At 44.1% G+C, this 55,408-nt stretch carries 49 protein-coding genes; 17 read left to right on the forward strand and 32 right to left on the reverse strand.

All coding sequences use genetic code 11. From position 1 onward, the window contains the following. Positions 1-97: 97 nt before the first annotated feature. The 3 genes from RTV33_RS03865 to RTV33_RS03875 all read right to left on the reverse strand — a co-directional run bounded on the left by RTV33_RS03865 (position 98) and on the right by RTV33_RS03875 (position 3,544). Positions 98-1,387: a CAP domain-containing protein gene (locus RTV33_RS03865; protein WP_312641745.1), complete on the reverse strand. Its 1,290-nt coding sequence runs from the start codon at positions 1,385-1,387 to the stop codon at positions 98-100. A 12-nt stretch (positions 1,388-1,399) separates the two neighbouring features. Beyond that, entirely contained in the window at positions 1,400-1,798 is a 399-nt protein-coding gene (locus tag RTV33_RS03870; RefSeq protein WP_312641747.1) for a helix-hairpin-helix domain-containing protein, read from the reverse strand. Between the two features lie 96 nt (positions 1,799-1,894). After that, entirely contained in the window at positions 1,895-3,544 is a 1,650-nt protein-coding gene (locus RTV33_RS03875) for a hypothetical protein (RefSeq protein ID WP_312641749.1), read from the reverse strand. Positions 3,545-3,803: 259 nt separating this feature from the next. Between RTV33_RS03875 and RTV33_RS03880 the strand changes: the two genes are divergently transcribed. Next, positions 3,804-4,643: an endonuclease/exonuclease/phosphatase family protein gene (locus RTV33_RS03880; RefSeq protein WP_312641751.1), complete on the forward strand. Its 840-nt coding sequence runs from the start codon at positions 3,804-3,806 to the stop codon at positions 4,641-4,643. A gap of 84 nt (positions 4,644-4,727) precedes the next feature. Here RTV33_RS03880 and RTV33_RS03885 read toward each other — a convergent pair whose 3' ends face one another. From RTV33_RS03885 to RTV33_RS03895, 3 genes are read right to left on the reverse strand one after another with little or no spacing between them, the layout of a single operon-like run. Beyond that, the gene (locus RTV33_RS03885; RefSeq protein ID WP_312641753.1) at positions 4,728-5,996 is read right to left on the reverse strand and encodes a PLP-dependent transferase; all 1,269 of its coding nucleotides are present in this window, start codon (positions 5,994-5,996) and stop codon (positions 4,728-4,730) included. Positions 5,997-6,043: 47 nt separating this feature from the next. Beyond that, positions 6,044-7,252 carry an AI-2E family transporter gene (locus RTV33_RS03890; RefSeq protein ID WP_312641755.1) on the reverse strand — a complete coding sequence of 403 codons (1,209 nt, stop codon included), beginning with the start codon at positions 7,250-7,252 and terminating at the stop codon, positions 6,044-6,046. Between the two features lie 60 nt (positions 7,253-7,312). After that, positions 7,313-9,220: an ABC-F family ATP-binding cassette domain-containing protein gene (locus tag RTV33_RS03895; RefSeq protein WP_312641757.1), complete on the reverse strand. Its 1,908-nt coding sequence runs from the start codon at positions 9,218-9,220 to the stop codon at positions 7,313-7,315. 515 nt (positions 9,221-9,735) lie between these two features. Here RTV33_RS03895 and aroF point away from each other — a divergent pair. The 9 genes from aroF to RTV33_RS03940 all read left to right on the forward strand — a co-directional run bounded on the left by aroF (position 9,736) and on the right by RTV33_RS03940 (position 19,357). Then, positions 9,736-10,746 carry a 3-deoxy-7-phosphoheptulonate synthase gene (aroF, locus tag RTV33_RS03900; protein WP_312641759.1) on the forward strand — a complete coding sequence of 337 codons (1,011 nt, stop codon included), beginning with the start codon at positions 9,736-9,738 and terminating at the stop codon, positions 10,744-10,746. Positions 10,747-10,795: 49 nt separating this feature from the next. Continuing rightward, positions 10,796-11,641, forward strand: coding sequence for a prephenate dehydrogenase (locus RTV33_RS03905; RefSeq protein WP_312641761.1), 846 nt, complete (start codon positions 10,796-10,798; stop codon positions 11,639-11,641). Between the two features lie 5 nt (positions 11,642-11,646). Next, positions 11,647-12,705 (forward strand): 3-dehydroquinate synthase, encoded by a 1,059-nt coding sequence (gene aroB, locus RTV33_RS03910; RefSeq protein ID WP_312641763.1) that lies wholly within the window; start codon positions 11,647-11,649, stop codon positions 12,703-12,705. Beyond that, complete coding sequence (gene aroA / locus RTV33_RS03915; RefSeq protein ID WP_312641765.1) at positions 12,702-13,979, forward strand: 3-phosphoshikimate 1-carboxyvinyltransferase; 1,278 nt, start codon at positions 12,702-12,704, stop codon at positions 13,977-13,979. The genes aroB and aroA overlap by 4 nt, the downstream gene beginning before the upstream one ends. Further along, positions 13,963-15,036: a chorismate synthase gene (gene aroC, locus RTV33_RS03920; RefSeq protein ID WP_312641767.1), complete on the forward strand. Its 1,074-nt coding sequence runs from the start codon at positions 13,963-13,965 to the stop codon at positions 15,034-15,036. The genes aroA and aroC overlap by 17 nt, the downstream gene beginning before the upstream one ends. Positions 15,037-15,073: 37 nt before the next feature. Beyond that, entirely contained in the window at positions 15,074-16,210 is a 1,137-nt protein-coding gene (locus RTV33_RS03925) for a prephenate dehydratase domain-containing protein (RefSeq protein WP_312641770.1), read from the forward strand. Positions 16,211-16,610: 400 nt separating this feature from the next. Next, positions 16,611-17,642 carry an ABC transporter substrate-binding protein gene (locus RTV33_RS03930; RefSeq protein ID WP_312641772.1) on the forward strand — a complete coding sequence of 344 codons (1,032 nt, stop codon included), beginning with the start codon at positions 16,611-16,613 and terminating at the stop codon, positions 17,640-17,642. A 28-nt stretch (positions 17,643-17,670) separates the two neighbouring features. Next, positions 17,671-18,579: an ABC transporter permease subunit gene (locus tag RTV33_RS03935; protein ID WP_312641773.1), complete on the forward strand. Its 909-nt coding sequence runs from the start codon at positions 17,671-17,673 to the stop codon at positions 18,577-18,579. Further along, positions 18,563-19,357 carry an ATP-binding cassette domain-containing protein gene (locus tag RTV33_RS03940; protein ID WP_312641994.1) on the forward strand — a complete coding sequence of 265 codons (795 nt, stop codon included), beginning with the start codon at positions 18,563-18,565 and terminating at the stop codon, positions 19,355-19,357. The genes RTV33_RS03935 and RTV33_RS03940 overlap by 17 nt, the downstream gene beginning before the upstream one ends. A gap of 97 nt (positions 19,358-19,454) precedes the next feature. On the opposite strand, the gene srtB is transcribed toward RTV33_RS03940, so the two are convergent. The 8 genes from srtB to RTV33_RS03980 form a co-directional block, all read right to left on the reverse strand. Beyond that, the gene (gene srtB / locus RTV33_RS03945) at positions 19,455-21,956 is read right to left on the reverse strand and encodes a class B sortase (RefSeq protein WP_312641996.1); all 2,502 of its coding nucleotides are present in this window, start codon (positions 21,954-21,956) and stop codon (positions 19,455-19,457) included. Between the two features lie 260 nt (positions 21,957-22,216). Then, on the reverse strand, positions 22,217-22,939 hold the full coding sequence (locus tag RTV33_RS03950; RefSeq protein ID WP_312641775.1) for an ABC transporter ATP-binding protein: 723 nt from the start codon (positions 22,937-22,939) through the stop codon (positions 22,217-22,219). Further along, positions 22,932-23,702: an ABC transporter ATP-binding protein gene (locus RTV33_RS03955; protein ID WP_312641777.1), complete on the reverse strand. Its 771-nt coding sequence runs from the start codon at positions 23,700-23,702 to the stop codon at positions 22,932-22,934. The genes RTV33_RS03950 and RTV33_RS03955 overlap by 8 nt, the downstream gene beginning before the upstream one ends. Then, complete coding sequence (locus RTV33_RS03960) at positions 23,699-24,787, reverse strand: branched-chain amino acid ABC transporter permease (RefSeq protein ID WP_312641779.1); 1,089 nt, start codon at positions 24,785-24,787, stop codon at positions 23,699-23,701. The genes RTV33_RS03955 and RTV33_RS03960 overlap by 4 nt, the downstream gene beginning before the upstream one ends. A gap of 5 nt (positions 24,788-24,792) precedes the next feature. Then, complete coding sequence (locus RTV33_RS03965) at positions 24,793-25,707, reverse strand: branched-chain amino acid ABC transporter permease (RefSeq protein WP_312641781.1); 915 nt, start codon at positions 25,705-25,707, stop codon at positions 24,793-24,795. Positions 25,708-25,778: 71 nt separating this feature from the next. Continuing rightward, positions 25,779-26,945, reverse strand: coding sequence for an ABC transporter substrate-binding protein (locus tag RTV33_RS03970; protein WP_312641783.1), 1,167 nt, complete (start codon positions 26,943-26,945; stop codon positions 25,779-25,781). Positions 26,946-27,380: 435 nt separating this feature from the next. Beyond that, positions 27,381-28,841, reverse strand: a complete 1,461-nt coding sequence (locus RTV33_RS03975) for a nicotinate phosphoribosyltransferase (RefSeq protein WP_312641786.1) — start codon at positions 28,839-28,841, stop codon at positions 27,381-27,383. Positions 28,842-29,013: 172 nt separating this feature from the next. Further along, on the reverse strand, positions 29,014-29,943 hold the full coding sequence (locus RTV33_RS03980; protein ID WP_312641789.1) for a zinc dependent phospholipase C family protein: 930 nt from the start codon (positions 29,941-29,943) through the stop codon (positions 29,014-29,016). 163 nt (positions 29,944-30,106) lie between these two features. Here RTV33_RS03980 and RTV33_RS03985 point away from each other — a divergent pair, with 163 nt between their 5' ends. Further along, positions 30,107-31,366 carry an MFS transporter gene (locus RTV33_RS03985; RefSeq protein ID WP_312641791.1) on the forward strand — a complete coding sequence of 420 codons (1,260 nt, stop codon included), beginning with the start codon at positions 30,107-30,109 and terminating at the stop codon, positions 31,364-31,366. 47 nt (positions 31,367-31,413) lie between these two features. Here RTV33_RS03985 and RTV33_RS03990 read toward each other — a convergent pair whose 3' ends face one another. Further along, positions 31,414-31,974: a hypothetical protein gene (locus RTV33_RS03990; RefSeq protein WP_312641793.1), complete on the reverse strand. Its 561-nt coding sequence runs from the start codon at positions 31,972-31,974 to the stop codon at positions 31,414-31,416. Positions 31,975-32,113: 139 nt separating this feature from the next. Here RTV33_RS03990 and RTV33_RS03995 point away from each other — a divergent pair, with 139 nt between their 5' ends. Beyond that, positions 32,114-33,832 carry a B12-binding domain-containing radical SAM protein gene (locus RTV33_RS03995; RefSeq protein WP_312641795.1) on the forward strand — a complete coding sequence of 573 codons (1,719 nt, stop codon included), beginning with the start codon at positions 32,114-32,116 and terminating at the stop codon, positions 33,830-33,832. A 35-nt stretch (positions 33,833-33,867) separates the two neighbouring features. Here RTV33_RS03995 and RTV33_RS04000 read toward each other — a convergent pair whose 3' ends face one another. Together RTV33_RS04000 and RTV33_RS04005 are read right to left on the reverse strand one after the other, a co-directional pair. Next, the gene (locus RTV33_RS04000; RefSeq protein ID WP_312641797.1) at positions 33,868-34,221 is read right to left on the reverse strand and encodes a hypothetical protein; all 354 of its coding nucleotides are present in this window, start codon (positions 34,219-34,221) and stop codon (positions 33,868-33,870) included. 245 nt (positions 34,222-34,466) lie between these two features. Then, the gene (locus RTV33_RS04005) at positions 34,467-35,036 is read right to left on the reverse strand and encodes a manganese efflux pump MntP family protein (protein WP_312641799.1); all 570 of its coding nucleotides are present in this window, start codon (positions 35,034-35,036) and stop codon (positions 34,467-34,469) included. A 199-nt stretch (positions 35,037-35,235) separates the two neighbouring features. On the opposite strand from RTV33_RS04005, the gene RTV33_RS04010 reads away from it, so the two are divergent. The 5 genes from RTV33_RS04010 to RTV33_RS04030 all read left to right on the forward strand — a co-directional run bounded on the left by RTV33_RS04010 (position 35,236) and on the right by RTV33_RS04030 (position 38,667). Beyond that, complete coding sequence (locus tag RTV33_RS04010; protein ID WP_312641801.1) at positions 35,236-36,096, forward strand: FAD-dependent oxidoreductase; 861 nt, start codon at positions 35,236-35,238, stop codon at positions 36,094-36,096. A 129-nt stretch (positions 36,097-36,225) separates the two neighbouring features. Beyond that, entirely contained in the window at positions 36,226-37,104 is an 879-nt protein-coding gene (locus RTV33_RS04015) for a DUF5685 family protein (protein WP_312641804.1), read from the forward strand. Next, positions 37,088-37,714, forward strand: coding sequence for a J domain-containing protein (locus RTV33_RS04020; RefSeq protein WP_312641806.1), 627 nt, complete (start codon positions 37,088-37,090; stop codon positions 37,712-37,714). The genes RTV33_RS04015 and RTV33_RS04020 overlap by 17 nt, the downstream gene beginning before the upstream one ends. 33 nt (positions 37,715-37,747) lie before the next feature. Then, on the forward strand, positions 37,748-38,290 hold the full coding sequence (locus RTV33_RS04025) for a hypothetical protein (RefSeq protein WP_312641807.1): 543 nt from the start codon (positions 37,748-37,750) through the stop codon (positions 38,288-38,290). Positions 38,291-38,346: 56 nt separating this feature from the next. After that, positions 38,347-38,667: a hypothetical protein gene (locus tag RTV33_RS04030; RefSeq protein ID WP_312641810.1), complete on the forward strand. Its 321-nt coding sequence runs from the start codon at positions 38,347-38,349 to the stop codon at positions 38,665-38,667. A 50-nt stretch (positions 38,668-38,717) separates the two neighbouring features. On the opposite strand, the gene RTV33_RS04035 is transcribed toward RTV33_RS04030, so the two are convergent. The 15 genes from RTV33_RS04035 to RTV33_RS04105 all read right to left on the reverse strand — a co-directional run. After that, positions 38,718-39,884: a DHHW family protein gene (locus tag RTV33_RS04035; RefSeq protein ID WP_312641812.1), complete on the reverse strand. Its 1,167-nt coding sequence runs from the start codon at positions 39,882-39,884 to the stop codon at positions 38,718-38,720. A 15-nt stretch (positions 39,885-39,899) separates the two neighbouring features. Next, entirely contained in the window at positions 39,900-41,276 is a 1,377-nt protein-coding gene (locus RTV33_RS04040; protein WP_312641813.1) for an MBOAT family O-acyltransferase, read from the reverse strand. A 149-nt stretch (positions 41,277-41,425) separates the two neighbouring features. Next, positions 41,426-41,938, reverse strand: a complete 513-nt coding sequence (locus tag RTV33_RS04045) for a DUF4358 domain-containing protein (protein WP_312641814.1) — start codon at positions 41,936-41,938, stop codon at positions 41,426-41,428. Positions 41,939-42,079: 141 nt separating this feature from the next. Next, positions 42,080-42,832, reverse strand: a complete 753-nt coding sequence (locus RTV33_RS04050) for an amino acid ABC transporter ATP-binding protein (protein WP_312641816.1) — start codon at positions 42,830-42,832, stop codon at positions 42,080-42,082. 3 nt (positions 42,833-42,835) lie between these two features. Further along, the gene (locus tag RTV33_RS04055; protein WP_312641818.1) at positions 42,836-43,489 is read right to left on the reverse strand and encodes an amino acid ABC transporter permease; all 654 of its coding nucleotides are present in this window, start codon (positions 43,487-43,489) and stop codon (positions 42,836-42,838) included. Positions 43,490-43,601: 112 nt separating this feature from the next. Then, positions 43,602-44,474 carry a transporter substrate-binding domain-containing protein gene (locus RTV33_RS04060; protein WP_312641821.1) on the reverse strand — a complete coding sequence of 291 codons (873 nt, stop codon included), beginning with the start codon at positions 44,472-44,474 and terminating at the stop codon, positions 43,602-43,604. A 224-nt stretch (positions 44,475-44,698) separates the two neighbouring features. Continuing rightward, positions 44,699-46,654, reverse strand: a complete 1,956-nt coding sequence (locus tag RTV33_RS04065; RefSeq protein ID WP_312641822.1) for a bifunctional 4-hydroxy-3-methylbut-2-enyl diphosphate reductase/30S ribosomal protein S1 — start codon at positions 46,652-46,654, stop codon at positions 44,699-44,701. Positions 46,655-46,657: 3 nt separating this feature from the next. Beyond that, positions 46,658-47,251, reverse strand: coding sequence for a lysophospholipid acyltransferase family protein (locus RTV33_RS04070; RefSeq protein WP_312641824.1), 594 nt, complete (start codon positions 47,249-47,251; stop codon positions 46,658-46,660). Between the two features lie 25 nt (positions 47,252-47,276). Further along, complete coding sequence (cmk, locus tag RTV33_RS04075) at positions 47,277-47,948, reverse strand: (d)CMP kinase (RefSeq protein ID WP_312641826.1); 672 nt, start codon at positions 47,946-47,948, stop codon at positions 47,277-47,279. A gap of 33 nt (positions 47,949-47,981) precedes the next feature. Beyond that, entirely contained in the window at positions 47,982-49,232 is a 1,251-nt protein-coding gene (locus tag RTV33_RS04080; RefSeq protein ID WP_312641828.1) for an NAD(P)/FAD-dependent oxidoreductase, read from the reverse strand. Further along, a complete protein-coding gene (locus RTV33_RS04085) occupies positions 49,216-50,106 on the reverse strand; it encodes a MurR/RpiR family transcriptional regulator (protein WP_312641830.1) in 891 nt (296 codons plus the stop codon). Before RTV33_RS04085 ends, RTV33_RS04080 begins: the two co-directional genes overlap by 17 nt. A 149-nt stretch (positions 50,107-50,255) precedes the next feature. Continuing rightward, positions 50,256-52,043, reverse strand: coding sequence for an N-acetylmuramoyl-L-alanine amidase (locus RTV33_RS04090; RefSeq protein ID WP_312641832.1), 1,788 nt, complete (start codon positions 52,041-52,043; stop codon positions 50,256-50,258). A 149-nt stretch (positions 52,044-52,192) separates the two neighbouring features. Continuing rightward, on the reverse strand, positions 52,193-52,579 hold the full coding sequence (locus tag RTV33_RS04095) for a thioesterase family protein (protein WP_312641834.1): 387 nt from the start codon (positions 52,577-52,579) through the stop codon (positions 52,193-52,195). A gap of 64 nt (positions 52,580-52,643) precedes the next feature. Beyond that, positions 52,644-55,112, reverse strand: a complete 2,469-nt coding sequence (locus RTV33_RS04100; RefSeq protein ID WP_312641836.1) for an ATP-dependent Clp protease ATP-binding subunit — start codon at positions 55,110-55,112, stop codon at positions 52,644-52,646. 103 nt (positions 55,113-55,215) lie between these two features. Continuing rightward, the coding region (locus tag RTV33_RS04105) for a hypothetical protein (RefSeq protein ID WP_312641838.1) at positions 55,216-55,408 on the reverse strand (193 nt) is incomplete at its 5' end.

A 55,408-nucleotide genomic window follows, 5' to 3' on the forward strand; every position in this document is an offset into this window, starting at 1 on the left:
CGGCTATTTGTGCATTAGGCGGCAAGACGCCTAACGCACCTGCTAAAGCAGAGCATAAAAAAAGCGCATAGAAATGTCTATGCGCTTTTTTATAGAATTAAAACTTTGCAAAAATAGTCGTTGCGTAAGCTACAGTCATGCCATTGTCTTCTTCAACGTAGTAAACACCCGCTCCAATATGGGTAAATTCTTCACGGCAGATATTTTCATAATGTGCCGGGCTGCTCTTCCATTCTTCAAACCACCAATTAGCATCGGTATGCAGGCTGACACGAGGGTCATTATACTCTACGTTAGCCAAATTTTCACCTGCTGATACATATTTTACCGGAATATCCTCGCTCAGAACAGTCTGCCATGGGTCCCCGTTTGGTCTGGTATGGTCCCAAACCCCGCTCTTACAAAGCTCGCGGCTTCGAATACGAGCCGCAGAACGCAAATTTTTATCATATTTCAGTTTACTCAACCCCAATGATTCTCGCTCGGCATTGATTTCATCAATGATACCCTGCTCCACATCACCTAAGAAGTTTTTACCGGAAACTTCCACTGTCTTGGTTGAATTTTCTGCTGGAACATCTCCATCACTGCTGTTGGCCGTTGACGGAGGAGTATTCTCTTGTGTCGGAGCTGGCTTCAATTGTTCCGGGTATATCTGCTTAATAATCTCATTCAGTCGCTCTTTATCCTCTATTCTGCTTCCATGGGATTGCATAAAGGAATCATATGAGATATTGAAAAACTTGAGAAACTCAAATATGTTAATGTTGCACTGTGTTCTGCTTGCGGAATTTTCTTTCCATTGTTCGAATTTTTCGCTGCCCACTAATTTTATAAGCTCACTGTCGATTTCATGCTCCCAGGTATGCCCGCAGAGGTTATTAATTGTTAATCCGTTTGAACCTCGCCTGCCGACTTCTACAGCCTTTTTGGCAATTTCTTTATCTGTGGTAAATATATATTCATTCTCGGTTTTATTTATTTCTTTAAGCTCATGTTGGGTTCTTTCATTGTCGGTTATTACAGTAAGCTTATAACTGCTTCCGCCTTCAAATTGCAGATGATAGATTGTCACAGCAGGCTCTGTATAACGTCCAATGTATAATTCATCGGGAACATTGTCAAGGTAATTACGATAAAATCTTTCTACATAGCTAATTCCCAATGTTTTATCTGTTTGCTCAACAGCAACGTTACTATGCTCGTCAACATATTCTTCGGCAGTATCCTCAAGCATTGCCGTTTTAATGCCTTCAGAAAGATCAATTGATGGAGCAACCTGCTCTGAGGACGATAATGGCTCTGATGAAGACTGTGGGTTACGCTGGCATGCTGAAAGCAGCAAGCATAGCGCCAATAATAAAGAAAGTATGCGGCTTTGTCTCATAGTTCCCCTCCGTTAGTCCAATACTAGGTGTGGTGCAATTTTATTATAGGTGGCCTCTCCGATACCGTCGACATTCATTAATTCATTCAGATCAGTAATAACCCCCACCTTATCGCGGTATTGCAAAAGTTTTTTCGCCATTGCAGGGCCGATTCCCGAAATAGTTTGCAATTCCTCCGCTGTAGCGGTATTCAGGTTAATCTGTGCATCCAAATTTTTTTGCACCGCGCTGTCGACGTCTGCCGTAGATGATGCTGAGCTATTTGCAGCGCTGCTTATTTCTTCCGGTAGGTAGGATACGGCAGCGGGAGTGTATTCCGGCATCATAAAGGCATTATAAGCTACCAGCCCGATAGAAAGCACAAGTGCAAGTACAATCAAAAAATTAACCGAGAAAAAATCTTCCTTCATCTACCAGTGCCCCCTTTCGAACTAACAGCATTATAGCACTATAGAAGAAAAAGTGCCACACCATGTGACACTTTTTTTGTAGTATATTAGAATATTTTAACGTTGCGAGAATGCTTGGTTATCAAAGCCCGAAGCAGGCTGAATACCAACCTCTTCGTTACTATAGGAATCGATAGTGACCCGGTCTCCCGCTGTTGTCAGGGCAAGCTCATTGCTCAATGCGGCATCTATCAGATAGATCCTATCCTTGTACTCCTCTAAGATTACCTTGTAAATGGTGGATTGTCCGTCAAATTCAGAGGCAATTCGAAGCACGGTACCCGTGACAGAGGCTTTATCAAGAGTTTGGTTAATATTCGGTGTCATACCAACGTTCTTCATGCTCTGCTGATAATTCTTGATTGACGCAGTGATGGTTTCACCCGTACCCACAATGGAATAGTCGGTGACGGAAACCATCGCATATTGCTTGATAAGCCCTTCTTTATCTTTCAAGGTCATAAAGTAAGTCGGCTCGGAACCGATATTCAAAATAAGCGGGAACGATGCCTTATAGCCCAAATGCTGCACTTTACCTTCTGCACTGCCCATAGCAGCAGATTCAGTCGCACCGTTCATCACATAGCGGCGGGTGGATTTATCCTTCATATCAACCATGATATAACCGATGGTGCTCGAATCCTGCCCGACGCTGGTCAAGCCGGTAAATAGATAGCAACGGTCGTTGTTGTAAACAATAATATGTCCTGCTGAGGACTTGAACTTGTCTTTATCTGAAAAATTGAATATTCCATGGACATATTTACCTTGATTATCAATCTGGTTTATAATAAAATCTTCCGGCTGAACCCTATCAATCCATTCTGGGATATTATCCATGCTGTAGCGCACGGTTTCGCCGGTGCTTGCATTCAGCGTAATAACACCGGTTGCTTCGGGCAAACTAAAACCCCGTTTGTTTTTATAAGTGGATACTACCCAATAAGGCTGTCCGTTGTCATCAAGCTCAAATGAATAATCCGCAATGCCTTCAAATAAAGCACCACTGAGACGTACTTTCCGTTTTACATCATGAAGCAGATAAGAATTCGTCTGATATTTCACATATTTTCCATCAACGTAATCTACATCTTTTACATTGGTTGCAGAAACAACAATGTAACCGGGGGTGCCCTTCAGATTGGTCAGCCATTTAAACACACCGGAGTGGTGCAGCGGAACCGCCCAGATCAGCTTTCCGTTGACTTTTTGAATTGTGGGTTCCCCCAAAACTACCTGACTGCCCAAAGACTGGCGCTCACCCAGCTTTTTATCTGCAAGGTTATATGCGAGTTGCTGGTCTACAATTGGTATTTGATTTACGTCAACCGCCTGTACATCACTGCTGAACTCGGTGATCTCCGCTTGGCCCAACTGATCACGATACGCTGCCCAGTTAATAATAACCGATGACGCGACCACCATAACAGCAAAAAATACCCATGGTGCGGCAAGTAAAATTTTTACCCAGCGGGGGAACTTCTGGTTTGGTACATAATTAAATGCACGGTTTGAATTGGTTAAATTCTCCAGAGTAAAGGTGCCAAATCTTAGCAATGCCCACACTAAAATATATGCAGTGATTACCGCACAATAAAATATTGCACCTTCGGCATACAGCGGGTTGAGTGTCGGCGCTTCAAAAAAGATATAACCGAGCACGAACAGTGTCATAATAGAGAATATGACCGCTTTGACTTTTTTCAATTAAATTCCACCTTTAATAAACTATGAATTAATTCTAGCATAAAACCAGTCGGCTTACTATGCTTCCTAATAAATATTTACGATATGTTTATAAAAAACGTCTAAAAAATAATAAAGTTTTAACTGATTTTCGTTTTAATAAGTTGCATTTTTCTACCTGATTCCTTAATATTTTCTTAATTAAGCAGTATGTGTATTTACTTGTTCCGGGTGCTGTGTTACGATACATCTGTATGAAATTATAACGAGGTGACATCCCTTGACCGATTGCATTAAAATAATATCTTTTAATCTGCGTGCAGATTTTAAGCGAGATAAATTAAACCGCTGGGATTTCCGAAAAGAATACGCAATGAAGCTGATTAAAGAATCTGGAGCTACCATTATTGGGGTGCAAGAGCTTTTGCCTAAAATGCGTACAGACGTGCAGAATCTACTATCGAATTATACGGTGCTTGGCTGGGGACGATATAAGGGTGCAAAACCCGGCAGTGATGAGCATTCGGATATTATCATTAAAAATGATGATGCAGATGTGGATTTCTACAAAACATTTTGGCTGTCAAATAAAACGGAAGATGATGTTAGCCGTGCGTACTATTCATTCTTTCCTCGTATTTGCACGGTTGCCGAAGTGTATGTGAAATCACTTAACCGAAACATTCGCGTATTTAACACGCACTTTGATCATATCTGCGGCATGGCGCGGGTGCTTGGGGTTAACATTATTTTACGCACCATGAGCGAATTAAATGAGAAAAAGCCAATGCCTACTATTTTAATGGGCGATATGAATGCACACCCTAAAAGTAGGCCGATTCGTATTCTACGTGAAAACCATCACCCATATGATAATGTGCACCTTACCGATGTGTATTCCTTTTGCCAGCCCAACAGCATTAAAAATACGCATCATGGCTTTAAGCAAAAGGGGTTGCTTGCATGGCTGACTGGCCGTACACCAATCGACTATATTTTTGTATCGGATGAATTTGAGATATTGGATGTTTATGTCGATCGTTCGAATGAGAACGGGCGCTTCCCTTCCGATCACTTCCCGATTGTTGCAACCTTAAAACTGAGTACCGATACGCTTTAGGCATTGGCCATCTTATAGCCTTGGCGCTTTTATTGCACGAAAAAAGACATCCTCCATGCTCTGGAAGATGTCTTTTCTATTTCATTATTCTATTGCGTCAAGCCCCAGCTTGATATCACTCAGTATATCGTCTATGTTTTCCAGGCCTACAGAAAGGCGGATTAGCCCCGGGGTAATACCGGCACCAACCAACTGCTCATCTGTGAGTTGGCGGTGAGTAGAGCTGGCAGGGTGCAGCACACAGGTGCGAATATCGGCAACATGCACTACGATAGAAGCGAGCTGCAGTGCGTCCATAAATTTGACCGCATTATCACGTCCGCCCTTAACCGAGAATGAGATAACACCGCTTGCACCATTGGGCAAATATTTTTCTGCCAGTTCCTTATATCCATTCCCAACCAGTGTGGGATAATTAACAAACTCAATTTTGTCAGATTGTGCAAGGAAATGTGCAACCGTATCTGCGTTTTTGCAGTGACGTTCTATGCGGAGCGGCAGTGTCTCCAAACCAAGGTTCAGCAGGAATGCGTCCTGTGCTGAGGGGTATGCGCCAAAGTCTCTCATCAACTGTACCCTTGCCTTAGCTATGTAAGCAGCAGCACCAAAATGCTCGGTATATACAATTCCATGGTACGATTCATCCCGCTCGCACAGGCAGGGGAATTTTCCGTTGTTCCAGTTAAATTTACCGCTATCTACAATAACGCCGCCAACCTGAATTGCATGGCCGTCCATATATTTGGTTGTGGAGTGAATTACGATATCCGCCCCAAACTCAATGGGTCGGCAAAGCACAGGTGTGGCAAAGGTGTTGTCAATAATAAACGGAACATCATTTTTGTGGGCGACGCGCGCAAGCTTTTCAATATCGAGCACAGCAATAGCGGGGTTTGCAATGGTTTCACCGAATACAGCCTTGGTGTTCGGCCGAAATGCTTTTTGAAGCTCGTCTTCGCTTGCACTTGCATCGACAAAGGTGCACTCAATACCCAAACGCTTTAAGGTGACGGCAAATAGATTAACGGTGCCTCCGTAGATGGTGGAGGCACTGATAAAATGATCACCCGCACTGAGAATGTTGAGCATAGAAATCAGGCTGGCTGCCTGACCTGAAGTGGTGCAAAGCGCACCAACACCGCCCTCTAAAGCCGCAATTTTTTTCTCAACAGCATCAACAGTGGGGTTTGAGATACGTGAATACATATGCCCGTCAACACTTAGGTCAAACAGTTTTCCCACATGATCGGTGGAATCGTATTTGTAGGTAGTGCTTTGGTAAATTGGCAGCACTCTGGTTTCTCCATTTGCAGGCTCATAGCCGGCATGCAGGCATTTTGTTTCGATTTTCATATTAGTATACCTCCGTTTATTGGTATGGATTTAAAAGTTGCAGGGCATCAAAATTCTATCTTGTGCTTATCCGACGCGTACTCAGCAGTCTTAACCGATAACCCTTTTTTCTCTAAGCGGGCATCGATGTATTCACGAATGAGCGTATAGATGACCGCAAATAACGGTACACCGATGAACATGCCCAAAACGCCTAAAAGCCCACTGAACACCACGATGGCAAAGATGACCCAGAATGCAGAAATACCGGTAGTCTCACCCAGAATTTTGGGGCCGAGTATATTGCCGTCAAACTGCTGAAGTGCCAAAATAAAGATCAAAAACCATATTGTTTTAGCGGGGTCTGTTAGCAGAATAATCAATGCACCCGGAATGGCGCCAATAAAAGGACCAAAATACGGGATGACATTCGTAACGCCTACAATCACACTAATCAGCATAACGTTTGGCATTTTCAGCAGTGTCATTCCAATAAAACAAAGAATGCCGATGATCAATGAATCGAGCAGCTTACCATTGATAAAGCCACTAAACGTTACGTGGCTCTTGTGTGCAATATAAACCGAACGCTCTACCGACTTTGCAGGCAGTAACGCGTAAAGAGCCTTTTTGAACTGGGCAAAAAACTTTTCTTTACTCATAAGCAGGTAGACGGAAATAATGATGCCGAGAATGATATTCATAATGCCATCTGCAAGCTGCTTTGTAGTGTTAAGCAGCATGGGTAAAGACTCTTTAATGATTTGGTAGCCTTTTTCCAACCACTCATCAAAGCTTAGCAACACCGTTTGCAAAATCTTTTGAATGTTGATATCGTTAATACCCCATGCCTCAACCGCTGTAAATATTTCGGCAATCCACTGTTCTGCTGTTTTTAAATAATCCGGAAATTTTGTCACGATGCCGGTAAGGCTGGTTACAATCTCGGGAATAACGAAGGAAAAAAATACGATTAAAAAAAGAATTGCAACGACATATGTGAGCAGAATTGACAGCATTCGCCGATGCTTTGGCTTAATTCGATCTTTGGTCATCCATGGTAACAGTTTTCTATCAAACATACGCAGGATAGGGTTTAAAATATACGCAATGACAAACCCGTAAATAAACGGTGTCAGCAATGTAAGAATTTTTGAAGCATAATTACTGAATCCGCTAAAATTTTGAAGGATGGTAAAAAATAGAATGCTTGCTACAATTACTAAAAAAGAATAGATGGCGACGGTGGTATATTTCTTGTTCCATTCAAACTTCACTGCTTCACCTCCGAAATACTATTGATTTATTATAAAACAAATTAAGATAGAATACCAGTTCTATTCTATTAATTCCAGCCACTCGTCTGAAAGCTCGGCGAGCTGTTCTTTTTTTAATTCCAGCTCAGAGCATTTTTCGGTCATCAGCTGATAATCGCTGAATACCTCTTCGGTAGAAATCTCTTGCTCCAGTACCTTGATATATTCTTCCGCTTCGCCAATTAAAACTTCGAGTTCCCTCGCACGCTGCCTGCGCTGATTTTCGAGATTTTTTTGTTCCCTGCTGCGGTAACCGCCTGCGGACGGTTTGGCCTGAGGTATCGCAACATCTGCAGCTGCCTGTTGCTTTTCGCGGTCGGTCTGCGTGAGGTAATCGTCAAATTTACCAATGTAGGCTTTAATGGAATCTCCCGTAAATTCGACAATTTTGTCGGGAATTTTGTTGAGCATATAACGATCATGCGACACCATAATCAAAGTACCGGAGAATTCCATCAGTGCCTGCTCCAAAATCTCCTTCGAAACCAGATCGAGGTGGTTGGTGGGCTCATCAAGAATTAGTGTATTGGCACGCCCTTGCATTAGGATTGCAAAACTTAGCTTCGCCCGTTCACCGCCGCTTAATACCGAAACCTGCTTATAAACCTCTTCACCGGTAATCAGCACAGAGCCCAGCGCACTGCGTACGCTATGCTCCGGCATACGGGGGTATCGGTCCCAAAGCTCATCAAGCACAGTCTTTTCGGCGTGGAGGCTTTTATTTTCTTGTTCGTAATAACCGACGGTGACATTTTTACCCCACTCCACATAACCTGTATGATAAGGAATGAGATCTTGAATTACCTTTAAAAAGGTAGATTTGCCAATACCATTCGCGCCGATAAGTGCAATTTTTTCACCGCGAAATATGTGAAGGTCTATTCCTTTACACAATGTTTTGCGTGTACTGCCTTCGCCTACCTCAAGCGAAAGCCCTGTCACATCCAACACATCTTTTACCGGCTCACGGTCGTATTCGAACGAGAGGTGAGCCGCCTTTAAGTCACCACCGGGGCGGTCTACCACATCCATTCTCTCTAGGGCAGCAATACGGCTTTTCGCACTTTTTGAGGTGGATGCCCTTGCAATGTTTCGCGCAACATAATCCTTCATTGAGGCAATCTGCTGTTGCTGAATCTCATATTCTTTTTGCTGCCGCACACGTGCCTCGGCTTTAAGCGAAACATATTTTGTATAATTGCCTTTATAGCGCGAAAGCTGATGACGTTCAACCTCCCACACTGTAGTAATCAGCTTATCCAAAAAATAACGGTCATGCGAAACAACAAGCAGAGCACCTTTGTAGCTGCCAAGGTATTCTTCCAACCACATCAGTGTTCTAAAATCGAGGTGGTTTGTCGGCTCGTCCAGTATTAAAAGCTGCGGCGCTTCGAGCAGCAGCTTCGCCATGGCAAGGCGCGTTTTTTCACCGCCCGAGAGCGTATTAATCATGGTTTCGTAGGGTTTATCGGCAAAGCCCATACCATTTAAAATCGTCTTGATTTTAACATCAATCAGGTATCCATCCTGTTTTTCGAACCACTCCGATTGGGTAGCATACTGCTTGGTGAGTGCGTCAAATTCTGCGGTGGCAGCCTCGGTCTTTGCAAGCTGTTTTTCCAGATAACGCAATTCATCCTGTACTGCGAGCAGCGGTGCAAACACCGACTGCATCTCAGCCCAAATGGTGTTTGCAGTATTGAGGCCGCTGTTCTGGCGCAAAAAACCAATCGTGGCAGCATTGGAGATAAATACATCACCGGTATCGGGCAGTTCACGTTGTGTCAGTAAGTTCAGCAGGGTTGATTTTCCCGCTCCGTTTACGCCTACCAAGCCGATACGGTCATTATCTTCTATTTTAAGGTCGGTTTCTTTTAAAACAAGGTTGGAACCATAGCTTTTGCTGATTCCATTGGCGGACAAAATCATTGAGTAATCTCCTAAAGTTGCATATTTTTACAGATATCATTTTAACATAGGGTAGATAATTGAGCAACTGTTTCCACCCTGTTTTCACCGATTAGGGATAAAAATTTGCATTATTTTTGCTTATTTAGATAGGATATGACTTAGTTTAGCGATTTAATTCGTAAAAAGATGTTGACAAATGAATTTTCTGGGTTTATGATTGAAACAAGTACTTTGAAGGAAAGGAGAAACATTCACCATGGCGAACATTTTGAACAATGTAAATAAATACTTTTACTTTATTAGCCTGGGCTTTTACTTTAGCGCAGGTTACTTTTGCTGTTCAAAAAATGCGTTGCCAAAAATGAGTTGAATGATTCTTTCCGTAGAATTGTGAATACTTGCGACTGATAAGTCGGTACTTTTGGTGACAAAGGTACCGACTTTTTTGTACGCTGCGGGGGATTTACTGCAGACTTCCCCCGCTTTTAGCAAAAGGCTACACTTGAAATATGATTTGAAAGGGTTGTTTTGTCATGGTAGTAATTTTAAAGCAAAAAGCAAAAAAAGAAGATATTCTTAGTTTAATACAGTGGATTAAATCGCAGGGCGTAGACGTGCATATTGTAGAGGGCGAAAGCACTACCATTCTCGGTCTCATCGGAGATACCTCGGTTATGGATGAAGATGTGATTAAAGCGAATGATATCGTTGCAAATGTCAGACGTATTTCCGAGCCGTTTAAGGCTGCAAACCGCAAGTTTCATCCTAACGACACCGTTGTTGAGGTATGCGGAAGAAAAATTGGCGGTGGCAATTTTCAGGTGATTGCAGGGCCTTGCTCGGTAGAGACTAGGGATCAAATCAAAAGTGTTGCAAGTGATGTGCAGGCGTCGGGCGCAGGGCTGCTTCGCGGCGGCGCATTCAAACCCAGAACCTCCCCTTACGCGTTTCAGGGCTTGCGTGCAGAGGGTATTGAGTTTTTGCTGGATGCAAAAAAAGAAACCGGTATGCCGATTGTAACCGAGATTATGAGCGCTGCTCACATCGAATTATTCAAGGATGTTGACATTATTCAGGTGGGTGCACGCAACATGCAAAACTTCGAGCTGCTTAAAGCGCTTGGCACCCTCAACAAGCCAATTTTGTTAAAGCGAGGCCTTGCCAACACCATTGAAGAATTTCTGATGAGTGCGGAATACATTATGGCAGGCGGCAACGAAAATATCATCCTCTGTGAGCGCGGCATTCGAACCTTTGAAACCGCCACCCGCAACACTCTTGATATCTCGGCTATTCCCTTGCTCAAAGAGCTCTCTCATTTGCCTGTTGTAGTAGACCCAAGTCATGCAGCAGGTATCACCAGCTTGGTGGAGCCGCTTTCAAAAGCAGCCATTGCTGCCGGTGCAGATGGTCTAATTATTGAAGTGCACAACGACCCCAAGCATGCGTTATCTGACGGTGCACAGTCGCTGACCCCCGCTCAGTTCGATCACGTTATGATGTCGATAAAGAGAATGGTAGAATTTGAAGGTAAGACATTCTGAGAGGGTTTCAATCGAGAACATAATTCAGTTATATTTAAGGGGTATGATGATGAAGAACATTGGAGTGGTTGGTTTAGGGCTGATCGGAGGATCGCTGTGCAAAGCCATTAAGGCATACACAGACTACGACGTTTTTGGTTACGATATTGATGAAGCTGTGGTATATTCTGCAACAGAATATGGTGCCATTGATGCAAAGCTTACGAAGCAAAGCCTCGCAGGGTGTGATCTTGTGATTTCTGCCCTTTACCCTGCCGCCACAGTGTCTTACGTAAAAGAACATCTCGATGATTTTCGACCCGGCTGTGTGATTCTGGATGTATGCGGAGTAAAAAGTGTGGTTTGCCGCGGCATTCGCGAGGTTATTGCAGGGCATGAACTCACCTTTATCGGCGGGCACCCTATGGCCGGGCGTGAATTTAGCGGCTTTGCAGTTTCAGATAAGGACCTGTTCCGCAATGCAAGCATGATTCTTACCCCGTTTTCTGATACGGATAAAGCTGTTCTAAATACAGTGTCGCAATTTGTTCTTTCACTTGGTTTTGAGCGGGTAATTGACACAACCCCCGAGTTCCATGATAAAATGATTGCATATACCTCACAGCTCCCTCATGTCATTGCAAGCTCGTATGTAAAAAGCCCCAACTGTCAATATCAGCTTGGGTTTACGGGCGGCAGCTTCGAGGATATGTCGCGTGTGGCAAAGCTTAATGAACAAATGTGGACAGAGCTGTTTTTAGATAACCGTGAAAATCTTATTGCTGAGATTACCACAATGACAGAAAATTTGTGTGAGATAAAAGAGGCACTGCGGCAGTCGGATGCCGACAAACTTCGTTCTCTGCTTAAGAAGGGCAGAATAATTAAGGAAAGCTTAAGTATAAAAGACAGGTGATAACGATGAATCAAGTAAAAGTACAGCTAAAAGAAAGTTATACTATTTTAATTGGTGATGACCTTTTGGACCATGCCGGTGAGCATATTCGCGGGCTCACCTCGTCGCCGCGTATTGCGATTGTAACAGACGATATTGTTGCGGAGCTCTACTTACAGCGTCTGGAAAACTCTCTGCGAAAAAACGGATTTGATTCTATTTGCTCGTATGTCTTTGAAAATGGGGAGCATTCAAAAACATTAGAAACTGCCGGAAAAATCTATGACTTTTTGGCAAAGCATAACATTACCCGCAGCGACCTTGTAATTGCATTGGGCGGCGGGGTTGTAGGCGACGTAACTGGATTTGCGGCATCTACTTTTTTACGCGGGCTTCGTTATGTGCAAATTCCCACAACGCTGCTGGCACAGGTAGATTCTTCTGTAGGCGGAAAAACCGCGGTAGATTTAAGCAGCGGCAAGAACCTTGTCGGTACCTTTTGGCAGCCCAGCCTTGTATTGTGTGACATTTCTTTGTTATCAACCCTGGGCAGCGATATTTTCGCTGACGGCGCCGCCGAGGTAATCAAATACGGTGCAATTCGTGACAAAGAGCTGTTCGAGATGATTGCATCTTCCGACTATGCAGAACATCTTGAAGAAATCATCCACCGCTGTATCTGCATCAAACGCGATATTGTACAAATGGATGAATTCGATACCGGAGAGCGCATGTTGCTAAATTTTGGCCATACGCTGGCACACGCAATTGAAAACCACAGCAATTACAGCATACCGCACGGCAAGGCGGTGGCCGTGGGCATGGTGATGATTACAAAGGCCTCCACAAAAGCAGGGATTACACCTGTGGGAGCAACCGAAGCCCTTGAGCGGGCCTGTAACCGATTTGGACTGCCAACCACGGTGGACTTTGACCTAAACCAACTGGTTGAAATCTGCTTGAACGATAAAAAACGTGATAATATGCATATCAATGTTATTTTGCTAAACCAAATCGGTGATGCGCATATTTGCAAAATGCAGATTGACGATTTTAGAAATTTTATTTGTGAGGGATGCAAATGATAGCAACAGTAAAATCATCTATACTGAGTGGGGATTATTTCGCCCCTCCTTCTAAGAGTGATTCTCATCGTGCATTGATTTGCGCCGCGCTTGCAAATGGATTTAGTTTTGTCTCACCGCTTGCACCGTCGGAGGACATCAGGGCGACAATTTCTGCACTGAGGGCGCTGGATGCCGATATACAGTTACAAGAGGAAAATGCCGTTGTATCTGGAATTTTGGATAAGCCGATGGATCATATTCGCATATTCTGCAATGAATCGGGTTCTACACTACGTTTTTTGATTCCAATTGTCGCCGCCTACGGCATTGAGGCTATTTTTACCGGCGCAGGCAAACTTCCGCAGCGTCCGCTCAGCCTATACCATGAACAGTTATCCTGTAAAGGAGTTGTACTTGACAAGTTGGAATCTGACGAGCTGCCGCTCAAAATTACCGGAAAGCTTAAGCCCGGCAGATTTGAGCTTGCCGGAAATATCAGCTCGCAGTTTTTAACAGGGCTACTGTTTGCCCTCCCACTGCTGCAGGGGGACAGCGAACTAATATTAACTTCTCCCCTGGAATCGAAGCCCTATGTAGATATGACAATTGCAACGTTGGCTTGCTTTGGCATTGAGATAGCTGAAACAGAATTAGGCTACCGAGTTAAGGGAAACCAAAGCTATATCCCCTGCAGCTATAAGGTTGAGGGCGATTACTCCAACGCGGCATTTTTTGCGGCAGCCGGGTTATTGAGCGAACAGGGTGTTGTTTTAAACGGGTTGTGCAAAAATTCCAAGCAGGGTGACCGTGAAATTATAAAGTTAATTGCTCAGTTTGGCGGAAATGTAACACATATGGCAGATGATTCGATTCGAATTGCACGTAGTACATTGCATGGTATTGAGATTGACGCGGCACAGATTCCTGATTTGGTGCCGATTTTGGCAGTGATTGGCACTTTTGCCCAAGGGAGAACACATATCTATCATGCCCACCGTCTCAAAATAAAAGAGAGCGACCGCCTTACCGCAATGACGCAGAATTTACAAGCTTTAGGCGCAGATATTTGCTGTGATGATGACAGCATTACCGTAAACGGCGGAAAGCGCTTGCACGGCGGCGTGGTATCTGCCTACAACGACCATCGCATTGCCATGAGCATGGCAGTAGCAGCTCTGTTTTGTGACGGAGAAGTACTGATTGATGGCGCTGAAGCTGTAAATAAGTCTTACCCTCAATTTTTTGAAGATTACAATCGTTTGGGAGGCTGTGCCGATGTCCGTATGGGGTAGAAATAATTTAAAACTGAGCATTTTTGGGGAATCCCATGGGGCGGCGATCGGTGTTGTGATTGATGGTCTATCAGCGGGCGAGCCCATTGATATGGAAGAGCTGAAAGCATTTTGCGCGCGCCGTGCACCGGGTAAATCCTCAACCTCCACCAAACGGAAAGAAGCCGACATCCCGCAAATTCTTTCGGGCATGCTGAACGGAAAAACGACCGGTGCCCCCCTTTGCGCCGTAATTCAAAACAGCGACACCCACTCGCAGGATTACGACAACCTCAAAACAACGGCACGTCCCGGGCATGCTGATTACACGGCGTTTCTACGCTACAGCGGTGCTAACGATGTGCGCGGCAGCGGGCATTTTTCAGGCAGGCTTACTGCGCCGCTTGTAATTGCGGGTGGCATTGCAAAACAATTGCTGCGGCACCGTGGCATTGAGGTGGGTGCACACATTTTGTCGGTGCAGAACGTGAAGGATCGGGCTTTTGATGCAGCAACGGTTACAGCGCAAGAACTGCTGAAGATTCAGGGGAAGGAATTTCCCGTCATCGATGACCAGTCGGGTGAAATGATGATCCAACAGATTGAGATGGCAGCGAAGCATCTGAATTCACTTGGCGGTGTAGTAGAATGCTGCGCGGTTGGCTTCCCTGCCGGTGTTGGTTCACCGATGTTCGATGGTATCGAAAATATACTCAGCTCAATTCTATTTGGTATTCCCGCAGTAAAAGGTGTAGAATTTGGTGCCGGCTTTGATGCCACGCGGATGACCGGTGCGGAGAACAACGACTACTACTGTATCAGAGATGGTGAAATTTGTACCGAGACAAACAACCACGGCGGCATTTTGGGCGGTATTTCCTCGGGAATGCCAATTACAATGCGTGTTGCTTTTAAACCTACCCCTTCTATTTCTCGAACACAAAGAACGGTAAACTTTGTTACGAAAGAAGAATGTGAGCTTGTTGTGAAAGGGCGGCACGACCCCTGCGTAGTACCGCGTGCGGTGCCATGCGTTGAGGCCGCAGCCGCATTTGCATTGCTTTCGCTATTGGTGTAACGTTATTTTACTTTACAGATAAACCGGAGGGATTCCAATGGATTTACAGGAAATGCGCTTGAAAATTGATGAAATTGATGAACAAATCGTGTCACTTTTCAAAGCGCGAATGAATATAGTGCATGGTGTAGCCGAGTATAAAAGGCAGAATAATCTTTCGGTGCTCCATACCGGGCGTGAAAAGCAGGTGCTCGACCGTGTGGCTGCTCTTGCCGGAGCTGAACTTGCAGACAGCACGCGCTTCCTCTTTACTACAATCATGGATTTGAGTAAAGCTCAGCAAAACAATCAACTTACGGGTACTTCACCCCTCAGCGAAAAAATCAGTCATGCGTTGCAGGTAAATAAAGAGCTGCCCAAAACCCCGGTAATTGCCTGCCAAGGGGTAGACGGTGCCTATTCGAGCATTGCCGCACGAAAAATGTTTTCAGAAGGAAAGCTGCATTTTCACCAAAACTTCGCCGACATCTTCCGCTGCGTAAAAAATGGTGAATGTGAAATTGGCATACTGCCCATTGAGAACTCCACCGCTGGCTCGGTAAATAATGTATACGATCTAATGAAGCAGTACCGCTTTCACATTGTTCGTGGGCTAAAGCTGGAGGTATCACATTGCTTGCTTGCAAAGCGCGGCGTATCGCTGGATGAAATCACGGATATTTATTCGCATGAGCAGGCAATCAGCCAATGCGAGAACTTTTTGCAGGCACATCCAAACATTCGGGTACATTTGTACTCTAACACAGCCGCCGCCGCCCGCTTTGTGTCAGAATGCGGTGACCGCGGTGTGGCGGCAATTGCATCGCGAGAATGTGCTGCTATCTATCATCTGGATGTGGTTTTGGATGAAATCAAGAGTGCAGAACGTAACTATACACGTTTTATCGCAATCAGCAACGATATGATTCTAACTGACGATGCGGATAAAATGAGTATTGCACTGACTTTACCGCATGAGGCAGGTTCGCTTTATAAGCTGATCACGCAGTTTTCAATGCTGGAGCTGAATCTCACAAAACTAGAGTCGCGCCCCCTGCCGGATACCGATTTTGAGTTTTTATTCTACTTTGATTTCAGCGGAAATCTGGCAAACGAGCAAATTATAAAGTTGTTAACGCGCTTAGAACAGCAATGCGAATATTTTGAGTTTTTAGGCAACTACCATGAGTTGTAAAAAAGTGGTTGACAAAGTTTAAAAGATGTGCTTTAATAAATTAAACCGATGAGGTGGAGATAAAACCAAAGGCGCACTTACAGAGAGTCGGGGCAGCTGAAAGCCCGATAGAAAGCGGATTGGACAAATGGACCACTGAGGGCGTAATGAAAAGCGATTGCTTAGTATTTTACGACGTCAAGCTTACGTTACAGAGTGAGGAATGTGTTGGCATTCCGTAAAAGGTGGATACATAGTAATGTATCAATCAAGGTGGTACCGCAGGTTTGCACCTGTCCTTGTAAGAGGACAGGTGCTTTTTGTTGTTTTTTTGCAGCCGGCGCAAAAAACACATATCTACTCTTTCACCTAACCTTTTAAACAAACCAACAAAATCAATATTTTGAAGGAGAAATTTGTTATGAAAAAGGTATTATCGGTTATTTTGGCAGTTATAATGGCATCCATGGTGTTTTCGGGCTGCGGCGCGGCACCATCAACCAGCATTTCGCCCGAGGCAAACACCGGCAGCGCACCTATTGAGGCAGGCAAAAAACTTAAAATTGGTATAGTACAAATTGTAGAGCACCCTTCGCTAAACACCATTCGTGAGTCATTTTTAGAAGAACTTAAAGCACTTGGCTATGGTGAAGACAAAGTGGAGATCGATTACCAAAATGCACAGGGAGACCAATCCACACTCAACTCTATTACACAAAAGTTTGTTACCGATAAATCAGATTTAATTGTTGCAATCGCCACCCCTTCCGCACAGTCTGCTGCGGCCGCAACCAAAGATATTCCGGTGCTGTTTTCTGCAGTGACCGACCCTTTGGCGGCAAACTTGATGACCGACCTGAGTAAACCAAACGGCAACGCAACCGGCACCTCCGATGCTATCCCTGTTGATCAAATTTTTGAGCTTTCCAAAAAGCTGACACCAAATGTAAAAAAATACGGCTTCTTATATTGCACCAGCGAAGTTAGCGCAATTTCAGTGATCAACGAAGCGAAAAAGTACTGTGACGAAAACGGTATTGCATACACCGAAGCATCCATTACCAATACTTCTGAGCTGCAGCAGGCGGCACAAAGCCTTGTTGGGCAGTGTGACGCATTCTACACCACTATTGATAACGTTGTTGCCTCTGCAATGCCGGTTTTGGCCGATGTTGCGCTTCAGGCAAAAATGCCTGTTTATGTTGGCGCTGATTCCATGGTAATGGACGGCGGGTTTGCAACCGTTGGCATTGAATATACCAATTTAGGCAAGCAAACTGCAGCAATGGCAGATAAAATCCTCAGCGGTACCCCAATTTCTGAAATCCCCGTTGAAACTCTCAATAATTTTGGTACGATTATCAATGAAGACACCGCCGCGGAATTGGGCATCACCATCCCTGAAGATATAAAAGCCACTGCACAAATTGTAAAAACAAGCACCGCAAAATAAGGCGACTATACTTTAGGAGGTTTACGCAATGACTTTTATGGCTTTGCAAGGTTCGGTAGAACTGGGATTGATCTACGCATTTATGGCATTGGGTATTTTTGTATCGTTTCGCATTTTAAATGTTCCCGATTTAACGGTGGATGGCAGCTTTACACTGGGTGCTTCATGTTCAGCAGTACTTACATTAGCGGGGTACCCTTTTCTTGGTTTGCTAATTGGGATTGCTGCAGGCGCTTTGGCCGGATTGGTTACCGCGTTTCTGCAGACAAAAATGAAGATACAGCCCATTTTATCGGGTATTTTGACAATGACAGCCCTATACTCGGTAAACCTGCGTATTATGCAAAAGCGTGGAAATGTTTCGCTGCTCAATATACCTACTGTGTTTGAGCCAATGAAAAAACTGGTAGGTGACCAACTTGCAAAGCTTGTTTTACCACTGCTGCTTATGGTCATTTTAATTTCGCTGCTTGTTCTTTTCTTTAAAACACAGCTCGGCATGAGCATCCGTGCGACAGGTGACAACGAGGACATGGTGCGTTCCTCATCCATCAATGCTGACTTTACCAAAGCGGTTGGTCTTGCAATTGGCAATGCAATCGTTGGTTTCGCCGGTGCATTAATCGCACAATATCAGCAGTTTTCCGATATCAACATGGGTATTGGCATGGTAGTTATTGCAATGGCGTCATTAATTATCGGCGAGGTTCTATTCGGTAGCAGAACATTGCTTCAGCATGTTGTTGCTGTAACGCTTGGCTCGATTGTTTACCGTATTATCATTGCAATGGTACTGCGCGCCAATATCTCACAATCTGACCTCAAACTGATTTCTTCTGTAATTGTTGCATTAGCTCTCTCCTTCCCTGTTGTAAAAAATAAAGTGGTACTTAGCAAAATGAGAAAGGCTGGTGAACGGGATGCTGCAGTTAAATAATATCACCAAGACCTTTAATATTGGTACCCTAAACGAAAAGAAAGCGCTGACCAAGATTAACCTCAAGTTAGAAAAAGGTGATTTTGTTACAATCATAGGTGGAAACGGTGCAGGAAAATCCACTCTGTTTAATTCTATCGCAGGCACTTTTCTATGCGACGCCGGTAAGATTGAACTGGATGAGATCAACCTAACCTTTATGCCCGAATACAAGCGGGCCAAGTATATTGGCAGGTTGTTTCAAGACCCAATGCGCAGTACGGCACCATCTATGACCATTGAGGAAAATCTGGCATTGTGTTACCAAAGAGGAACCCGCCGCGGATTTGGTATTGGTGTGAAAAAAAGTGATATCAGCTTTTTCAAAGAGCGCTTATCCGAGCTGGGCTTAGGCTTGGAGGATCGCCTAAAAACTAAGATGGGGCTGCTTTCGGGTGGCCAGCGGCAAGCTGTTACCCTGCTGATGGCGACGATTGTAACGCCAAAGCTGCTGCTGCTGGATGAGCATACTGCAGCGCTCGACCCCGCCACGGCAGATAAAGTTTTGGATATGACAAGGCAGATTGTAGCGAAAGATAACATCACAACTATGATGATTACACACAACATTCAGTCTGCTTTGGAGCTTGGTAACCGTACGATTATGATGGATGACGGCCAGATTATCTTGGATATTAAAGGCGAAGAACGCGATCATATAACAGTCGACAAGCTGGTTCAAATGTTTTCTCAAAAGAGCGGCAAGAAACTAGATAACGACAGAATGCTATTGGTATAAATAGTACACACTGAGTAAAAAAACCTCAAGGTCATTGACCTTGAGGTTTTTTACTATTTTGCGTTTGTGTGCATGCCACTACTAATAAACCTTTTAGTTAAGCCACAGGTGCAGTACCTGGGCCAGAGCTGTTTGGTTTGTTAGCGTCAGCGGGCTCGCTGGCGCTACTCGGCGGCTCGCTGTTACCACCTGAAGGTGCAGCCTCTTTTACCGTTACCCTGCAAGTAGCGGTTTTGCCGTTGGCAAGCGTTACAGTTATAGTCGCCTTGCCCGCTGAATCGGCAGAAATAGTACAGCTGATCTCGTCACTGCCGCTGATGGATACTGCAGCATTATCGCTCTTCCATGATTTCGCTTTTATGTTTTCACTGGAAAGGTGTAGAACGGAAGCTTTGCCAACCTCTAAAGTAACCTCAGAGGGAGTAATTGTTACAACCTCCTCCGGTGGCGCAGCCTCTGTAATTTCAATGGTGCATTTTGCAGTTTTGCTAGGATCTTTTCCATGTGTAGCAACTACCGTTACTTGGCCTTTCTTAACTGCGGTTACAATGCAATCTGTTCCGTTTGCCGCAATGCTTGCCGCATCGCCGGAGATACTCCATTTCACTTCGGTACCTGCCGGCGCTATCGTAGCATTTAATGCAAAGGTTTCACCTATTTTCATAGTATGAGAGGTGCTGTTTAGTGTGATTGAAGCAACCTCTGTCGCAGCTTTAACCGTAACCTTGCAGACAGCCGATTTACTTCCATCCTTGGTGGTGACTGTGATTTCGGTGGTTTTGCCTTCGGTCACACCGGTTACGAAGCAATCGGAACCGTCCGGAGAAATCGTTACAGCATCTTTTGTTCCTCCGGTAATCTTCCAGGTAACGCCCTTAGCTGCAACATCTTCGGGGGTAACGACCGCCGTCAGCATTAAATTACCACCCTTTTGAACCTCAGCAGTAGAAGGCAACGTGATGGTTGTTTCAATAACCTCTTCGTTGGTAACCTCAACTTTACAGGTAGCGGCTCTGCCGCTGTAGGTTGCCGTAATCGTAGCGATACCTTTCTTTCGTGCTACAACAGTTCCGTCGCTTTTAACGTCAGCAATTGTAGGTTTATCACTTGACCATTTCACATCCCCACTGCCGCCATTTGTATAGGCAACCAGTGTGCGTGTTTCACCTTTCATGATTTTGAAAGAGGTAATATCAAGCTCAATGCTTGCATCGCCTGAAGCCGCCCTTTGGTTCATCATAGATTGCCATTTGCTTTTGCTGGCCTTAGCGAGCTCTTTTGCAAATGCATTTACTTCATCATTGGTCATCCAAGCAAGGTCAGGGTTATCAAGAATTGCCTCACGTGCTGCTTCAACCAAATCGGCTCCATTTTGGCGCTCTTTCAACAGAGCAACCTTTTCGTCCGCCGAGAGGTTTGCAAGTTCATTTGCATCAAGATATTGGGACATCGTCTCCTTGCGGCGTGCCAACTCAACCTCAAGGTCTTCATCTTTAATTTTTTCAAGTTCGCTTGCAGTAAACCATTTTTTAGCTTCCTCACGGATGGGACCGTACTGCTTATTGGCCTCTGCCTCCTGATGAGCTTTTAGCTCCTCAGCCCGTTGTTTCTCAATAAATTGAGCCCACTCTTTTGGCATAACAGGTTTGGGGTTCAGCTTGGCGTTGGCAACATCCACAGTGGAATCTTCACCCTCGCGAACCTTACGGCCAACAACAACAAAGCGCGCAATCCGCTTGTTCGTAACAGGGTCTTTAAAGGAATAATCGCAGGTTGACAAAGTAATCAGCTTATCGCTCGGTTTAATGTCAACCGTTGTGTTAATGAGCGAGCGTTCCCTTATCTTTGAAATAAACTGCTCCATTGTTAATTTAGCGGCATTTTTTTCTGCGTTGATAAAATTATGGTAGAGAAAATCGGGATCGTCTGCTTTACAGACAATTACCGCCGCAATTTTATACTGTCCCTCGGCATATACGCTATCAAAGTTGATAACCGGATGCTCTTTGTAGTAGCTGAGAGATTTGTAGTTGAGCAGTTCACCGAACATCTGCCCATCCGTCATATTATGTCCATAGATAATAGTATTGGTGCTGGGCTTTTTCAGATCTACACGGTAATCTGCAAACGGCACACCGTGCTGATTGCTCTTCTTTTCAAAGTCGGTACGGTCATAATCTTTGTTGTTTTCGGTTTGCATCACAGGATAATTTAATTGAGTACCGTCAATCTTAATCCAGCCACGAATGTCCTTGTTTTGTTCATAGAGAGGGGCAAACTTTTTAAGGAACCCTTTGGGGTAATTACTGTTTACCTCATAATTCTCATCAAGCCCCATCTCCCATACGCTTTGTAGGCTGGCGTTTAGTTCTTTGTTGTTACCCGATTCGCCATAATAGCTGGCAATATACACAACGGAACTGATAAGCACGATGACCGCAACAATTAAAACAATTTTGCGGATAAGCTCGCGCTTGGTGTCGCGCTTGTTGGGTATGTAACTCTCGACAAAGCGCTGACCGAAACTCTTTTTCCTTCTTCGTGGGCGATGCCTTGACATCTTTCTGCCGTCTGATTCTGATGGCTGCTGTTGTTGCATTCTCACGTTTTGTTGCCTCCTGATGATCGAACCGATGTCGGAATGATCTTTAGTTTGTACATACATAGTGCGCAATACTGCTTAAAATACTGCATGGTTTTGTCAATTTTAAAACTTTTGCGCACTATAAATAAGCACCGATAAGTGCCAATGCCTTTAACATTATACACCATTTCCTGTAAATTTCCAAATACAAATTGTTAACAATTTCCTTATCATGAAAAAAGGGCTGGAAGAATTATCCTCCGGCCTTTTTTTCATTACAAATGTTTCTCTTTTTTCTTGGATTTTCCTAAATATGCCGCCTTAACATCCTCATTCGCAAGCAATTCTGCACCGGTTCCGGACATACTGATGCGGCCGGTTTCGAGCACATAGCCGTAGTTTGCTGCCTTTAGCGCTAGGTTGGCATTCTGCTCAATCAATAAGATGGTAACACCCTGTTTGTTTATTTCTTTAATAATATCAAAAATACCTTGAACTACGAGAGGAGCCAAGCCAAGAGATGGCTCATCCATCATAATAAGTTTTGGCTTGGACATCAATGCACGCCCAACCGCAAGCATTTGCTGTTCTCCGCCGGAAAGCGTGCCTGCCATCTGCCATGAGCGTTCTTTTAAGCGGGGAAAAAGCTCATAAATCCAGTTAAGATCGGAGGTTAAATCATCTTTTCGCATATATGCGCCGATTTTAAGGTTCTCTAGCACCGAAAGGTTGGGGAATACACGCCTTCCCTCGGGTACCAACGTAATCCCCTTTGCAACAATCTCATCAGAGGATTTTCCGGTTATATCCTCATTTTGAAAAGAAACCGTACCGGATTTAGGCTTTACCAAACCAACAATACTGCGCAGAATTGTACTTTTGCCCGCACCGTTTGCCCCAATCAGCGTAACGATATTATTTTCGGGTACCTCAAAGCTAATACCTTTGACCGCTTCGATACCACCATAAGATACGTGCAGATCACTAAGTTTAAGCATTCTCCTGCACCCCCAAATACGCGTCGATAACACGCTGATTATTCTGGATTTGCTCCGGTGTGCCGCGTGCTATCATTTCGCCGAAATCCAACACATAGATTCGATCTGATATCTCCATTACGAGATCCATATGATGCTCAATCATAAACACAGTGAGCCCGAATTTGTCCTTTATATCCCGGATGAACTCGGTCAGCTCGTCGGTTTCCTGCGGATTCATTCCGGCCGCAGGCTCGTCGAGCAGCAGCAGCTTTGGTTCTGTCGCAAGAGCACGGGCGATTTCAAGGTGACGCTGCTGCCCGTAAGGCAAGCTGCTGGCAATTTCATCCTTGACATCAGTCAGCCCTAAAATCTCCAGAAGATGCATTGCAGATTGCTGCATGGCCTTTTCTTCTTTATAGTTTGCGCGGAACATTGCACTTACCACGTTTGCTTTGGAGCGGCAATGCCTTGCAATGAGTACATTTTCGAATACGGTAAGATTTTTAAACAGACGAATGTTCTGAAAGGTTCTGGCTATGCCCAGCTTAGTAATTTTGTCGGGTGATTTTTTATAAATCGGGTGATTTTCAAAGAAGACTACACCCGAAGTAGGTGCATATACACCGGTAATAACGTTAAATGCCGTTGTTTTTCCGGCACCGTTCGGACCAATCAGTGCCACTATCTCCCCTTCGTTTACTTCAATGGAAAGGTTATTAACTGCAGTGACACCGCCAAATTGCATCGTAATGTTTTCAGTTCTTAAAATATTTCTATTCATTTTGCGGCACCCCCTCTTGCGGCCTTTTTGCCCGAAAATGCCGACTTTGCTTTAGAGCCCCAGCCGATGATACGATCCCATGTCAATTCTGTTGTGCCCATAAGACCCTTGCGGTAGAACAGAACCACCAACATCAGCAGGATGGAAAATACGACCATGCGAAGCCCCGGACGGAAGATAGGTATCTCTACGTTTCCAATGGTGAGCGGCTCGTCTAGGAAGCGCAGCCATTCAAGCCCAGCGGTTACGATAAATGCGGAGATAACGGTACCTGAGATGCTGCCCATTCCGCCCAAAACAATAATCAGCAAGAAATTGTAAGTAAGTGTAAAGATAAACTGTTTTGGATCTACTGTGCCGAGCAAAGCCGCAAATAAACCGCCGCCGATTCCGGCAAAAAAGCCGCTGAGCATAAAAGAAATAACCTTATGCTTGAACAGGTTAATTCCCATTGCCTCTGCCGCAATTTCGTCCTCTCGTATGGCTTTAAATGCACGGCCGTAAGAAGAGTGAATAAGCAATGCCATCAGAACTACTACAATAGTAGCCGTACCGACAGTCCACCAAAGGCTCTTGATGGTAGGTATCCCCTTAATTCCAAGAGAGCCGTTGGTAATCGACTGTAAATTGGTGAACACGATGCGAATGATTTCAGAAAAACCTAGGGTTGCGATTGCAAGATAGTCGCCCTTTAAGCGGAGCACCGGTGCACCGATTAAGAAAGCAACGACTGCAGAGAGCAGTCCGCCCAAAACAAGAGCCACAATAAGCGGCATATGGATATTTGCAATTGCCGGAGCCATTGGCTCAATGTAAAAAACTGTTGCGCGCTGTGCGACGGGAACTGTAAAAATCGCCACAGTGTATGCACCGATTGCCATAAAGCCTGCCTGCCCCAGTGAAAACATACCCGTAAAGCCATTCACCAGATTCATAGAAAGCCCCATGATGGTGTAAATTGCACACAGGCTGATGATTCTACGCAGGTAAGAGTCAATATTCTCATTTGCAAAATAGGTTGCACCAATTAAGATTATGAAGAATACGACAGTCAGAACAATATTTCTCTTTTTCTTCTGGTTCATATTCATCACACCTTTTCAGTTACTTTCTCGCCCAACAAGCCAGTGGGCTTAACAAGCAGAATAATAATAAGGAAAATAAACGCGAATGCATCACGATAGCCGGTAAGGCTAGGTAAAAAAGCAATCAGCAAAATTTCACCCAAGCCCAGCACAAAACCGCCGAGCATTGCACCCTTGATATTGCCGATTCCGCCAATAACCGCAGCAATAAAGCATTTAAGCCCCGGCATAACGCCCATCATTGGCTGAATTTGCGGGTATTTAACACCCCACAGCAATGCGCCGACAGCCGCAAGGGCCGAACCGATTGCAAAGGTATAAGAGATGACTCGATCGATTTTGATACCCATGACACGCGCAATTTCATAGTCCTTTGAAACAGCACGCATCGCCATGCCAAGCTTTGTCTTGTTGATGATAAACAAGAGCCCGAGCACCAACAAAATGACCACTACCGGAATGATAAAAGATACATATTGAATCGAAACGCTGCCGATCATAGTAGTATCTGCAAAGTTGCCGATTTCGGGAAAAGCTTTTGGCTTACCGGAAAACAGATATGTAGCAAGGTTCTCCAATAAATACGATACACCGATTGCAGAAATAAGAATGGAGGTTTTCGGTGCGTCACGCAATGGTGTATACGCAGCTTTTTCGATGCCTACACCAAGCAGTGCAGTGAGCAGAATCACAAGCACTGCCGTAACAGGCCATGGAATGCTGAACACTGCGATACCAAAATAGGTAAAGTAGGCTGCCATCATAAAGATGTCGCCATGTGCAAAGTTGATCAGACGCAGTATTCCGTATACCATGGTATATCCAATTGCAATAAGCGCATACAAGCTGCCTACAGAAATACCATTGGCAAGGTGCTGCATAAAGGTTGGGAAATCAAGCATAGGATGAACACCTCTCATGCAACAAGTGCTTCCCCCTTTCGAAGGAAGCACTCGTCAATTTTTGTTTCTTAATGCTTCTTAGGGATGGATTATTTGTCAACCTTCATGTTTTCTTGGAAGGCGAATTTTCCGTCTTTAACAACCTTGATTACTGCAGTATCCTTATCTGCATCACCCTCTGCGGTGAGGTTGATAATACCGGTAACACCTTCAAGATCTTTTATTGCAGCAATCGCATCTCTAATTGCAACAGGGTCAGCGGAGCCTGCAGCTTCAATTGCCTTGTAAGCCAGCAGATAGGCATCATAGCCCAAAGCGGTTACGGCAGCAACGTTTTTATCAGGGTTCTTTGCTTTGTAAGCCTCCAGGAATTTAGTTGCTTCAGCGGTAATGGGGTTGGTGTCATCAAAGAAAGTAGACAAAACAGTACCTTCAACATCCGCACCACCGACCTCAATAAACTCGTTGGTTTCCCATGTGTCGCCGCCTATAATTGGCACATTGCTGCCAAGCTTGCGAGCCTGCTTAATGATCATAGCGGACTCGGTAAAGTTACCGGGAGCAAAGATAACGTCCGGGTTTGCTGCAAGTACAGTGGTGAGCTGGCTGTTAAAATCTTGGTCACCGGTGTTGTAGTTTGCAGTTGCAACAATGCAGTTCTCGTCGCCGGTCAATTTCTTGAACGCATCTACGAAAAAGCTTGCCAGACCCACAGAATAGTCGTTAGAGACCTCTTGGATGATAGCGGCTTTTTTAGCTCCTAAAGACTTAGCAGCATAGTTTGCCATAACTGTTCCCTGGAACGGGTCGAGGAAGCAAACACGGAAGTAATAATCATTGCCCTGTGTAACCATTGGGTTGGTACAGGAGGCACCGATAGCGGGAACTTTATTTGATTTTACAAGGTCCCCCGCCGCAATGGAGAAACCCGAACCCCATGAGCCGAGGATTACGGATACTTTATCTTTTTCAATCAATCTGGCAACAGCTGTGGTTGCCTCTGCCTTATCTGATTTGTTATCAACAACGACGAGTTCAATTTTTTTGCCGAGCACTTCGGGATAAAGCTCATTTGCAAGCTTCATACCCTCTACCTCAAGCTCACCGCCGGCAGCATTCGCACCCGTGAGAGGTTCGAATACACCAATTTTAATCGTATCGCCGGAAGCCGCATTCCCTGGCGCCTTATTTGAACAGCCTGCGAATACAGACAGTACCATGGCAGCGCACAGCAGTATTGCTATTGTTTTTTTCATGTAAAACCCTCCATTGCATAATTTTAATATGTACTCTTAATAATTTCTAAATACTTTGTATTTAGAATGTTAACAGTATATCACGTTAAAGTATTACATGCAAGAACAAAATCATAAAACTCCATATTTGATGTATAATACCTTATTTAAGGCATTATATGAATTTATTCACAAGACTAATCTAAAAAAGAAACAATATTTTTATTATACAATTTAAATGTTTTATATTTAACTTTTTTTAATTTATTTGTTATATTGACTGTGTTTTCGAGCCAAAAACAAACACATCTCCATAATCCTCTCACAAAATACACATGTGCTTTCACAGTACACATATTGTTTTTGCAGGGTTGTATGTAAAATCTTGCAAAATGTTGCAAATTCGCAAAAAAATAAAAGCGAAAGCCAATATGACTACGCTTTTATTTTTTATTATTATTCTACGTTATACTTTGACAACATTTCATTTTTGATTTTCCATAGTTTATCCGAAAGGTCGACATAATACCTATGTGGAAATTCGAAACGTTTTACTTCATCCCATAGCATTGCAACCTGTCCCTCACAATAAGTGCGAATATCCTCCAACTCGGGACAATCGTACACAAGCTTTCCTTTTTCAAAAATAGGGGTTAACAGCTTGCGTACTGTATAGTTGGTAAGCGTCTTCTTTTTCCATGTAGCAACCGGATCAAAAATTGTGTAAGGCTTGGTTTCATCAATAATCTCATCAAATAAGGTGACACAATCCGCAATTGCCTGCCCATTTGTTTTATTATAAAAACGATAGATGGTTTTAAAATGAGGGTTTGTAATCTTTTCGATTGTTTCGCTGATTTTAATCTTAGGGTCGTAACTGCCGTCCTCCTTTTGGATAGCTGCCAGTTTATATACCCCGCCGAATACAGGGTCGCTTTTGGAGGTGATGAGATTTTCACCTACACCAAAAGAATCTACCTTGGCACCCTGAATCAATAGATCACGAATCAGATATTCATCCAGTGAGTTGGATGCACAGATACCGACATCAGAAAATCCTGCCTCATCCAGCATAATACGAGCTTTTTTAGAAAGATATGCGATATCTCCGCTGTCGATACGAATACCTTTCGGACGGTACCCCATCGGCAGCAGCACTTCATTAAACATCTTAATCGCGTTTGGCACACCAGATTTAATCACGTTATAGGTATCAACCAGTACCGTGCAGTTATCCGGGTAAACCTCTGCATATTTTTTAAACGCCTCGTATTCAGTATCAAACATCTGTACCCAGCTGTGTGCCATAGTACCTATAGCAGGAACACCATACAGAAAATCGGATATAACACAGGCGGTACCGGTACAACCGCCAATGTAGGCAGCTCTTGCACCAAGTATTGCGGCGTCATAGCTTTGAGCACGGCGTGAACCAAACTCAAGAATGCCTCTGCCCTGCGCCGCACGTACAATACGGTTTGCCTTAGTGGCAACCAAAGACTGATGGTTAATGGTAAGAAGCGTCATTGTCTCAATCAGCTGAGCCTGAATAACAGGCCCGCGTACAATCACGACAGGTTCATTTGGAAAAATTGGCGTACCCTCCGGCATCGACCATACATCACACTCAAATTCAAAATCCTTCAAATAGTTTAAAAACTCTTCGCAGAAGATACCGCGGGAGCGCAGATATTCGATATCCTCATTGGTAAATTTAAGATTATTTAAATAATTGATCAGCTGCTCAAGCCCTGCAAACAGCGCGAAGCCTCCGCCATCGGGAATTTTACGAAAGAACATATCAAACACCGCAACACGGTCTCCGATTCCGTGCTCAAGGTATCCGTTTGCCATTGTTATTTCATAAAAATCAACCAGCATGGTTAAATTTCTATCATCACTGCCTTGCATTTTCATACTAGCACCTACCATTATTCTTTAATTTTTGACTAAAACCTTACCATTATTATATTACAAATTAACGGTAAGGCAAGCAAAAACATTGTATTTGTGCGTTTATACAGACCGTTCCATTCATTGTGGAACATATTCGTATGTAGTGTACGCACCCACTAGACATTGTATGCAACTAACTTTTGGGGCTGCCGTTATCAAACGATTCTAACCCACAGAACGGATTTGTAATGCCATTTTCAACTGCATTGCATAATGCTTGCAGTAAAGACAATGTTTTCGTCAACGCTTGCTGTTCAAGCTGCTGGTAGGTACTGCATACCGGTATACTGCCGTCCGTAAGATGATACCACTGTTTTTTGCTTAAATTGAGCGGGTCACCCTTACCCCTGCCGCGCCGGACATGTGCTGACAGGCGGTTTCGTTTGCCGGCGATTCCATCCAGAGTCTTTGCAAGGGCGAGAACAAACGGTCTGCCCAGCACCAAGCGAATCACGCGGTAAGCATCTCCAAAGCACTGCTCCAGCCTAGCGACATCCACTTCTACATTGTAAACCACTGCGAAAAGATGTTGATAAAGTAACGCTATGTCTCGCTGCAGCTGCCGATCTGCAATCATTTCTTTTGCAACGGTAAAATCTGAGATGGTTTCCCCTGCTTTTATCAAGCATAATTCACTGTCAATATCGCTTTCCAATTTATTATGGATGCCCTGATGATAAGGTGCCGGCAGCGTTTGTTTTAGCTGTTCCTGTACGTAATATACATATGGGTGGGCGGTACTATCCAACCCATAATGGCAACAAAAACCCAGTGCATAAGCAAGTACATTATTGTAACAATCCTTGCCTTTGCAGAAAATCAAATACTGAACCAACTGGTTCAACAGCTTGTCTGTTTTTTCGCGGTGCATTACTCCGCCAAGACGGTTGATCGTATGGCCTACTCTCGGGGGTAGCATTCCACTGAAAAAAAGCAAATCCGGCCCCTGCAGCCCCCATTCAAATGCAATGCTATACTGTGACAAAAACTGTTGGAGCCCAGGCCGTGTGATTGCAGCAGTAACGTCGCGGCCAAACAGCGAGTGTGCAACATATGCGGGCATCGTATTCCCCCTTCCGGCGCTTTCTATTTTATGATAACACAGTTCCTCCAATAGTTCCATCTGAACGGTACAAATTAATATTACACAAACATCCCGTGTTCTATATGTTTTTTAGTGTATTATCTGGTATAATGAGGAAAATAAGTTGGAGGGACTGACTAAATTGGAAAAATTAAAGATGTCCAAAGAGGAGATAAGCTGGTCGTTGTATGACTGGGCGAGCTCTGCCTTTACCATGATGTTGTCTACCGTGATACCGATCTATATTAAAAATGTGGGTGACTCGATTCATTTAAGTGCGGCGCAAACAACCTCACAATGGGCGATTACACAGTCTCTTTCCACTTTGGCGGTGGCACTGCTTGCACCGGTTTTGGGGGCAATGGCTGACCACAAAGGAAAAAAGAAACGAATGTTCGCAGCATTCTTAACGCTTGCCCTGATAATGTCGGCCGTAATGGCGTTTTCGAATACCTATTATGTTCTGCTCATCACCTGTACTATTGCATGTGTTGGCTACGCGGGCACTAACATTTTTTACGATTCCTTTTTGATTGATGTGACCTCCGACAGCCGTATGGATTTTGTTTCCTCTTTCGGCTACGCAGTCGGTTATATCGGCAGTTGTATTCCGTTTATCATCAGCATTCTCATCATTAACTTTTCAGATGCGCTTGGAATTACCGCAGCCTTCGCCATTAAGCTCGCTCTTATTATTAATGTGTTGTGGTGGTTTGTATTCTCGCTGCCTTTGCTGAAAAACGTACACCAGAAGTATGGGATTGAAAAAGAAACGAATGAAAATATTATTATGAGCTCATTTGCTAAAATTTTCAAGACGCTTCGGTCTATTTGTAAAAACAAGCCCGTAGGAATGTTTTTGCTTGCATATTTCTTTTACATAGACGGTGTGGACACCATCATCAAGATGTCTACTTCTTTTGGTAAAGATGTAGGAATTAGTGATAACAGTCTGCTGCTTGCTCTGCTGGCAACACAGATTATTGCATTCCCTGCCGTCTTGATCTGTTCTAAACTGGTCAAGCGTTTCTCCTGTAAAAAAATCATATCGTTCTCTATTTTAATGTATATTGGAATTTGTGTCTTTGGGTTCTTTCTCAACTACGCATGGCAGTTCTGGGTGCTGGCCATTGCGGTGGCGATTGTACAAGGCACAATACAAGCGCTTTCGCGCTCTTACTTCGGCAAACTGATACCAAGCAAGGAAAATTCAAACGAATACTTTGGTTTTTACAATATTTTTGGCAAATATGCGAGTATCTTCGGCACTGCGTTGATGGCTTTGTTTACTACAATAACAGGTAACTCACGTTATGGCGTTTTAAGTGTTGCCATTCTGTTTATAGCGGGGTACTTTATCTTCCGTAAAGTCCCCGAAGCAATAACCGCAGAAGTATCTTAAAAGGTACGAAAAGGTTCCGTATCAGGTGATACGGAACCTTTTTTGCTTCATTTTCCAACCTTAATGGTAATATCCTTTTTTAAACTGCCTATAAACTCTTGTGTATCCATATCATAGGCTTCGATTGTAGCTTCTGCCTCATAGGTACCATCGTCAAGTTCTGCATCGAGCGGAGCAGAGGGTATGTGCATATCCGGTGCAAGGAAACCTGATTCATAAATTACAATGCCATCAGCAGTATCGATACGCACTTTTAAAAGATGCTGATTGTCCGCATGGTTTTCAATCATTAAATTTCCGGCAGATGCGCTGTCTTTAAATTCGGGGGCCACATTGATTTTATAAGCTATGTTACCATATTCCTTTTTGGTACCCGTCTTTTCGGTGGGGTCAATCATACCGCTGACTGCATTCGGGTCGATGTCAATACCAATATCGCGGTATTCGTCAAGTACGTCGTCTGAAAGAGACGCAGAAGGAGTAAGATTGAACGAAAAATCATCAACAAATGCGTAGGCGCATACAATCTCGACCAAAAATATGGATACAATTATTACCATACAGATAATCAGACTTTTCGTATGAAATCTTTTTACAGGCTCTCTCACGATGTTAGCACTCCTCAAACAGTCGAATTTAGTATAGGAACATTATACTAAATTCGGCAAAAGAAATCAAATGATTGTGCAAATGATTTTAGAGTATGTTACAATAGAACCATTACTCTAGCGACAAGAGGTTATTGAAATGAAAAAATTTGTTTTAGCAGCGCTAAGCGCAAAGTTTATCCATTCCAGCCTTGCACTAAAATACCTTTCTAAATTTGAGGGTAACAATCAGCGGCATCATATTGTTACAGCTGAATTCACCATAAACCAGCGCATTGATTTTATTTTAGAGGAACTTTACCGCTGCACACCCGATGTCCTGTTTTTTTCCTGCTATATTTGGAACATTGAGATGGTAAAGCAGCTTTGCCCTGCCCTAAAAAAGATTTTATCCAATTGCAGAATTATTTTAGGCGGGCCGGAGGTCAGTTACGATAGCGTAGATTTTTTGAAAAAGCATTCCGCGGTAGATGCAATAATCCGCGGCGAAGGTGAGCTGACATTCACTGAGCTGCTGGATGTATTGGACAGCGATAACAATGGGCTTTCTGGTATAAAAGGAATAACCCATAAAGAAGACGATGAGATTTTTGCAAACCCAGACCGTGAGCTGCTTGACCTTGCACGGCTGCCCTTCCCTTATGACGATGCTTTCACCGATGTGCAGGATAAGATTATTTATTATGAATCATCGCGCGGGTGCCCCTACCGCTGCGCATATTGCCTGTCTTCAGTGGAAAAAGGGGTTCGATTTGTTCCGCTTGAAAAAGTATACTCAGATTTGCAGCAGTTTTTGGATGCAAAGGTACGACAGGTAAAATTTGTTGACCGTACGTTCAACTGTAATCGTAAGCACACCATGGCGGTGTGGGAGTACCTTGCGGCACATGACAACGGTGTGACGAATTTTCACTTTGAACTCACCGCCGATTTGCTGGATGATGAAATGATTGAATTTTTACGTCCGTTGCGCAAAGGGCTGTTTCAATTTGAAATTGGGGTGCAGTCCACCAACCCCGATACCATTCGGGCAATCAACCGCAACGTGGATTTTGTGAAGCTTTCCGCCATTGTGCATAAGGTGAAGGCACTTGAGAATATTCACCAGCACCTTGACTTAATTGCGGGTCTGCCCTATGAAGATTACGATTCCTTTGCAAACTCATTCAACGATGTTTACGCTTTAGCACCGGAGCAGCTGCAGCTCGGTTTTTTGAAGGTGCTGAAAGGCTCACCAATGCACAACCGTTGCGAGGAGTTTGGCATTATCTACCGCGACTATGCCCCCTATGAGGTGCTTAGTACACGCTTTCTGCCGTATGGCGATGTGCTGAGGCTCTCTCATATCGAAGAAATGGTGGAGCTCTTTTATAACAGCGGTAAGTTTTTAAACAGCACAGAATATTTAGTGCGTTTTTTCTCTTCACCCTTTGCATTTTACGAGCGTTTGTCACAGCACTGGATTGCGGGAAATAACCACTATGTCAACCACAGTAAAGTGGCGTTATGTAATATTCTGTATGAATTTGTGCTAAAAGTGGACGGAATTGACCTTACGCAGTGGATGTGGCTGTTAAAGTTTGACCTTTGCCTGCATGACAAACCAAAAAAGTTACCAGACTGGCTTGAGCTTGACAATAACGCACAATATCGTCAGCGTATTTTGGAGTTTTACCAAAGGAAAGAAAACCTCGAAAAATATCTTGCGCAGTATCAAAGCTATGACCATAAGTTGGTTTACAAACTAGCACATATCGAGGTATTTGGCAGCGAACAAAGCCAGCACAAGGCAATTTTATTCGACTATGACCATCGCGACCTACTCGGAAATGCAGCACATTACCAAATAGAGTTATAACAAAAGCTTCTCTGTTTTACACAGAGAAGCTTTTGTTATTTCTTATTCTGAACCAAATGTTTTATTAATACAGCAAGCCCACTGCCTGCCGCCGCCAACAGCATATAGATAAAAACGTAAACCGTTGCACTGCTGTTATAAAACGTAGTAATAATCGGAACAAAAAGCACACCCAACAGCACCGGATAATACCAGCGAAAACCATTGCGCAGGGTGAACAAAAAACTACTGAAAAAGCAGAATAGCGTATTGATACCCAGCAGACCAAGCACCATTAAGGTCATGCCCCAATCACCTGTGGTCCCCACCGCGAATGCGGGAACTCCATAATACAGTAAAACTGCAGATAGCAGGTATGGCAACATTTTTTTCATGATATTTGTCTGCATATAATCGGCTCCTTCTTTGGCCATTATTCGCCGGATTGAATTTCAGCGTTTTAAAATTACAGTATTTTCTAGGGATTCCATTGTTGCATTATTATAGCACACCAATGGATTGGTTGACAATTGATTTGTCAGCTTGTGGTTATAAATAACACGTTTTGATCTCCCCTTCTGCCTTTGTAGATAAAGGCAGTTTATTTAATAAACAAAAAACAGCGCTTTTCACCAAACAGAAAAACGCTGTTCTATTAGCTTAAGGTGTGCTCTATAAATATTTTCACGCCAATTAAAACTAAAATCGCCCCTCCGGCGAGCTCTGCCTTTGATTTTAGAAAGAAACCCGATTTTTTGCCTATGATAACACCCGCAACACCAAACAAAAACGTTGTACACGCAATAAAAGAGGATGCAACCCAGATGTTTACATTCATTACCGCAAAACTGACACCCACAGCAAGCGCATCAATACTGGTGGCAATCGCTTGTAAAATCAGCATCTTTGTCGTAAGAATGCCTCCAACCGGACATGACTCGGGTTCTTTCATCTCTTTTACTGCCTCTAAAATCATTTTACCACCAATTGCACCGAGCAAAATAAGTGCAATCCAGTGATCTAAGCTGGAGATTGCTTTGCTGAAAGTTTGGCCTGCAAGGTAGCCGAGGATGGGCATAATCCCTTGTGCCAACCCAAATGCAAGTCCCACTTGGAGTGTCTGCCTTTTTGAAATATCTTTAATACACAAGCCATTTGTAATAGAAACTGCAAAGGCATCCATGGACAAACCCACCGCGAGTAATAAGAGAGTAACAATTCCCAAAAACAATCACCTTTTCTGACAAGATCAATAAATAAAAAATGAGACTTTTCTTAGTATATCGAAACGCCCACAAATTGTCAATTGCCCACAGCATCGTATTGCTTATTATGCGTATCATTGCAGAGATAATAAGAAGAGGACTTGCATTCTTTATTAAAATGTATGTATAATTAGTATAATTTAGAAAGGACGTGACGAAATGTACGACATTATTATTATTGGAAAAGGACCGGCGGGCATTTCTGCCGCATTATACACAGTGCGTGCAAACCTGAAAACACTGGTGGTGGGCTCGGGCATTGGGGGACTGGAAACCGCCGAAAAAATAGATAACTACTACGGCTTCCCCGATGGAATCAGCGGAAAAGAGCTACAACAGCGCGGTGTGGATCAGGTACAAGTTTTAGGTTGCGATGTTCTGGATGAAGAAGTTCTTTCTGTCGTGAAGCTTGATAGCTTTACAGTCAAAACAAATAGAGGCGAATATGAGGGTAAGCAAATTTTGCTTACCACCGGAAAATCACGCGTTAAAACAAAGATAAAAGGAATTGATGCATTTCTTGGCCGAGGCGTAAGCATGTGTGCCGTTTGCGATGGATTCTTTTACCGTGGGAAGCGCCTTGTTGTGCTGGGCAACGCAAATTACGCAATTGCCGAAACCGAAGAGTTAACCCGCTTTTCGCAGGATATTACCATTTGCACCAACGGCCGCAAGCCCGCATGGGAGGGTACTGTCCCAGAAGGTGTAAAGGTGGATACACGTACAGTTGCAGAAGTTTCCGGAGACGCAAAAGTTAGTCGTCTGGTATTTGAAGACGGAGAGATTTTTGAGCTGGACGGCATTTTTATTGCAGAGGGCACTGCTTCAGCAATTGACTTTGCGGCAAAAATGGGCATTCTAACGGAAGGCACTAATATTGTAGTGGATGAAAACTTTAAAACCAACGTGGATGGTGTGTTTGCGGCAGGCGATTGCATTGGTGGCTTTTTGCAAGTTTCGAAAGCGGTTTCAGACGGAGCTCTTGCTGCGCGTATGATGATCAAAGGCTCTCGAAAATAGGCATAAACATCTAATCTGTTACAGCAAGTTCACGGTTATGTGACAGTGTTTACATTTTTTTAATTGCAATAGCATGGCATTTATTGTAGAATTAGGGGTAGTTTAAATTGTAAAAAGAGGTACCCTGCTTTGTTTGGTTATATTAAACCCTTTAAACCGCAGATGCGAATTTGTGAATACGATACCTACAAGGCTGTTTACTGTGGGCTGTGCAAGCAGCTTGGCAGTTCTTACGGTTTAGCGGCGCGTTTCACACTTAGCTATGATTTTGCTTTTTTTTCGATTCTTTCTATGTCTTTACAGGAAGAATCCCCGCATTTTTGCAAAGAACGCTGTTTTGCCAACCCGTTGAAAAAAAAGTATTGCTGCCGTTTGAATGAATCATCATTGTTTAGCGCCTGCACCGCGATGATTTTGCTTTACTATAAGGTGGATGACAATTACCGAGACTCCAAGTTTTGGGGTAAGCTTCTTATGTTATTGGTGAAGCCTTTTGCGTCTTCTGCGCGTAAAAAGGCGATGCTGCAATATCCTCAGCTCGATGCGATTGTAGCGGAAATGATGCGGCAGCAATATGCCCTTGAGCAAGCCGGTTGCAGTTCTATTGATGAAGCGGCACAGCCGACTGCACTCAGCCTTGCAAAAATATGTGAGCTACTTGGTAAAGATGATTCACAGAAGCGCATATTAAATCGGTTTGGCTATCTGCTGGGGCGATGGGTTTATTTGATTGATGCTGTGGACGACCTTGAGGACGATATGAAATCCGGCAGCTACAATGCATTTGTATTGGAAAATCATCTCACCCCGCAAAGTGACCTTACAGAAATTCGCAGCGTTACTGTTGCAGCCCTAAACCAGACCGCAGCTGAGATAGCGAAGACGTACGAGCTTTTGGAATTGAAACGGTATAAACCGATTCTTGATAATGTGATTTATTTTGGATTAAAAAACTCTCTCCATTTGGTTGAGGAAAAAAGGAGCAACACGCATGACAGATCCTTATAAGGTACTGGGCGTCAGTCCAAATGCCTCGGATGATGAAGTGAAAACTGCCTATCGTGAGATGGCGCGGAAATATCACCCCGATAATTATGCGAATAACCCGCTGTCTGACCTCGCGTCTGAGAAGATGAAGGAAATTAACGAAGCTTATGATTCGATTACAGCTCAGCGTAAAAACGGTAATCGGTCTCAGAGCAGCTACGGGGGCAGCTATTCGGGTGGATACTCCTCCGGTTCACAGTTTGCCGATATCCGCAGAATGATTCAAAATGGGCGCACCGAAGACGCGGCAGAGGTGCTGGATGGTGTGCCAAGCGGCAGCCGTGACGCAGAATGGTATTTCTTAAAGGGCAGTGTTCTATACTCACGCGGCTGGCTCGATCAAGCCTACCGCCACATGTCGCAGGCTGTAAACATGGCACCCAACAATCCGGAGTACCGCGCTGCACTTAATCAGATGATGTGGCAGCGCAACAACGGAACCAATCAGCAAGGCCAATACCGCACAACCCCTACCGCGGCAGGCTGCAGCGGCTGCGATATGTGCACCTCGCTAATCTGTGCAGATTGCTGCTGCGAATGTATGGGCGGAGATTTAATCAGTTGCTGCTAAGATCCTACCGAACAACAAAGGAGTATCACGACAATGCTGAAAAAATCGAGTCAGGTGGCTCTTGGCGGCATGATTGCGGCTTTATGTGTTTTATTAATGCTAATGACGGGCATATTGCCCTTTTTGAGTTATGCGGTACCTGCAATGGCGGGTTTCTTAATGGTTGTTATGGTGATTGAATGCGGTACCAAATGGGCAGTTCTGGTTTATATTGCGGTATCCATCCTATCACTTTTGATTGCCCCCGATAAAACAGCGGCGTTTATCTTTGTGTTTTTTCTCGGCTTCTACCCCATTTTAAAAGGTACGCTTGAAAAGCTGAAATCGCGCATACTGGAATGGTCAACTAAAATGATACTGTTTAATGTTTGTATTGTGGCAGCGTACTTGCTTATGATTTATGTACTGAAAATGCCGGAGGTTATGACTGAAATGGGCGAGTTCGGAAAATATACCGGTGTTATTACCCTTGCACTGGGCAACTTTGTTTTTGTCGTGTTCGATATTTCGCTTACCCGTATTATTTCGGCCTATATTTTGTGGTTCCGCCCCAAATTTTTAAGACGATTCGGTTAATTTTTAAGCTCTCTCATAAACGGAGGGCTTAATTTATACAAGGACGTGGAGTTAACATGAGTGAAACAATTATTCAGAACATACAGTTCCTGTTAATAACAGCTGCATTATTGGCTATCATTTTTCTGCTGCTATGGCTGGTAGGGCGCAAAAAGAACAAGGAGTTCCTGGAGAACAAGGATGAGATTCTTGCAAACCACAAAGTTGGTGTACGTGATATTGTACTGCTGCCCGATGGCAGGCGCGTTACCATTACTGACATAATTGATGATGGTGCAAGCTTTACCGCTGAAACGTTGGTTGCGTTTGGAAAAAAACCGGATAAGCTGACACTGACCAAGGATGATATTATAAAGATTGAATACTACGCTTCATAAAAAAAGCTCCGAGATTATCTCGGAGCTTTTTGCATGGTGTTAGTTTTCTGCTAATATTTGAGCCTTGCAAAGTTGGTATCTGACGCAAAGTTCATAAAGTTGTAGAGCAGCAGAATATCATCAAATTCGTTTTGAGCCATAAACTCACTTATTTTAAACGGGATAGCACGCAGGTCAATAACAACAACCTCATCGTAGTTGTAGGTGAGGTACGGTACAAAGGAGTTGCCGTAGGAATCTTTAATGACGAGAATACGGCTGGTCTTGCCTGCAACACGGTGTTGGTTGTTATCGCTTTTGATTACGGTAACACCGTTGTTGCCGTACAAAAAACCAGCGTATTTATCACGTTTATTAAATTGGTCGAGGTTGTACAGCCCCGTTACAGGCACTTCGGTTTTATCCGCACCCTGGACCATAGTTTTGCCGTCAATCGTGACACTTGTTGTGGGAATATCCATATAGGTAATAACATCGGGAGACGCGTTGAACAGCTTGGTTTTAGAAAAATAAGTTCCATAGAAGCCCGGAACCTCAGTGCCCTTTAAACTGTCGTACGCAACGGGGGTCATCCCTTTGGAGCGCACAAAATCGCTGTAGGACAGATATGCCCCGTAGGTTGTCCAGTGGTGATCGGTCATGTAATAAATGTAGTTATCTTTATGAGCAAGCAGCGATTCTTTCAGCGAAAGAGTGGATACGTTTGGCGACTTTACCTGCGCATATAGATTGTCTATATACTCATACTGATCAATCAGATCCAGCCCATAGGGCAGCTTATCGGAGAGAATCATGTACGAATTGGGAATGATTGCAAAAGTGGCTGGAATATCGCTGTACGTCGAGAAAAACTCATTCACCAAAGCAATGTTCTTGGCAATGCGCTCATCATCGGTACGGTCGTATTTTTCAAACATATAATGGTCTTTACCGTATACAATGGAATTGTTCTCTTGCTTACCGATAAAGTATTCCGCTTTGGATTTGAGGTTAATCCAGCCGTCACGCAGAACAAATTGGTCGTTGATATAGGTTTCGTAGGTACTGGTAAACTTGCCGTTCATCAGCGTTTTAACACTGAAATCGGGGCGCAGCTGCAAGTAGCGGTTCTCCGTCTCAGAAAACTCCCGGCGGCTGATAAACATATCCACCACCGAAAACAGAAGAATAAACAGCGCAAAGAGGAGTACCAATGGATATTGTATTATTTTTTTCATATCGTTCTCCCCTTTCTAGAATCTAAAATACAAAAACGGATTGTAGGTAGCGTCTACAAGATAAGCGACCGATACAACCAAAATCAGAGCAAGTACACCAATGTTAACCCACTTAATGCCCTTTATCTTGTTATAGATCTTTTCTACCAACGGTGTCGACAATAGAATTGCGGCTACAATGGTAACAAGGTAACTGCGCAGGTAATAAACCCAATCACTGCCACCGTGGAACGCAAACAGCTTTTGCAGAAAAACACCCAGCTGCGAAAGATCGGTGATAGCGAACAACGCCCAACTGAGCAAAAGTAAAAATATGACATAGACATGCGGCCATATTTTGCCGCGTTCAAGGTATTTGAGCAGCCAAGCTTTTTCTAAAATGAGTAAAACCGCAAACATAATACCCCAGAATAAAAAGTTCCAATTGGCGCCATGCCAAAAACCGGTTGCCGCCCATACAATAAACAGGTTTAAATACATTCTCGCCTTACCCTTGCGGTTGCCACCCAGCGGAATGTAAAGATATTCGCGGAACCATGAGCCCAGTGTCATATGCCAGCGGCGCCAAAACTCGGTCATGCTACGAGAAATATACGGCAGATTGAAGTTTTGCGGAAAATCAAAGCCGAGCATTTTTCCAAGCCCGATTGCCATGAGGGAGTAGCCGCTGAAATCAAAATAAATCTGCAGCGAGAATGCCAGAATGCCAAGCCATGCAAGCGGCGTGGAAACATTGGCAAAGCCAAGGCGCTGAACCTCGTCCCACAAAGAGCCAATGTTGTTTGCAATCAGCACCTTTTTACCAAGGCCGAAAATGAACCATTTAACGCCCTCTTGTATCTGGCCAAGGTCTACCGTACGGGTTTTCAGTTCACGGTTAATATCGGTGTATTTCACAATAGGGCCTGCAATTAATTGAGGAAAAAGGCAAACAAACGCGCCAAAGTCAATAATATTGCTCTCTGCTTTTACATCGCCACGGTATACATCAATGGTATAGCTGAGTGTTTGGAACGTATAGAAGCTGATACCGAGCGGCAGAGTGAGCTTTAACAACTCAATAGAAAGACCCGTTGCAGCGTTAAAGTTTTCAATGAAGAAATTGGTGTATTTAAAGAACATCAGCATACCAATGTTAAACACGATAGAGAAAACGAGGCAAAGCCTGCATACCCATTGTTTATCACGATTGTGTTCGATACCCTGTGACGCAAAATAATCACACAAAATGGATGCAACCATAATCGGGAAATATTTTGGCTCTCCCCAAGAGTAAAATGCAAGGCTGAGCAGCAAAATTACAAGATTTTTAAACCTTCTGGGTGTAATGTAATAAAGTAAAAATGCTACCGGCATAAACCGAAACAAAAATAATATACTGCTGAAAACCATATTAGAATCCCCTGTCGTATCGTTTATTACAAGAAAAAGACCACTCGCTCGTGAGCTGCACGGCGAATAGTCTCCGTCCGAGGAGCCCAAAGAGGCACCTTTATTACTTTAGCAAATGTTGTCAAAAAAAGCAAGTATACGAAATTGAATTATTCGCTAAAGTAGCTGTTAATAATTTCCTCAGCACGCGCTACATCTTTTTCCGGCCCTTTTTCCGGGTTTCCAATCATAATAAGAAATACGTAGTTGCCTTTTACAATCACCTTACCCGCTTTAGCAACCTGCAAAGGCCCGGGAAGATATTGCTCAAAGGTTTGCTGTACCTGTGCACGGCGGTTTTCGAGGGCCTGCTTTACCTCTTCCACCTTACCCTCTTTCGCCTTTATCGCTACAAAGTTATCGGCAGAGGTCATTGTCATAGCAAAATCTCCCGCATATTCGTCCACAATAGCGGGGTCAATATTAAAGAGGTCTTTCAGTGTTGTTGCATCAAGCTTTGAGGGCATTTGAACATAGAAATCCCCAAATTCCTCTGCAACCTTATCCACAATATTTTGCAGGGTGGTATCCTTCTTTATGACAACTTGCTTTTTTGTGGTACAGCCCGACGCCACCGTCAGAAGCATGATAATTGCCAAAAACATTGCTACCGGTCTCTTCATTTAAGCTATCTCCTATCTCTTTATATCTGTATTCTTCTATGCAACAGAACTTACCGTAACTGATGCTATTATTTCCAAGATAGGAAGAATCTATACGAAATATAAAAACAGACAGCCAAAGCTGCCTGTTTTCTAATCGTATTATGATGCAATAAAATTGTTTAGGAACTCCTTGGTGCGTTGATTTTGAGGACTCGTAAAAATCTCCTCCGGTGTTCCCTCTTCGAGAATGGCACCGTCATCCATAAACAACACACGCGTTGCAACATCACGAGCAAACGCCATTTCATGCGTTACCACAATCATCGTCATTTTTTCTTTGGCGAGCTGCTTAATAACGCTGAGCACCTCGCCGGTAAGCTCAGGGTCGAGTGCTGAGGTAGGCTCATCGAACAGCATGATTTCAGGGCTGAGCATCATAGCCCGTGCAATTGCCACACGCTGCTGCTGCCCGCCCGATAGCTTTGCCGGCAGAACGTCGGCCTTTTCCAGCATTCCTACTTTTTTGAGCATTGTATCACAGAGTGCAGCGGTATCCACAGCACTTGCTTGCTTATTCATTAAGCCATAAGGCATTTCAAGGTTTTTACGTACTGTAAGGTGCGGAAATAAATTAAAGTTTTGAAATACCATGCCCATTTTTGAGGTGATCTCTTTCGTCTTTTCTTTTGAGGAGTACTTCCCGTCCTCGATGAGATATTCCCCATCAACAGAGACACTGCCGCCGCCAATGTGCTCCAAATCGATTAGGCAGCGTAGCATTGTACTTTTACCCGAGCCTGAGGAGCCGATAACCGCAATAACGTCGCCTTTTTCCACGTCAAAGCTGATATCCCTCAGTACCTTTAGCTTACCATAAGATTTCTTGAGATTACGCACAGAGATAAAAGACATCCTCTAGTCCTCCCTTTCAAAGTTGAATTTTACCTCAATCTTCTTGAATACATAGGTGAGAATCGAATTTAAGATCAAGAAGATAGCGCCTGCAATCGCATAATAAATAACATCGTTCTCACGGCTCACCGCCGTTTTGGCAAAGTGAATAATCTCGGTAACGCCAATGGTAAATACCAGAGCAGTATCCTTAATCAAGGTAACCGCTTCATTGCCGATGGAAGGCAATGCCACACGAATCATCTGGGGGCATACGACACGCAGCAAGGTTTGCGCTTTGGTCATACCCAAAACTTTTGCAGCTTCATACTGCCCTTTGTTTACCGCCAAAAGACCTCCACGGAAAATCTCGGCAAAGTAAGCCGCGTAATTGATGATAAACGTAACGCATGAAGCGGTGAAACGGCCCATTGCCAGTGCACTGCCGATACCGGGAATAAAAGGTAGCCCAAAATACACAAACATCAGTTGAAGCAGCAAAGGCGTTCCGCGAATCACATAAATAATTGCGTTCATCGCCCAACGCACAGGAGGCACCTTTGAGCGGGCTAGCAGCGTAAATAGAAAGCCCAGGGGTAAGGATGCCGCTATGGTGATTCCAAACAGCAAAAGTGTTGTTTGCGCGCCTTTGAGCAGGGTTAAGATTACAGTCATCATATGATCCGTCTTCTCCTTGCTATGTATTGATAAACTTCTTATTATACAGACAAAACCGGATTCATCATCCGGTTGTTTGCCTGTATATCGTAAATAAAATGCTAGGCTTATATTAGGGTTTTACCACAATCACCTGATTGTTGGCAAGATAGGGAGCTGTAATGAGCATAGATTCTTGTCTTTCAGGAGTGATGGTAAGAGCGTTCCAAACGCAGTCAATGTTGCCTGTTTCGAGTTCAAGCTCTTTGGATGCCCAATCGATTGGCTGTAAAACAACCTCGTAGCCAAGAATGGCGCCAACTTTTTTTGCAAGGTCAATATCAAAGCCGACAATCTCATTGATCTGATCGCGGAAGCCCATTGGAGGGAAACTGTCATCTAACCCAACAACAAGCTTTTTCCCTGTTGTATCGGGAACAATTGCTTCATCGGGTGCTTCAAAATTGCCTTTGAAAATGTCTTTTCCAAACCACTCGGTGGAAATCTTGGTGGTGGTTCCGTCGGCCTGCATTGCACCAAGGGCTGCAACTACTTTATTGTAAATTTCTGTGTTGCCTTTTTTAAAAGCGATTCCATATTCCTCTGCTGCAAGGGAATCATTGAGTACTTTAAAACTGGAAGGATCTTTTGCTGCATAGTAGTTTGCGACAACCTCATCTAAAATTACCGCATCTACACGCCCTGCCTTTAAATCGTTCAGTGCGGCGATATTATCGGGGAATTTAACAACCTCTTTTACCTTGGACGAAACCTCATCGCCTGCAAGTGCTGCTTCGGCAGAGGAATCTGTCTGCAATGCAACAATCTTGCCTTCAAGGTCGGCTTTGGTTACGATTCCATCCGCTGCGGGTTGTGTAGAGGAAGAATCGCCGGCCCCAGCAGAAGGCTGTACGGGGGCAGCAGATTCCGATGGCTGAGAATTGCAGCCTGCCATTAGGCTTATTGTCATAACTACTGCCATGAGGCAAAGTGAAAATTTTTTCATTTTGTTAATCTCCTTAAACGTAAAATAATCATCTAATTTGCTATGCTCCTATAATATCACTTTAGCGTGCTAATTAGCTAACGCGATAGCAGGCTAATATTTCAGATTAACAGTTGTATTCTTGTATTTTCACCCGATTGCTCGTTCTAGCACAATATTTCATATAATTTTTTAACAAAAAAGGCATGTACCAACGTACATGCCTTTTAGCTTATTTACAATAATTATTCGGCAGACTCTTCTGCAGCTTCAGCAGGAGCGTCAAGCAAAACTTTCATCGACAGGCTGACACGTTTTTTGTCTGCATCAATCTCTGTGATTTTAGCATCAACTTCGTTTCCTACAGCCAGAACATCGGCAACCTTGTCGACTCTGTCGTAAGAGATCTGAGAAATATGAATCAGACCGTCAACACCGGGGATAATTTGGGCGAATGCACCAAAGGTGGTGAGCGAAACAATCTTCGCTTTTACAACAGTGCCAACCGGGTAATCTCTCTTAATGATCTCCCAAGGGTTATCCTCGGTCTTTTTATAGCCCAGGCTAATCTTTTTATTCTCTTTGTCAATGTCTTTGACATAAACTTCGAGAATATCGCCAACCTTAACAACATCGGAAGGATGTTTGATTCTATTCCAGCTAAGCTCAGAAATATGAACCATACCGTCTACGCCGCCGAGATCAACAAATGCACCGTAAGAGGTAAGGGATTTAACTTCGCCCTTGTAGACTTTTCCGGTCTCAACATTTGCCCAGAACTCCTCAGCTGCTGCCTCTCTTGCTTTCAGGGCAACATCTTTAATGGAGCCGATAGCACGTTTTCTGCCACGCTCTTTTTTCAAATCGATAACCTTGAACTGCACTTTTTTCTTCAGCAAAGATTCAAGTTCTTCGTTGCGGGAAAGAGTTGCTTTGGAAGCGGGAACAAAAATTCTGGAACCAATGCAGGAAACGATAACGCCGCCTTTTACAACCTCAACAACGACACCGTCCAGCACTTCGCCGGTCTCAAATGCGTTTTCAATCTTCTCCATACCGGCAATCTGATCCAGACGCTTTTTGGAGAGCATAACGGTACCTTCAACGTCATTAACGCGAACAACCAGCAGCTCAATCTGGTCGCCTTTTTTTACAAGGTCTTCCAGCTTGGCATTGGGGTCATCTGTAAATTCAGCAAATGGAACATACCCGGCATGTTTTGTGCCGATATCAACCTGCAGCTCGTTTGGTGCAATACCAACTACGAGGCCTGTCTCCTTCTTCCCGTTATATGTACTTTTGAAGGATTGATCCAGCAATTCCTCAAAACTAATTTCTTCCTCTTGGTTCTTTAGAATCTCACTCATTGTTTTTTGTACCTCCTTAATTATACAAGCCGGAGTCGAAGCCCCAGCTGTAACACCAATATTGGTGGCCTGCGCAAAATCGTAATCGTACAACTCCTCCGCGCGTTCCACAAGAATAGATCTTGTGATATCACTGCAGATTTGATAAAGCTTTGCAGTATTGGAGCTTGTACGTCCGCCGACAACAATCATCAAATCAGATTTCTGGGCCAACTCAATCGCCTCTTGTTGCCGTTTCGCGGTAGCAATACATATTGTATCAAAAATTCTAAGATTTGTACACACTTTTTTTGCAGTTTCTACGCATTTTTGCCACTCTAACGTGTGAAATGTTGTTTGTGCTACCATTGAGCATGCATTTTCTGTTAACATTGACGATTTTTTGCAGATATCTAGAAATTCCTGGGCTGTTTTAAATATAAATACCGGTTCGCTACAATGCCCCTTGATGCCAAGCACCTCAGGATGAGATGCATCGCCTGCAATAAAAATAGTTCTTCCCTGTTCACTTTGTTCTTTCACTATTTGATGAATTTTTTTTACAAATGGGCAGGTTGCGTCCACATACATAAGGCCTCGTGCCTCAATCTCATCAAATACCGATTGCTCTACACCGTGTGAACGAATTACAACAGTTGCATCTTGCGGCAAATCGCTTACCTTATTTATTTTCGTAACTCCACTTTCAGCAAGCTGTTTTACAATCTGTGGGTTGTGGATAATGGGCCCCAAAGTGAAAACATTTTTGCTCTTACCTGCATATTCAAACGCAAGGTTGACTGCGCGGTCTACACCAAAGCAAAATCCGGCCGTTTTTGCCACTGTAATTTTCACAGGCTAATCCTCCAGCAATGCAGAAATTTCAGACATAATACGAGCAGTCGCCGCTTTGATGTCAGACGGCTTATTGTCTTCAATATGTAGCTCGCTGTTGGGAATTATTTTACCATAACGAACCACAATTTTTGAGCGAAACCGAACCGGCTCGGTAAATTTGATGCCCACTGGCAATACATCGCCGCCGGACTTGGATGCAATTACAGAAATCCCGGACTTACCTTTGAGCAGTTTGCCGTCCTTTGACCGTGTACCCTCGGGGAACATCGCGAGAATTCTACCGCTTTGCACAATATTGATGGCATAATCGATTGCACCGGTATCGCCTTTACCGCGTTCAACCGGAAAGGCCTCTAGCTTACGTACAAGAAAACCCAGCACCGGGATGCGGAATAGTTCTGCTTTTGCCATAAAATAAAGCTGCTTTTTTATTTTCCACGCAAGATAAACAGGATCCATATCGGTACGGTGATTGGAGCAAATAATATACCCGCCGCGGTCTGGAATGTTTTTGACACCCTCAAATTCTATTTTGTGCCATAACCACATGCATATACCAAGTAAACCTCTTCCAAATCGAAACAATAAGCTCATAAATAAATCTCCCAAATGCTTTCTACTACAGTTTTGCAAGCGCGCCTTCTACCACACGAATCAGCTGATCAATTGACTGCTGTTTGGTATTGCCGGTTGTATCTACCAAAATCGCATCCTCCGCCTGTTTTAACGGTGCGATAGCGCGGTGTGAGTCGTTATAATCGCGCTGCATTACATCTTTGAGCACTTCGTCAAAGTCTGCTTCCATCCCCCTGCGCTGCAGTTCGTGGTGACGCCTGCCCGCACGGTCCTCCGGCGTTGCTGTAAGAAAAATTTTCACCTGCGCATCGGGCAAAACCACAGTGCCAATATCTCTGCCATCCATAACTACATGGTTGGTCTTTGCAAGGTTTTGTTGCAGGTCAAATAGAAATGCACGAACTACAGGTAAAGCCGATACATTGGAGGCTGCCATTGACATCTCCGGAGTTCGGATGTAATCTGAAACATCTTCATTGTTTAAAAATACCCTCTGTTCTCCATCTACAAACTTTAGTGCAACATCGATATATGGTAAAAGGCGTGCAATATCATGTTCAGAGGTTGTATCTACCCCGTTTTGCAAAGCATAGTAACCTACCGCACGGTATAATGCCCCTGTATCTACATAGATATAGCCAAGCCGTTTTGCCAAAGCACGTGCTATGGTGCTTTTTCCTGCGCCCGCAGGACCATCTATCGCGACAGAAATCATACTGATAAAGCCTCCAAAAATAAATCTATGGTCTTATCCCCCGAATTCTCCGGCATGCGTACCCGCAAGTACCCCTGTTGAAAAGGCAATCTGGAGATTAAATCCGCCTGTGTAGGCATCAACATCCATCACTTCGCCCGCAAAGTATAAGCCCTTTACAAGCTTAGATTCCATCGTTTTAGGGTTGATTTCTTTTACATTTACCCCGCCGGATGTGATGATGGCTTCATTAATGGGGCGAAATGCGCACGGTGTAACACGCAGATGCTTGATAAGCTCTGCCAATGCCCTGCGCTGCTCCTTGGTAATTTGGTTTACCTTTTGCGCACCGTCAATGCCCGAAAGCTCAACCACCACCGGAATCATTTTGCGCGGCAACAGTTCCGAAAGGCTGTTGAGAAAATCCTTATTTAAGTTTTTAGCAAAATCGCGTAGCAAACGGGCATCCAGTTGTTCGACAGAAAGCGCGGGCTTTAAATCGATTTCAATCGTATAATCGCGCAGCTTTTCCTGCTTCATATGGCTGGTCGCACTTAAAATAAGCGGACCAGACACGCCGAAATGGGTAAAAAGCATTTCACCAAGTTCGTGGTAAAGTGCCTTTTCTTTTGCAGTATCGATAAGCGTGACGGTTACATTCTTGAGCGAAAGCCCCATCATCTCCTTGCACCATGGCTCGTTTGTGACGACAGGAATCAGTGAAGGTGTAGGCGTGACGATACTGTGCCCCGCCTGCTTTGCCAGTGTATAGCCATCGCCTGATGATCCGGTAGTGGGGTAGCTCAAACCACCCGTTGCAACAATAACGCTGCTACATGGTATGCTTGTGCCATCCTCCAGCTTTATGCCTGCAACTGCGCCATCTTTCATCAGCAAAGCTTTACAACGCCCCTCAAGCAGCTTTGCCCCGCTTACATGAATATGCTTCGCAAGTGCATCAACAATATCCACCGATTTATCGGATACCGGAAACACACGGTTGCCACGCTCAGTTTTAAGCCTAACGCCTAAATTTTCGAAAAAGGCGATGGTGTCCTGGGTAGAGAAGTTGTTGATCGCGCTATACAAAAACTTACCGTTCACCTTTACCGCATTGATAAAAGCATTGTTGTCGCAGTTATTCGTTACATTGCAGCGCCCTTTTCCGGTAATCATTATCTTACGGCCAATACGTGCATTGCGCTCTATAACAGCCGTGCTCAGACCCCGCTGCGCAGTAATGCCTGCAGCCATTGCACCTGCGGCACCTGCACCAATAACAACCACATCATATTTTTGTGACATCTATATCGTGAGTCCCCTCTATTTTTTCATAAACATTGTATTCATCCCAAATTTGCTCAAGACGAGAAAACGTCGCAGAAATTTCATTTTTCTTGCGCAGACCCACCGCAACAATCAGCGCATTGATTAAACTGAGCGGTGCTACAAGCGAGTCGACAAACGACGCCATGTCACTGCGTGCCAAAAGAACATTGTCCGATATTTCCGCAATGGGTGACTGTGAACTATCGGTAATCGCTATTACCTTAGCGCCGTTATCGGCTGCAAATTTTGCACCGTTAAAGGTTCTCTGTGAATAACGCGGAAAGGTGATACCAATGAATACATCCTCTTTACCAATGCGCAGAATCTGCTCAAACATCTCACTGGAGCTGTTGGTATTGATAAGACGTACGTCATCGAAAATGTGATTGAAATAAAAGTATAAAAAACGCGATAATGCGGACGAACTTCGAATACCGAGAATATAAATGGTTCTGGCAGCACAAAGCGCATCTACAGTGTCATTGAAATCATCTGATGACGATTCCTCCAGTGTTCTGCGAATATTCTCAATGTCCGAACTAAGTACTTTGGCAAGAACATCACCACCGCCAATTTGGTCGTTGGTTACCTCCATACGCTGTACAGCGGTCAGGCGGTTGCGTATCAGCTCCTGTAAGGCGCGCTGCAGCTGCGGGTAGCCCTCGTAGCCAACCTCCGATGCAAAGCGAACCACGGTGGATTCGCTGACGCCAACTGTATTGCCCAGCTTGGAAGCTGTCATAAAGGCTGCTTTATCATAATGGTTGATGATGTAGTCAGCAATGATCTTTTGTCCTTTGGAAAAACTGGCCATCATACCACTGATGAGATTAATTAAGTCTTTATTCAAAATGAATCACCTCTCCTTTTATTCTATCCTGTATTCCTGCAAAAATCAAGCAAAACAGTAAAATAAGGCTTGTATCATGCAGGATTTCAAAATCATCCTGCAAAAAAGCAGACTTACCTTAACGGAAGCCTGCTTTTCGTCTGTTTTTATTAAGATAAATAATCGATGATACCGTCACCAATAGCATTTGCCATGTTAAACATGCCGCGTCTGCTTGCCATATCATCAAATTCTTTCGGGTTCGTGATGAAGCCCATCTCTACTAAAACCGATGGCGCACAGCTGTTAAGCGTGACACGGAAGTTGCTGAACTTCACTCCGCGGGATGCCCTGCCCGTTTCGGTAAGCATATGCGAAAGCAATGTGTTACCAAAGGCTTTTGCATTGCCTTCATAGTAGTAAATTTCTATCCCGTTGGGTTTGAGCCCGTTTTGATTGGTGCCAATGCTGTTGCAGTGCAGTGAGATGAAGAAATCTGCTTTGTTGCTGTAAGCCGGCATCATTCGTTCGACATAATCGGATTTATTTTTTGCTGTAACTCCACTGCCCTCAAGCAGAACCTCTGCCCCCAGAGATTCCAAACGTTTTTTTACAGCGATTGCGGTATTTGCCGTAATGTTACTCTCGCTAATTCCGGAGCCGTTCATAATACCCAGTGCACCGGGGTCGCTTCCGCCATGGCCTGCATCTATTGCCACCAGCACACCTGCTAAGGGCTTGCTGCTGTTACCCGAAAGCGTGGGTTTGTACTTGCAGTAAAGCGTTGTAACGCTATCCTTGTATTCAATAACGTAACCCCACAGGGTTCGGTTGGTATCGCGGTTGAATGTGATTGTGGTGTCACCGTTTTCTTCCGACACTGAAGCACCGGTAAACAGCTTGCTTTCGTCTGTAGACACACTGTCAATCCCAGTAGTGTGGTGCAGTGTAATGGTGAGTGTATCACTGCCGCGCGAGGTTGTAACGACCGGCTGTGCCGTACCGCTGAATATAAAACGTTCACCATACGCCGTGCCCTTGTACGAAACCCCCGAAACCTTGTTGCTGCTGGCTCCCGCGGTAAGGGGCTCTGTGGTATTCTTGAGTATCCAGCCGCCCATACCAAGCTGATACATTGTAGAGTTTGAGCCGACAACATAGTCGGTTGCACCGATTTTGGCTGTAGTGATGAACTTGCTGCTGGTGTTGCCCTCGGCAAAAATGCTGGAGGACGGATCGGTTACCTGCACCAAAAGCGTTTCACCGCCTGCAAAAAGCTGACCGCCAGAGGTGTAGGTTTTATTCGCACCATTATAGGACAAGGTATATTTTACATGACCCAGATTGGTGGTTTTTCCAAAGGAAGGAACTGTATAGGAAGCTTTGAACGTGGCCGGAATACCGGTTTGTGCGGCAGCTACCTGACGCATGGGGTAACTGGTACCGTTTACGGTGGCTGTTACACTTGCGCCCGCGGGTGCAATGCACTGTAAGGTTACCTCAGTGCCTGCAAGCTCGCCTGTGTTGCATGACGGATACATAGAGGAAACGTTATTGATGGTTGCCAAGTCGCTTCCGTAACCGCTGCCCTGTGTGATGGTAATGGACTTAGCCACACCTGTATCCTGTGTGAAATCGAAGGTGTTATCACCGGAATTCAAAGATACATAAACACCGAAGCTGCCGCTTTTACCGCGATTTGCTACAATCTCTCCATTTATGTAAAGATTATAATCCGGGTTTGAGTTACCGGTAATATAATATGCGGTAGCGCTTGTTTTAACATTTTTACTTGGGCGTGTGATGTTAAGATTTTGCGGTACCCAAGTAGAAACATGACTTGTAATGTAATCAAAATCATTGTAGCCGGAAGCCGCATACGCCGGAATTGACAATCCACCTACTGCGAGACAAGCCGCCGTTAAAATCGCAGCTGTTTTGGTTACGACCTTGCTCATTTAAATTCTCCTTCACAGTTTAATCGCATAGAAACAGTCTACACATAACACGATAATATTACCATATAATTCGACAAAATTATACCTTATATTTGTAAACTTTCATAAATTAAAAAGACCTGCAGCATCTGCAGATCTTTTTATAATTGCTATTTCATTTTTGTAGCAGCTCTTTGCTCGAAACGCTCTTTGTCTACGATGAACCGGGTATGTGTTCCCTCTCCGATAATACCGGCCTCATCAAACGCTGAAACTGCAAGATCAATTTTTTTACCATCAACCGCGACTATTTTGGCAGTAGCAGAAACCTTCATGCCAATTGGAGTAGCCGCCACATGGCTTGTTGAAATGGATGCGCCAACCGAGGTTTGACCCTCCTCTAAAAATGGTTTCAGACACTGCACCGCGGCACCCTCCATCAACGCAATCATCATGGGGGTAGCGAATACATTTACATCTCCGCTGCCAACGTTTGCTGCAATTTTATCCTCGGTCACCAACCATTCCAGCGTATATTCAGCATTTATCATATCCATATCTTGTAACCTCCTGTATTGATATCATATCTGATTATACAGGTAAAGGTTTGATAAATCAATGTCAATCCGCGGCAACTTTGCATTCTTCTTTACAAAAAACAATTTTGGTATCGTAGTCGCAAAGCAATTCATCACCCTCGCAAATTTTTCCGCTTAGAATCTCTTCCGCAAGAAGATCCTCCACCATGCTTTGAACCGCACGCTTGAGTGGCCGGGCACCGTATTTGCTGTCGAAGCCAACCTGAACCAGATGATGCAAAAGATTATCGGAAAACCGGATGCCGATGCCACGTTTTTCCAAACGCTTTTTTACTATTTCAAGCAGATTGACCGCAATTTTTTCGATTTCCTGCTGTGTTAAGCGGTGGAATACAATTATTTCATCAATACGATTCAAAAACTCGGGGCGAAACGCCTTTTTGAGCTCTGACATTACCTGTGTTTTGATGGACGAATCGCTTGGAATGCGGGAATCCTGGCTGAAACCGAGCATTTGTTTTTCCGTGATGAGCTGTGCACCGATGTTCGAAGTCATGATGATGACGCAGTTTTTGAAGTTCACCGTTCTGCCCTGTGCATCATTTAATATTCCATCATCAAGAATTTGCAGCATGATATTGAACACATCATAATGTGCTTTTTCAATCTCATCGAACAGCAGCACCGAATAAGGCTTGCGCCGTACTTTTTCGGTAAGCTGTCCCCCATCGTCGTAGCCGATATACCCCGGCGGAGAACCAATTAGGCGCGATACCGTATGTTTTTCCATAAACTCAGACATATCCACCCGAATCATAGAGCGCTCATCTGCAAACAGCGCTTCCGAAAGTGCCTTGCAAAGCTCGGTTTTGCCCACACCGGTAGGCCCCAGAAAAAGAAAAGAACCGATGGGGCGATTTGGGTCACCGAGCCCTACCCTGTTTCTTCGAATGGCGCGTGAAATCGATTCGACTGCTTCATTTTGTCCAATCACACGCTGGTGCAAGCGCTGCTCTAACTGCAGCAGTCGTTCTGACTGTTCCTCGGTAACACGGCTGACGTTGATTCCTGTTTGAAAAGCGACAACCTCGGCAACATCCTCCGCATCGACCTTATCCAGTATTCCACTGCCGACAAGTGTGTTTTCCTGTGGAAGCTTTTCTTTAAGCTTCATCTCACAATCGCGTAGTTTAGCCGCACGTTCAAAGTCCTGCGCTAAAATAGCATCTTCTTTTTGGCGGGAAAGTACGAGCAGCTGATTTTCCATATCCGCAGTACGCTCCGGCCGTGTGAATGCATTCAGCTTTACAAGTGAGGAGGACTCATCTAAAAGATCAATTGCCTTGTCGGGCAAAAATTTTTCGGTAAGATACCGCACGGAATAATTGACCGCAGCGTTGATTGCTTCATCTGTAATTTTAATGCGGTGATGATCTTCATATTTGCCCCTAAGGCCCTGCAAAATGCTGATAGTGTCTTCTGGGGTGGGCTCGGGAACCATAACACTTTGGAATCGTCTTGCAAGGGCACTGTCTTTTTCAATGTGGCGACGATATTCCTCTATCGTAGTCGCACCGATTACTTGGAGCTCTCCCCTTGCCAGCTGTGGCTTTAATATGTTTGCTGCATCAATTGCGCCTTCAGCAGAACCTGCACCGATGATGGTGTGCAGTTCATCGATAAACAGCACTACATTACCGGCTTCATTCACTTCGTTGAGGCAGCTTCGAAGGCGTTCTTCAAATTCACCCCGAAACTTGGTGCCTGCAATCATGCTGGTAAGATCAATGGAAATCACTCTTTTTCCTAAGAGGCTTTCGGGAACATCGCCTTTGATAACCCTCTGTGCCAAGCCCTCTACAATAGCGGTTTTCCCCACACCTGCTTCCCCGATGAGACAAGGGTTGTTCTTTGTACGGCGGGTAAGGATTTGAATCATGCGCAGCACCTCTTTTTCTCTGCCAATCAGAGGATCAAGTGTATTATCACGCGCTGCCTGTGTCAAATCTTTGCTAAACTTATCCAAGTTTTGAGTTTTGGCATTTGGCGCTTTTCCGTTTTTCGCCGGGGGCCTACGAGCTGCTTTCCAATAGATGGAATCTGCTATTTCGCTGCCAATTCCTTCAATTACTTCTTTATAGGCGGAATCACAGTCGTAACCCAGACTGGATAGAAACCGCACTGCATAGCAATCAGGCTCTTTGAGCACCGCCATGAGAATGTGTTCGGTGCCAACAATAGATTGTGACAGGATTTTTGCTTCACTGGAAGCCATCTCTAAAATGTGCTTGCACCGCGGGGTAAAATCGCTTGGTGTAAGATTGGATTTAATACCCTTGCCAACCGCTTGAATCAGCTTAGTTTTTACAATCTCTTCCGTAATGCCCCGCTTGGCGAGCACTGTATATGCTACGCCGCTGCCCTCTTTAAGCAGACCAAGCAACAAATGCTCGCTGCCGATGTAGGTGTGCCCAAGTGACGCGGCCTGTAGCAGCGCCAGATTAACCGCATTATTTGCCTTTGGTGTAAAGTTATTAAACTTAAAGCTCATGTTCTTCCCCCTGCTTGCTCTGTTTTCGCCAAATTCAAAGCAACGATTGTTGCCTGTAAAAATACCACTACTCTATACATATGCTGCCTCTTTTAATATTTACCTATTTAAGTGCTTTATTCCAGAATATTAAGCGAAGATTTTTAAGCTGTTGTAACACCTTTTTTACAGCTGGCATAGTATGTGATGAAATCAAATTTAGGAGGAATTTTCTTATGTCAAACGGTTTCTTTGGTAACAATAGCTGCTGCTGGATACTTATTCTTATCGTAATCTTCTTCTGCTGCTGCGGCAAT

Source organism: Hydrogenoanaerobacterium sp. (assembly GCF_032017025.1).
GTDB lineage: Bacteria > Bacillota > Clostridia > Oscillospirales > Ruminococcaceae > Hydrogenoanaerobacterium.

What these genes read in the sequence shown, in the direction of transcription:
- RTV33_RS03865 (WP_312641745.1), bottom strand. Translation starts at nt 1,387, where the DNA reads ATGAGACAAAGCCGCATACTTTCTTTATTATTGGCGCTATGCTTGCTG.
- RTV33_RS03870 (WP_312641747.1), bottom strand. Translation starts at nt 1,798, where the DNA reads ATGAAGGAAGATTTTTTCTCGGTTAATTTTTTGATTGTACTTGCACTT.
- RTV33_RS03885 (WP_312641753.1), bottom strand. Translation starts at nt 5,996, where the DNA reads ATGAAAATCGAAACAAAATGCCTGCATGCCGGCTATGAGCCTGCAAAT.
- RTV33_RS03895 (WP_312641757.1), bottom strand. Translation starts at nt 9,220, where the DNA reads ATGATTTTGTCCGCCAATGGAATCAGCAAAAGCTATGGTTCCAACCTT.
- aroF (WP_312641759.1), top strand. Translation starts at nt 9,736, where the DNA reads ATGGTAGTAATTTTAAAGCAAAAAGCAAAAAAAGAAGATATTCTTAGT.
- RTV33_RS03905 (WP_312641761.1), top strand. Translation starts at nt 10,796, where the DNA reads ATGAAGAACATTGGAGTGGTTGGTTTAGGGCTGATCGGAGGATCGCTG.
- aroB (WP_312641763.1), top strand. Translation starts at nt 11,647, where the DNA reads ATGAATCAAGTAAAAGTACAGCTAAAAGAAAGTTATACTATTTTAATT.
- aroA (WP_312641765.1), top strand. Translation starts at nt 12,702, where the DNA reads ATGATAGCAACAGTAAAATCATCTATACTGAGTGGGGATTATTTCGCC.
- aroC (WP_312641767.1), top strand. Translation starts at nt 13,963, where the DNA reads ATGTCCGTATGGGGTAGAAATAATTTAAAACTGAGCATTTTTGGGGAA.
- RTV33_RS03925 (WP_312641770.1), top strand. Translation starts at nt 15,074, where the DNA reads ATGGATTTACAGGAAATGCGCTTGAAAATTGATGAAATTGATGAACAA.
- RTV33_RS03930 (WP_312641772.1), top strand. Translation starts at nt 16,611, where the DNA reads ATGAAAAAGGTATTATCGGTTATTTTGGCAGTTATAATGGCATCCATG.
- RTV33_RS03935 (WP_312641773.1), top strand. Translation starts at nt 17,671, where the DNA reads ATGACTTTTATGGCTTTGCAAGGTTCGGTAGAACTGGGATTGATCTAC.
- RTV33_RS03940 (WP_312641994.1), top strand. Translation starts at nt 18,563, where the DNA reads ATGCTGCAGTTAAATAATATCACCAAGACCTTTAATATTGGTACCCTA.
- srtB (WP_312641996.1), bottom strand. Translation starts at nt 21,956, where the DNA reads ATGCAACAACAGCAGCCATCAGAATCAGACGGCAGAAAGATGTCAAGG.
- RTV33_RS03950 (WP_312641775.1), bottom strand. Translation starts at nt 22,939, where the DNA reads ATGCTTAAACTTAGTGATCTGCACGTATCTTATGGTGGTATCGAAGCG.
- RTV33_RS03955 (WP_312641777.1), bottom strand. Translation starts at nt 23,702, where the DNA reads ATGAATAGAAATATTTTAAGAACTGAAAACATTACGATGCAATTTGGC.
- RTV33_RS03960 (WP_312641779.1), bottom strand. Translation starts at nt 24,787, where the DNA reads ATGAACCAGAAGAAAAAGAGAAATATTGTTCTGACTGTCGTATTCTTC.
- RTV33_RS03965 (WP_312641781.1), bottom strand. Translation starts at nt 25,707, where the DNA reads ATGAGAGGTGTTCATCCTATGCTTGATTTCCCAACCTTTATGCAGCAC.
- RTV33_RS03970 (WP_312641783.1), bottom strand. Translation starts at nt 26,945, where the DNA reads ATGAAAAAAACAATAGCAATACTGCTGTGCGCTGCCATGGTACTGTCT.
- RTV33_RS03975 (WP_312641786.1), bottom strand. Translation starts at nt 28,841, where the DNA reads ATGAAAATGCAAGGCAGTGATGATAGAAATTTAACCATGCTGGTTGAT.
- RTV33_RS03980 (WP_312641789.1), bottom strand. Translation starts at nt 29,943, where the DNA reads ATGCCCGCATATGTTGCACACTCGCTGTTTGGCCGCGACGTTACTGCT.
- RTV33_RS03995 (WP_312641795.1), top strand. Translation starts at nt 32,114, where the DNA reads ATGAAAAAATTTGTTTTAGCAGCGCTAAGCGCAAAGTTTATCCATTCC.
- RTV33_RS04000 (WP_312641797.1), bottom strand. Translation starts at nt 34,221, where the DNA reads ATGCAGACAAATATCATGAAAAAAATGTTGCCATACCTGCTATCTGCA.
- RTV33_RS04010 (WP_312641801.1), top strand. Translation starts at nt 35,236, where the DNA reads ATGTACGACATTATTATTATTGGAAAAGGACCGGCGGGCATTTCTGCC.
- RTV33_RS04020 (WP_312641806.1), top strand. Translation starts at nt 37,088, where the DNA reads ATGACAGATCCTTATAAGGTACTGGGCGTCAGTCCAAATGCCTCGGAT.
- RTV33_RS04025 (WP_312641807.1), top strand. Translation starts at nt 37,748, where the DNA reads ATGCTGAAAAAATCGAGTCAGGTGGCTCTTGGCGGCATGATTGCGGCT.
- RTV33_RS04030 (WP_312641810.1), top strand. Translation starts at nt 38,347, where the DNA reads ATGAGTGAAACAATTATTCAGAACATACAGTTCCTGTTAATAACAGCT.
- RTV33_RS04035 (WP_312641812.1), bottom strand. Translation starts at nt 39,884, where the DNA reads ATGAAAAAAATAATACAATATCCATTGGTACTCCTCTTTGCGCTGTTT.
- RTV33_RS04040 (WP_312641813.1), bottom strand. Translation starts at nt 41,276, where the DNA reads ATGGTTTTCAGCAGTATATTATTTTTGTTTCGGTTTATGCCGGTAGCA.
- RTV33_RS04045 (WP_312641814.1), bottom strand. Translation starts at nt 41,938, where the DNA reads ATGAAGAGACCGGTAGCAATGTTTTTGGCAATTATCATGCTTCTGACG.
- RTV33_RS04050 (WP_312641816.1), bottom strand. Translation starts at nt 42,832, where the DNA reads ATGTCTTTTATCTCTGTGCGTAATCTCAAGAAATCTTATGGTAAGCTA.
- RTV33_RS04055 (WP_312641818.1), bottom strand. Translation starts at nt 43,489, where the DNA reads ATGATGACTGTAATCTTAACCCTGCTCAAAGGCGCGCAAACAACACTT.
- RTV33_RS04060 (WP_312641821.1), bottom strand. Translation starts at nt 44,474, where the DNA reads ATGAAAAAATTTTCACTTTGCCTCATGGCAGTAGTTATGACAATAAGC.
- RTV33_RS04070 (WP_312641824.1), bottom strand. Translation starts at nt 47,251, where the DNA reads ATGAGCTTATTGTTTCGATTTGGAAGAGGTTTACTTGGTATATGCATG.
- cmk (WP_312641826.1), bottom strand. Translation starts at nt 47,948, where the DNA reads ATGATTTCTGTCGCGATAGATGGTCCTGCGGGCGCAGGAAAAAGCACC.
- RTV33_RS04080 (WP_312641828.1), bottom strand. Translation starts at nt 49,232, where the DNA reads ATGTCACAAAAATATGATGTGGTTGTTATTGGTGCAGGTGCCGCAGGT.
- RTV33_RS04090 (WP_312641832.1), bottom strand. Translation starts at nt 52,043, where the DNA reads ATGAGCAAGGTCGTAACCAAAACAGCTGCGATTTTAACGGCGGCTTGT.
- RTV33_RS04095 (WP_312641834.1), bottom strand. Translation starts at nt 52,579, where the DNA reads ATGGATATGATAAATGCTGAATATACGCTGGAATGGTTGGTGACCGAG.
- RTV33_RS04100 (WP_312641836.1), bottom strand. Translation starts at nt 55,112, where the DNA reads ATGAGCTTTAAGTTTAATAACTTTACACCAAAGGCAAATAATGCGGTT.